At 64.9% G+C, this 57,353-nt stretch carries 52 protein-coding genes (2 of these 52 cut by a window edge); 12 read left to right on the top strand and 40 right to left on the bottom strand.

The window, feature by feature from the left end:
* Both mutS and P2869_RS06855 read left to right on the top strand, forming a co-directional pair.
* A protein-coding gene (gene mutS / locus P2869_RS06860) for a DNA mismatch repair protein MutS (protein ID WP_277597827.1) crosses the window boundary here: on the top strand, positions 1-345 show its final stretch. 2,376 nt of this gene lie to the left of the window's left edge; the window shows 345 of its 2,721 coding nt (coding positions 2,377-2,721); its start codon lies beyond the left edge, outside the window; its stop codon occupies positions 343-345.
* Positions 302-1,612: a hypothetical protein gene (locus P2869_RS06855; RefSeq protein ID WP_277598066.1), complete on the top strand. Its 1,311-nt coding sequence runs from the start codon at positions 302-304 to the stop codon at positions 1,610-1,612. The genes mutS and P2869_RS06855 overlap by 44 nt, the downstream gene beginning before the upstream one ends.
* 51 nt (positions 1,613-1,663) lie before the next feature.
* On the opposite strand, the gene P2869_RS06850 is transcribed toward P2869_RS06855, so the two are convergent.
* Positions 1,664-2,209 carry a peptidylprolyl isomerase gene (locus tag P2869_RS06850; RefSeq protein ID WP_126875710.1) on the bottom strand — a complete coding sequence of 182 codons (546 nt, stop codon included), beginning with the start codon at positions 2,207-2,209 and terminating at the stop codon, positions 1,664-1,666.
* Between the two features lie 32 nt (positions 2,210-2,241).
* On the opposite strand from P2869_RS06850, the gene P2869_RS06845 reads away from it, so the two are divergent.
* Both P2869_RS06845 and P2869_RS06840 read left to right on the top strand, forming a co-directional pair.
* Entirely contained in the window at positions 2,242-3,480 is a 1,239-nt protein-coding gene (locus tag P2869_RS06845) for a cupin domain-containing protein (protein ID WP_277597826.1), read from the top strand.
* Between the two features lie 229 nt (positions 3,481-3,709).
* Positions 3,710-3,970 (top strand): hypothetical protein, encoded by a 261-nt coding sequence (locus P2869_RS06840; protein ID WP_081601951.1) that lies wholly within the window; start codon positions 3,710-3,712, stop codon positions 3,968-3,970.
* 149 nt (positions 3,971-4,119) lie between these two features.
* Here the strand turns inward: P2869_RS06840 and P2869_RS06835 are convergent, their stop codons facing one another.
* The 3 genes from P2869_RS06835 to P2869_RS06825 form a co-directional block, all read right to left on the bottom strand.
* Positions 4,120-6,318, bottom strand: a complete 2,199-nt coding sequence (locus P2869_RS06835; RefSeq protein ID WP_233425829.1) for an ATP-dependent DNA helicase — start codon at positions 6,316-6,318, stop codon at positions 4,120-4,122.
* Between the two features lie 115 nt (positions 6,319-6,433).
* Positions 6,434-6,667, bottom strand: coding sequence for a DUF465 domain-containing protein (locus tag P2869_RS06830; RefSeq protein WP_017778047.1), 234 nt, complete (start codon positions 6,665-6,667; stop codon positions 6,434-6,436).
* Positions 6,668-6,777: 110 nt separating this feature from the next.
* Positions 6,778-7,647, bottom strand: coding sequence for a colicin transporter (locus P2869_RS06825; RefSeq protein WP_152495168.1), 870 nt, complete (start codon positions 7,645-7,647; stop codon positions 6,778-6,780).
* 208 nt (positions 7,648-7,855) lie between these two features.
* Here P2869_RS06825 and P2869_RS06820 point away from each other — a divergent pair, with 208 nt between their 5' ends.
* Positions 7,856-10,201 (top strand): Tex family protein, encoded by a 2,346-nt coding sequence (locus P2869_RS06820; RefSeq protein WP_277597825.1) that lies wholly within the window; start codon positions 7,856-7,858, stop codon positions 10,199-10,201.
* A 157-nt stretch (positions 10,202-10,358) separates the two neighbouring features.
* Here P2869_RS06820 and P2869_RS06815 read toward each other — a convergent pair whose 3' ends face one another.
* The 17 genes from P2869_RS06815 to ndk form a co-directional block, all read right to left on the bottom strand.
* Positions 10,359-12,245, bottom strand: coding sequence for a potassium transporter Kup (locus P2869_RS06815; protein ID WP_017778044.1), 1,887 nt, complete (start codon positions 12,243-12,245; stop codon positions 10,359-10,361).
* A gap of 359 nt (positions 12,246-12,604) precedes the next feature.
* A complete protein-coding gene (locus P2869_RS06810) occupies positions 12,605-13,162 on the bottom strand; it encodes a phosphoribosyltransferase (RefSeq protein ID WP_017778043.1) in 558 nt (185 codons plus the stop codon).
* 16 nt (positions 13,163-13,178) lie between these two features.
* Positions 13,179-14,525 carry an adenylosuccinate synthase gene (locus P2869_RS06805; protein ID WP_017778042.1) on the bottom strand — a complete coding sequence of 449 codons (1,347 nt, stop codon included), beginning with the start codon at positions 14,523-14,525 and terminating at the stop codon, positions 13,179-13,181.
* Positions 14,526-14,756: 231 nt separating this feature from the next.
* Entirely contained in the window at positions 14,757-15,908 is a 1,152-nt protein-coding gene (locus tag P2869_RS06800; protein ID WP_017778041.1) for an ATP phosphoribosyltransferase regulatory subunit, read from the bottom strand.
* Positions 15,909-16,060: 152 nt separating this feature from the next.
* Complete coding sequence (locus P2869_RS06795; RefSeq protein WP_017778040.1) at positions 16,061-16,252, bottom strand: DUF2065 domain-containing protein; 192 nt, start codon at positions 16,250-16,252, stop codon at positions 16,061-16,063.
* 35 nt (positions 16,253-16,287) lie between these two features.
* On the bottom strand, positions 16,288-17,190 hold the full coding sequence (locus tag P2869_RS06790; protein WP_017778039.1) for a protease modulator HflC: 903 nt from the start codon (positions 17,188-17,190) through the stop codon (positions 16,288-16,290).
* Positions 17,191-17,201: 11 nt separating this feature from the next.
* The gene (gene hflK / locus P2869_RS06785) at positions 17,202-18,572 is read right to left on the bottom strand and encodes an FtsH protease activity modulator HflK (protein ID WP_017778038.1); all 1,371 of its coding nucleotides are present in this window, start codon (positions 18,570-18,572) and stop codon (positions 17,202-17,204) included.
* A gap of 60 nt (positions 18,573-18,632) precedes the next feature.
* Positions 18,633-19,868: a GTPase HflX gene (gene hflX, locus P2869_RS06780; RefSeq protein WP_081601950.1), complete on the bottom strand. Its 1,236-nt coding sequence runs from the start codon at positions 19,866-19,868 to the stop codon at positions 18,633-18,635.
* A gap of 58 nt (positions 19,869-19,926) precedes the next feature.
* Entirely contained in the window at positions 19,927-20,163 is a 237-nt protein-coding gene (gene hfq, locus P2869_RS06775; RefSeq protein ID WP_033352116.1) for an RNA chaperone Hfq, read from the bottom strand.
* 140 nt (positions 20,164-20,303) lie between these two features.
* The gene (der, locus tag P2869_RS06770) at positions 20,304-21,641 is read right to left on the bottom strand and encodes a ribosome biogenesis GTPase Der (RefSeq protein WP_017778035.1); all 1,338 of its coding nucleotides are present in this window, start codon (positions 21,639-21,641) and stop codon (positions 20,304-20,306) included.
* A 359-nt stretch (positions 21,642-22,000) separates the two neighbouring features.
* Entirely contained in the window at positions 22,001-23,146 is a 1,146-nt protein-coding gene (gene bamB / locus P2869_RS06765) for an outer membrane protein assembly factor BamB (protein WP_026122096.1), read from the bottom strand.
* 69 nt (positions 23,147-23,215) lie between these two features.
* Positions 23,216-23,845: a tetratricopeptide repeat protein gene (locus tag P2869_RS06760; protein ID WP_199541475.1), complete on the bottom strand. Its 630-nt coding sequence runs from the start codon at positions 23,843-23,845 to the stop codon at positions 23,216-23,218.
* Positions 23,846-23,902: 57 nt separating this feature from the next.
* Positions 23,903-25,243, bottom strand: a complete 1,341-nt coding sequence (hisS, locus tag P2869_RS06755; protein WP_277597824.1) for a histidine--tRNA ligase — start codon at positions 25,241-25,243, stop codon at positions 23,903-23,905.
* A gap of 20 nt (positions 25,244-25,263) precedes the next feature.
* A complete protein-coding gene (gene ispG, locus P2869_RS06750; RefSeq protein WP_199541473.1) occupies positions 25,264-26,580 on the bottom strand; it encodes a flavodoxin-dependent (E)-4-hydroxy-3-methylbut-2-enyl-diphosphate synthase in 1,317 nt (438 codons plus the stop codon).
* An 88-nt stretch (positions 26,581-26,668) separates the two neighbouring features.
* Positions 26,669-27,787 (bottom strand): RodZ domain-containing protein, encoded by a 1,119-nt coding sequence (locus tag P2869_RS06745; protein WP_277597823.1) that lies wholly within the window; start codon positions 27,785-27,787, stop codon positions 26,669-26,671.
* Between the two features lie 244 nt (positions 27,788-28,031).
* On the bottom strand, positions 28,032-29,189 hold the full coding sequence (gene rlmN / locus P2869_RS06740; RefSeq protein WP_277597822.1) for a 23S rRNA (adenine(2503)-C(2))-methyltransferase RlmN: 1,158 nt from the start codon (positions 29,187-29,189) through the stop codon (positions 28,032-28,034).
* Positions 29,190-29,299: 110 nt separating this feature from the next.
* Positions 29,300-29,725, bottom strand: a complete 426-nt coding sequence (gene ndk / locus P2869_RS06735; RefSeq protein WP_017778028.1) for a nucleoside-diphosphate kinase — start codon at positions 29,723-29,725, stop codon at positions 29,300-29,302.
* A gap of 272 nt (positions 29,726-29,997) precedes the next feature.
* Here ndk and P2869_RS06730 point away from each other — a divergent pair, with 272 nt between their 5' ends.
* Positions 29,998-30,696: a Bax inhibitor-1/YccA family protein gene (locus P2869_RS06730; RefSeq protein ID WP_017778027.1), complete on the top strand. Its 699-nt coding sequence runs from the start codon at positions 29,998-30,000 to the stop codon at positions 30,694-30,696.
* A gap of 96 nt (positions 30,697-30,792) precedes the next feature.
* Here P2869_RS06730 and P2869_RS06725 read toward each other — a convergent pair whose 3' ends face one another.
* The 10 genes from P2869_RS06725 to P2869_RS06680 all read right to left on the bottom strand — a co-directional run bounded on the left by P2869_RS06725 (position 30,793) and on the right by P2869_RS06680 (position 40,210).
* On the bottom strand, positions 30,793-31,566 hold the full coding sequence (locus P2869_RS06725; protein WP_126875723.1) for an MBL fold metallo-hydrolase: 774 nt from the start codon (positions 31,564-31,566) through the stop codon (positions 30,793-30,795).
* An 8-nt stretch (positions 31,567-31,574) separates the two neighbouring features.
* The gene (gene bamC / locus P2869_RS06720) at positions 31,575-32,714 is read right to left on the bottom strand and encodes an outer membrane protein assembly factor BamC (RefSeq protein ID WP_026122092.1); all 1,140 of its coding nucleotides are present in this window, start codon (positions 32,712-32,714) and stop codon (positions 31,575-31,577) included.
* 127 nt (positions 32,715-32,841) lie between these two features.
* A complete protein-coding gene (gene dapA, locus P2869_RS06715; RefSeq protein WP_277597821.1) occupies positions 32,842-33,765 on the bottom strand; it encodes a 4-hydroxy-tetrahydrodipicolinate synthase in 924 nt (307 codons plus the stop codon).
* A 44-nt stretch (positions 33,766-33,809) separates the two neighbouring features.
* Positions 33,810-34,460, bottom strand: a complete 651-nt coding sequence (locus P2869_RS06710) for a class I SAM-dependent methyltransferase (protein WP_277597820.1) — start codon at positions 34,458-34,460, stop codon at positions 33,810-33,812.
* A 3-nt stretch (positions 34,461-34,463) separates the two neighbouring features.
* On the bottom strand, positions 34,464-35,666 hold the full coding sequence (locus P2869_RS06705) for a tryptophan--tRNA ligase (RefSeq protein WP_026122090.1): 1,203 nt from the start codon (positions 35,664-35,666) through the stop codon (positions 34,464-34,466).
* A gap of 4 nt (positions 35,667-35,670) precedes the next feature.
* On the bottom strand, positions 35,671-36,336 hold the full coding sequence (locus P2869_RS06700) for a site-2 protease family protein (protein ID WP_277597819.1): 666 nt from the start codon (positions 36,334-36,336) through the stop codon (positions 35,671-35,673).
* 28 nt (positions 36,337-36,364) lie between these two features.
* Entirely contained in the window at positions 36,365-37,000 is a 636-nt protein-coding gene (locus P2869_RS06695; protein ID WP_277597818.1) for an L-threonylcarbamoyladenylate synthase, read from the bottom strand.
* A gap of 144 nt (positions 37,001-37,144) precedes the next feature.
* Entirely contained in the window at positions 37,145-37,975 is an 831-nt protein-coding gene (locus P2869_RS06690) for a 3',5'-nucleoside bisphosphate phosphatase (protein ID WP_277597817.1), read from the bottom strand.
* Between the two features lie 171 nt (positions 37,976-38,146).
* Positions 38,147-39,031 carry an alpha/beta hydrolase gene (locus P2869_RS06685; RefSeq protein WP_017778018.1) on the bottom strand — a complete coding sequence of 295 codons (885 nt, stop codon included), beginning with the start codon at positions 39,029-39,031 and terminating at the stop codon, positions 38,147-38,149.
* A 117-nt stretch (positions 39,032-39,148) separates the two neighbouring features.
* Positions 39,149-40,210 (bottom strand): ferritin-like domain-containing protein, encoded by a 1,062-nt coding sequence (locus P2869_RS06680; RefSeq protein ID WP_346833741.1) that lies wholly within the window; start codon positions 40,208-40,210, stop codon positions 39,149-39,151.
* A gap of 85 nt (positions 40,211-40,295) precedes the next feature.
* Between P2869_RS06680 and P2869_RS06675 the strand changes: the two genes are divergently transcribed.
* The 3 genes from P2869_RS06675 to P2869_RS06665 all read left to right on the top strand — a co-directional run bounded on the left by P2869_RS06675 (position 40,296) and on the right by P2869_RS06665 (position 42,434).
* On the top strand, positions 40,296-40,820 hold the full coding sequence (locus P2869_RS06675; protein ID WP_017778016.1) for a gamma carbonic anhydrase family protein: 525 nt from the start codon (positions 40,296-40,298) through the stop codon (positions 40,818-40,820).
* 137 nt (positions 40,821-40,957) lie between these two features.
* Entirely contained in the window at positions 40,958-41,908 is a 951-nt protein-coding gene (hslO, locus tag P2869_RS06670) for an Hsp33 family molecular chaperone HslO (RefSeq protein WP_042301048.1), read from the top strand.
* Between the two features lie 136 nt (positions 41,909-42,044).
* Entirely contained in the window at positions 42,045-42,434 is a 390-nt protein-coding gene (locus tag P2869_RS06665) for a hypothetical protein (RefSeq protein WP_017778014.1), read from the top strand.
* Between the two features lie 30 nt (positions 42,435-42,464).
* Here the strand turns inward: P2869_RS06665 and ftsB are convergent, their stop codons facing one another.
* The 9 genes from ftsB to P2869_RS06620 form a co-directional block, all read right to left on the bottom strand.
* The gene (gene ftsB / locus P2869_RS06660; RefSeq protein ID WP_126875730.1) at positions 42,465-42,914 is read right to left on the bottom strand and encodes a cell division protein FtsB; all 450 of its coding nucleotides are present in this window, start codon (positions 42,912-42,914) and stop codon (positions 42,465-42,467) included.
* Between the two features lie 86 nt (positions 42,915-43,000).
* Positions 43,001-44,284, bottom strand: coding sequence for a phosphopyruvate hydratase (gene eno / locus P2869_RS06655; RefSeq protein WP_017778012.1), 1,284 nt, complete (start codon positions 44,282-44,284; stop codon positions 43,001-43,003).
* 135 nt (positions 44,285-44,419) lie between these two features.
* Positions 44,420-45,274: a 3-deoxy-8-phosphooctulonate synthase gene (kdsA, locus tag P2869_RS06650; protein ID WP_126875731.1), complete on the bottom strand. Its 855-nt coding sequence runs from the start codon at positions 45,272-45,274 to the stop codon at positions 44,420-44,422.
* Entirely contained in the window at positions 45,271-46,932 is a 1,662-nt protein-coding gene (locus P2869_RS06645; protein WP_017778010.1) for a CTP synthase, read from the bottom strand. Before P2869_RS06645 ends, kdsA begins: the two co-directional genes overlap by 4 nt.
* Before the next feature lie 118 nt (positions 46,933-47,050).
* Entirely contained in the window at positions 47,051-47,854 is an 804-nt protein-coding gene (locus P2869_RS06640; protein WP_017778009.1) for an alpha/beta hydrolase, read from the bottom strand.
* Positions 47,855-47,991: 137 nt separating this feature from the next.
* Complete coding sequence (locus P2869_RS06635) at positions 47,992-50,718, bottom strand: ComEC/Rec2 family competence protein (RefSeq protein ID WP_277597816.1); 2,727 nt, start codon at positions 50,716-50,718, stop codon at positions 47,992-47,994.
* Positions 50,719-50,915: 197 nt separating this feature from the next.
* Complete coding sequence (locus tag P2869_RS06630) at positions 50,916-51,704, bottom strand: TatD family hydrolase (RefSeq protein WP_026122087.1); 789 nt, start codon at positions 51,702-51,704, stop codon at positions 50,916-50,918.
* A gap of 110 nt (positions 51,705-51,814) precedes the next feature.
* Positions 51,815-52,561 (bottom strand): lipoprotein-releasing ABC transporter ATP-binding protein LolD, encoded by a 747-nt coding sequence (lolD, locus tag P2869_RS06625; RefSeq protein ID WP_017778005.1) that lies wholly within the window; start codon positions 52,559-52,561, stop codon positions 51,815-51,817.
* Positions 52,554-53,807, bottom strand: a complete 1,254-nt coding sequence (locus P2869_RS06620; protein ID WP_277597815.1) for a lipoprotein-releasing ABC transporter permease subunit — start codon at positions 53,805-53,807, stop codon at positions 52,554-52,556. The genes lolD and P2869_RS06620 overlap by 8 nt, the downstream gene beginning before the upstream one ends.
* A 241-nt stretch (positions 53,808-54,048) precedes the next feature.
* Between P2869_RS06620 and P2869_RS06615 the strand changes: the two genes are divergently transcribed.
* From P2869_RS06615 to prfB, 3 genes are all read left to right on the top strand, one after another.
* Positions 54,049-55,167, top strand: a complete 1,119-nt coding sequence (locus tag P2869_RS06615; RefSeq protein ID WP_277597814.1) for a regulator — start codon at positions 54,049-54,051, stop codon at positions 55,165-55,167.
* 112 nt (positions 55,168-55,279) lie between these two features.
* On the top strand, positions 55,280-56,986 hold the full coding sequence (recJ, locus tag P2869_RS06610; RefSeq protein WP_277597813.1) for a single-stranded-DNA-specific exonuclease RecJ: 1,707 nt from the start codon (positions 55,280-55,282) through the stop codon (positions 56,984-56,986).
* A gap of 52 nt (positions 56,987-57,038) precedes the next feature.
* A protein-coding gene (gene prfB / locus P2869_RS06605) for a peptide chain release factor 2 (RefSeq protein WP_126875737.1) occupies positions 57,039-57,353 on the top strand; the annotation gives its coding sequence in 2 pieces (ribosomal slippage) (positions 57,039-57,119 and positions 57,121-57,353; 1,104 coding nt in all) (it continues 790 nt past the right edge of the window).

Genomic DNA, 57,353 nt, shown 5'->3' with positions numbered 1-57,353 from the left:
TACGGCCTTCAGGTGGCGCAGCTTGCCGGCGTACCGTCTGCCGTCATCCGTGCGGCACGCAAGCACCTCGCGCTGCTGGAGCAACAGTCGGCAGCGCAGCCAACGCCACAGCTCGATCTGTTTGCTCCACCACCAATGGCAGAAGTCGACGACGAAACGGCGCCACTCCATGAAGTGCGGGACGAAGACGATCAGTATCGCGAAGCATCATCGATCGATCCGGCCTCAGAAGCGCTTGCTGAACGGCTTCGTTCCATCGACCCAGATGGACTGCGGCCACGCGAGGCACTCGATCTGCTCTATGAATTGCACGGGCTCGCGATGGCGCCGCATGAGAAACGCTGAGTGTTCTGCCCACGCTGTGCGACACGGGCGTGCGTGTCGTAGAGCACTCGCAGCGGCGGCCTTCGTCGCCACGGTGCTTGGGCTTGTCTGCGTCCCGGCTCGAGCAGCGGGGCAGCGCTATTCGTTTGCCGTCGTTTCAGGGGCAATGCGAGGCCCGGCCGACGAAGCCGCTACGCAGCGACTGATCGAAGCCGCTGGACTGAACAGGAACGTGGCGTTCATCGTCTATGACGGCAATCTCAAGGGTCCCACTGAAGCCTGCAGCGACGCGCTTTACGAGCGTCGCGAGGCGGTGCTGGAAACAGCGCGGCCGGCGCTGATATTCGTACCCGGCCAATACGACTGGGTCGGCTGCTCAGCGCACGACGCGGGTGACTTCGATCCGGTGGAGCGGCTCGACCGGTTGCGGCAAACGCTGTTCGCGGACCCCACCTCGATGGGACAGACGCGTCTACCACTCACTCGCGAAAGCGAGGTGTCGCGCTTCAGGCCATACCGGGAAAACGTGCGCTGGCAGGTGGATGACACCATCTTCATCGGACTCAACGTGCCAGGCGGCAACAATCATTACCTGACCGCCGGCGGCCGCAATGGTGAATTCGAGGATCGCACGATCGCCAATGCCTTCTGGCTCGAACATGCAGGCGAGTACGCGCGGCGCCATGGCGCGCGCGCAATCGTGATATTCATTCAAGGCGACCCGGACCCTGAGCGCTACGAGCGGCCGGACCGCTTCGCATGGCTGCGCTTTGCACGCCACGAACGGCGCGACGGGTATCTGGAGTTCAAGCGGAGTCTGGTCAAACTTGCCGAAACATTTCGCGGCCCCGTTGTAGTGATCCACGAAGACGATGGCCGGCCAGCCGGCGGTTTTCAGATCGACCAGCCGCTACGCAACGACAAAGGCGCGCGAGTCGCCAATCTGACGCGCATCGCATTTGCGCCGCGAAACAAGCTTATGCAGTGGATAGAGGTCGATGCGGACATGGCACGCCACCCGCCGTTTCGCGTCAGCGTGCGTGATGTACCGAAAGATCTGCCCCTGCCGCAGCCGCCGGCCCTCGTACCCGGAGGGGACAGCGCGCCGCCGGTTCCGGCCATGCCCACTGTGCCCGAAGTATCGTCCGCGCCCGATGTACCTGCTCCTTCGTCGGCATTCGCCGAGCCTGCGAGTCAGCCGCCCGACTCCGGCACAGGTAACGGCAACAATACGACTCATCCAGGTTATGCCCTTCCGCCGCCGGGTGGCACGGGCACTGCGCCTTGAGCCTTCTTGAGCCTTGAGCCGGCGTCAGGCGACGCCGGCATACCGCAGGGCTCAGTGCAACGTGGGTTTTGAATCCCCTTCGCCCTCGTCATCGTCTTCATCTTCGTCGACAACTTCGAGGCCATTCGCGCCGTGCGCGTGCTCGTGCTGGATCTCGTCGTCCGTGGCCTGACGCACCTCCGTGACGGTCAGCGCGAACCGCAAGGCCATGCCAGCGAGCGGGTGGTTGCCATCGAGGACGACCTTGTCTTCGGCAACATCCGTCACTGTGTAGATGAGCGTGTCCAGGTCTTCGTCGCCCTCTTCGGGGGTGCCCTCGAATTGCATGCCGACTTCGAGCGGCTCGGGAAAGCGGTTGCGCGGTTCGATCTTCACCAAGTCGGGATCGTACTCGCCGAACGCGTCTTGCGGCTCAAGTTGAATCTGGGTTTCGAAGCCAGGCTCCTGCCCATCAAGCACTTCCTCGATCTTGGGGAACGTGCCATCATAGCCGCCGTGCAGATAGACCATCGGCTCGTCGCTTTCCTCAATCAGATTGCCCTGCGCATCCGACAGCTTATAAGCGACCGAAACGACAGTGTCCTTTGCGATTTTCATTCGATTCTCCAGAATACAAATCACATTATACGATGCCCAAGCGGCCCTCCGACCATCCGGCCGGCCAACGCGCGACCCCATCGCGCATGCCGGCCCCGGCTTCCGGCCTGCCTTCCCCCGACCAGCCCACGCCATTGCTCGGCGGCCTCACTCCGACGCAATTCATGCGCCGGTACTGGCAGAAAAAGCCGTTCCTGATCCGTCAGGCAGTGCCCGGCATTGCGTCGCCGGTTACACGCGATGAGCTGTTCAAGCTGGCCGGGAACGACGACGTCGAGTCCCGTCTCGTCACGCATTTTCGGCGGCGCTGGAAACTGGACCACGGTCCCTTCGACACTACTGCGTTGCCGCGCACCGCTCAACGCGACTGGACGTTACTCGTCCAGGGCGTGGACCTGCACGACGACCGAGCCCGCGCGCTGCTCGACAGGTTCCGCTTCGTGCCGGACGCCCGGCTCGACGATCTGATGATCTCCTACGCGACTGATGGCGGCGGTGTCGGGCCACACTTTGATTCATACGACGTGTTTTTGCTGCAGGTACATGGCAAGCGACATTGGCGTATCGGCGCACAACGCGATCTGTCGTTGCGCGAAGACCTGCCATTGAAAGTACTCGCGCACTTCGAACCCGAAGAGGAATGGATCCTGGAGCCAGGCGACATGCTCTATTTGCCGCCGCATATTGCACACGACGGCATCGCGATCGGTGAATGCATGACTTGCTCGGTCGGCTTCAGGGCACCGTCGGCAAGCGAACTCGCCGCGCAGTTCCTCTACTACCTGGCCGAACGCGGTGGCGCCCACCGCGGGCGGGACACGCTCTACAGCGATCCGAAACAGCCCGCCGTGAGCGAGCCTGCCCAATTGCCGGCGGCGCTGGTGGAGCGAGTCGGCGCGATCCTTACGAAGATCCGCTGGAACCAGGCCGACGTGTCCGGATTTCTCGGTGCCTGGCTAAGCGAACCGAAGTCGAATGTGGTGTTCGAGCCGCCCACGCGTCCGCTCAACGAAGCCGCGTTTGTGAACCGCGCTTCACACGACGGCGTACGCCTGCACCGCAAAACAGTTCTGCTATACGATATTCACTCATATTTCCTGAATGGCGAGGAAAACTCTCTTCCATCGAGCAAAAAGTGGCTTCTCGATCTCGCGAATTGTCGCGCGCTGAGTGCGAAACGCTTTGTAACACTCTCACACGATTCGTCGGTGACAGCACTACTGCACGAGTGGTATTGTGCGGGCTGGATAGAGTTGGGCGGGCTTGCATAAGCCCTTCCAGCTGCTATACCGTTACGGAAACGTCTGTATGAGAAAGACAACGTATTGACCCCGCATTTGTCGACGGTCGGTACGAAAGTGCATATAATTTCCGCCCAAGCCGTAGGGAAGATTCACGCTCATGAAGTGCGTCTCCACCAGCGGCCCGGGTCGGTGTTGGAGCACATTACCGGTATTATTTTGCGCTGTTGCTTACCTTTAACCATAAAAGGACGTGATCATGAAGAAATCCCTCCTCGTAGCATCCCTGTTGGCAGCCGTTGCACTGGCTGCTTGCAACAAGAGCAGCGATCAAGCCGCTGCCCCGGCCGCTAGCGACACGTCGGCTGCTTCGGCACCGGCTGCTGCTGCAAGCGACACGGGTGCTGCTTCGAGCGCCGCCGCTGCGAGCGACACGGGTGCTGCTTCGGCTACGACGGGTGCTTCGGACGCAGGCGCTGCCGCTTCGGCTGCTGCTCCGGCTTCGGGCGCAAGCCAGTAAGTCGTTGTTGCGCGAGTTCGCCTTCGGGCGAACGTCTGCCAGAAGCCAGATGCGCTACACGCAAGTCCGGCTTCCGGCAGGCAAAAACAAAACGCCACGAAGTTCGCTTCGTGGCGTTTTGTTTTGCACGGTGTCTCTGATGCCGGCAATCAGCCGGTCTGTTTTCCTTCGTCGAAAAACTCCCGAACGACTTCGATCTCGCGTGTGCGCTTGAACGGCGGCAAGCTCTGCCAGATCCGACGTCCATATGGCTTATCCACGAGTCGTGTGTCGCAGATCATCAGCACGCCGCGGTCCGTCTCTGCGCGAATGAGCCGCCCCGCCCCCTGCTTGAGCGTGATGACAGCCTGCGGTAACTGATGGACCGCAAACGGGCTCAGCCCCTTCCTGGCCAGTGCGTCGAGGCGCGCAGCCAGAACCGGATCGTCGGGCGGCGCGAACGGCAGCTTGTCGATGACGACGAGCGACAGCGCATCGCCCCGCACGTCTACCCCTTCCCAGAAGCTCTGGCTGCCCACGAGAATGGCGTTGCCGTAGGCGCGGAATCGCTCCAGCAGTTCCGTGCGGCTCGCATCGCCTTGCACGAGCAACGGTGTATTCCATCCACGAGCGTCAATGGTGTCGCGCAATTTCGCCGCGATGCGGTCCACGGCACGCAGCGTCGTACAGAGCATGAACACGCCACCGCCGGAAGCTTCGATGGCGGGCAGCGCCGCGTCGAACACCGCGTCCGTGAATGCCGGCGACGATGGCTGCGGCAAATTGCGCGGCACGTATAACAAGCCTTGCGTCGGATAATCGAACGGACTGGGCAGCGTCATCGAACGGCGCGCGTTCAGTCCCATCTGCGCGGCATAGTGCGTGAAGTCGCCGCGCACCGACAGTGTCGCCGATGTGAAAACCCACGCACGCGGTACGCCAGCGCGCTGCTTCGCGAAGATGGGCGCCACCGACAACGGCGTCTCGTGCAGTTGAACCGTGTGCGAAAACACCTCGACCCAGCGGACCTTTTCATCAGGATCCGTTGCAGCCTGCGTACCCGATGTGCTCTGCGCCGTCTCTTGAGGCTTCGAAGAAACGTCCGCGGATTCAGGCACCGTCCATCCTGCGAGTGTGTCCTGCAGCTCGCGTGCGCGGCGCAGGCAGGCACCCAATGACTCCGCTCGTTCGGCTTGACCGGCCAGGGCGGTGGCGAGTGCCGCAAGTTCTGTTTCGACCGCAACGAGCGCAGAAAAAAGCGGATGGTCCTCCGGCAGTTGCGCCACCGACAGTCGCACCGAGTCTTCCTTGAACGCCAGCCGCACATCGCGCGCTGCGCGCTCGAGCGCCGCACCGAGCTTCACCCATTCGACAGCATCACGCGCATGACTGAGCCCTTCGGCAACACAGTCTCGCGCCAGTTCGAGCAGTTGCGCGGTGGAAAGCGTCTCGCCGAAGAAAAGCGTCGCGGTCTCGGGCAACTGGTGCGCTTCGTCGAAGATGATCGTGTTGGCCGTGGGCAGCAACTCCGCCATGCCCGTGTCGCGCAGCATGATGTCAGCGAAGAAGAGATGGTGATTGACCACCACGATGTCGGCCTGCTGTGCTTCGCGGCGCGCCTGCATCACGAAGCAGTCCTTGTAATTCGGACATTCCTGGCCGAGGCAGTTCTCGCGCGTCGAGGTCACCATCGACCACACGGCAGCTGTTTCCGGCACGCTCGCGAGTTCAGCCTTGTCGCCCGACTTCGTTATTTTCGCGAACCGCACGATCTCCTGAAGCCACGCCGTTTCCTGGCGCGACGGCAGGCGTCCGTTGTCGGCGGTGCGCTGCAGGTAGTAGTGGCAAAGGTAGTTCGCGCGCCCCTTGAGCATCGCGACCGAAACCGGCACGGCCAACGCATCGCGCACGGTCGGAATGTCGCGCTGAAACAGCTGGTCCTGAAGATGCTTGGTGCCGGTCGACACGACCACCTTGCCACCCCAGAGCATGGCGGGCACGAGGTAGGCGTACGTCTTGCCCGTGCCCGTGCCGGCTTCCACGATCAGCGTGTTCTCGCCGCCGTCGATACCCGCCTGCTCGCCGTCACCGGAGCTGGCCGTGCCGTTATCCGCACCGGACGTGCTCGCGCCTTGCAGGCGCCGCGCCGGGCGCTTCTGCGTCTCGAACATGGCCGGATCGGGCATGGCACGCCCCGAGGCTTCCATGGCAGCCGCTACGGCCCGCGCCATCTCGATCTGCGAGGCACGAGGCCGGTAGCCCTCGATTTCGCGCGCAAGCACGCCGTCGGCCGCGAAGATGGCGTCGAGCTCCGATACGCGCCGGGCGTTCAGCACAGGCGCGCCGGCGTTGGGGCGCAAAGCGGACACCGGTGCGTCGCCGTCGGGCGCTGCGCCGGAAAGAGAAACAGGCGATGAATTCAAGGCAAGCGGTTTCCTGCAAAGTCCGGCGTGCGCATAGGCCCCGGCGCCTGCCAGGGCGCGGTTACACGCGCCTGTCGGATGTACTCAATGAATCGGGTTCCAGTTGCAGCTGCAACAGGATGATGTTGTCCTTGACCTTCAGCTTGCGCTTCTTGAGACGCTGCAGCTCCAGGTCATCGGAGCCGGGGTCGTCCGACATCCTCTCGATCAAACGGTCCAGATCACCGTGCTCCGATTCCAGTTGCAGAATGCGGTCGCGAATGACCTCGGTCTTGACATGATGTTGATCGCGCATGCTCGCCTCCTCACCGATGCGGCGAACGCCGCGCCGCGTGCGCGGTTCCGCCTGAGGTTGCCGTCCGACTGACAAGCGGCAGCGCAGGTGCTGCTGCCGCTCTTCCTGCCTTACTGCGACTGCTGCTGGCCCTGCTGTTGCTTCAACTGGTCCTGCTGCTTCTGCTGCGCCTTTTCGGCCGCCTGGCGCTGGCGCTCTTCCACGTCAGCCTTATGCTTTGTTGCGTCTTCCTGTTTCTGCTCGAAACGCTGAGCCTTCTCCTGCCGCTCCACGGCCTTCTGCTGGCCTTCGCGACGCGCCTCGTCGAGTTGCCGCTGGAAGTCGGCCTGTTTCTGGTCGTACGCGGCCTGGTTTGCTGCCTTTTGTGCCGCGTCCGGACCGCGGCGCGCCTGATCGACTGCGTGTTGCTGCTGCTTCTGCTCGAACGCCGCGGCATTCGCCGCGCGCTGCGGCGCTTCGGCGGCGCGCTGGGCTTCGTCCAGCGCATGCTGGCGCTGCTTTTCCTCGTAGGTCTCTTGATTGCGTGCTTCGTCTGCGGCCCGCTGCGGCGCGTCGGCTTCGTCCTGGGCACGCCTGAGCGCCGCCTGCTGGTCGCGCTGCTGCGCCCGCACGGCACGCTGTTCGTCGTCGAGCGCGAGCTGTTCCTTGCGGATATCCGCCTGGACCGCGCGCATCTGATCGCGCGCCTTGCCAAGGCAGTGATTGACGAAGAAGGTGCTGTAGCAATTGTGCTGCGCCACGGCATAACGATAGTTGTTCTCCGCCCCACGCCGGTCGAGCTCCTTTTGCCGTACGTCGAAGTCACTTTGCGCCGCGGGGGCGGTATCGGAACCGTTGGAAACAGGAGCGAAGGCACCGGCCGCAGGCCCCGCCGGCTGCGTCTGCGCAGCAACAGGTGACGCGGAAAAAACCGCGATCGACGCAGCCATCACAAGTGCAGCGCCAGGCGCGACATCCCGTGCCGCGGTAGCCCTGCCCATACCGGGCAAAACGGGGAAAAAACGCAAGTTTGTCAACGTCATCACAGGGCAACGGAACATGCCCGAAATTCTATCACCCTGAGCTTGAGCGCTCGGGCATTTATGGCAAAATGCCCCGCTTCAGCAATCCGCCGCACAAGGCGCCCGGCCCGCCGGCGCGCGGCTTTCCGCGCCGCGGCGCGGGCCTCGCAGGAGCATCGAACAGCTTATGACGGACACCGTAGCACTCAAGATCGTACAGCGCATCGCCAACGAACTGTCGGTCCAGCCACGTCAGGTGGCAGCCGCCGTACAACTCCTCGACGAGGGATCGACCGTTCCGTTCATCGCCCGCTATCGCAAGGAAGTGACGGAAAACCTGGACGATACGCAGCTACGTACGCTCGAAGAGCGGCTCCTTTATCTGCGCGAGCTCGAAGAGCGCCGTGCGGCGATCATCGCGAGCATCGACGAACAGGGCAAGCTCACGGACGAACTGCGTGCAGCGATCGAAGGCGCCGATAGCAAACAGGTGCTCGAAGACCTTTATCTGCCTTATAAGCCGAAACGCCGCACACGCGCCCAGATCGCGCGCGAAGCAGGACTGCAACCGCTCGCAGACGCACTGCTCGCCGATCCGCAGCTCGATCCGCAGACCGAAGCGGCGAAGTACGTCGATGCAGAAAAGGGCGTGGCCGATGTGAAGGCTGCGCTCGACGGCGCGCGCGACATCCTCTCCGAGCAATTCGGCGAAACCGCCGAGCTGCTCGGCAAGCTGCGCGACTACCTCTATAACCAGGGCGTGGTCTCGTCCAGCGTGATCGAAGGCAAGGAAGGCGAAGAAGGCGAGAAATTCCGCGACTACTACGACTACGACGAACCGATCAAAACCGTGCCGTCGCACCGCGCGCTCGCCCTCTTCCGCGGCCGCAACGCCGGCGTGCTGCTGGTAAAGCTCGGCTTGGGCGAAGAACTCGACGCGCAGGTGCCGCATCCCGGCGAGGCGATGATCGCGCGGCACTTCGGTATCGCGAATCAGGGCCGTCCCGCCGACAAATGGCTCGCCGATGTCTGCCGCTGGTGCTGGCGCGTGAAGGTGCAGCCGCACATCGAAAACGAGTTGCTCACGAACCTGCGCGAGCAGGCCGAAACGGAAGCGATCCGCGTGTTCGCGCGCAACCTCAAGGATCTGCTGCTCGCGGCGCCTGCGGGTCCGCGCGCCGTGATCGGTCTTGACCCGGGGCTGCGCACCGGCGTGAAGGTCGCCGTGGTGGATCGCACGGGCAAGCTGCTCGCCACCGACACAATCTACCCGCACGAGCCGCGCCGCGACTGGGATGGCTCGCTCGCGAAACTCGCACGCATTGCCCGCGAGACGCAGGCAGAGTTGGTCAGCATCGGCAACGGCACGGCCTCGCGCGAAACCGACAGACTCGCGGCCGAGCTGATCGCGCGCCATCCCGAACTGAAGTTGCAGAAGATCGTGGTCTCCGAAGCGGGTGCCTCGGTGTACTCGGCTTCGGAACTCGCCGCGAAGGAATTCCCCGATCTGGACGTTTCGCTGCGCGGCGCGGTATCGATCGCACGACGCCTGCAGGACCCGCTCGCCGAACTCGTCAAGATCGAGCCGAAGGCGATCGGCGTGGGACAGTATCAGCACGACGTAAATCAGCGCGAACTGGCACGCTCGCTCGACGCGGTGGTCGAAGACTGCGTGAACGCCGTGGGCGTGGATGCGAACACGGCGTCGGTCGCGCTGCTCGCGCGCGTGTCCGGTCTCAACGCTACGCTTGCACGCAATATCGTCGACTACCGCGACTCGAACGGTCCGTTCCCCTCGCGCGAGCATCTGCGCAAGGTGCCGCGCCTTGGCGACAAGACCTTCGAGCAGGCCGCCGGTTTCCTGCGCATCAATGGCGGCGAGAATCCGCTCGACCGGTCGTCGGTGCACCCGGAAGCGTATCCCATCGTCGAACGGATTCTGGCGAAGATTCGCCGCGGCATCGGCGAAGTGCTGGGTAACCGCGACGCGCTGTCCGGACTCTCGCCCACCGAGTTCGTCGATGACCGGTTCGGCCTGCCCACCGTGCGCGACATCCTCACCGAGCTGGAAAAGCCCGGCCGCGACCCGCGTCCCGAATTCAAGACGGCGACGTTCCGCGAAGGCGTCGAGAAGATCTCCGATCTTTCGCCGGGCATGGTGCTGGAAGGCGTCGTCACCAACGTCGCGGCGTTCGGCGCGTTCGTGGACGTCGGCGTGCATCAGGACGGTCTCGTGCACGTGTCGGCCATGTCGACGAAGTTCATCAAGGACCCGCACGAGGTGGTCAAAGCCGGCCAGATCGTCAAGGTCAAGGTGCTCGAGGTCGACGTGAAACGCCAACGCATCTCGCTCACCATGCGGATGGACGACGACGTCGCTCCTGGCACGGCCTCAGGGCAGCGCAGCGGCACGCGGGACGAACGCGCCCAACCACGCAACGGCGGCGGCGCAAGGCCGCAGCCGCGCTCGCGCGAGCCCGAAGCAGCGGGCGCCATGGCGGCCGCCTTCGCGAAGCTGAAGCAGCGCGGCTAATCACCCGGAGACACGGCGCAGACGGCATGCGAGAGTGCCGCGCGTCGTGCACATCGTGCGCATTCGTGTGTTGGCGCAGAAGGGCACGCACAGGCCAAAACAAAAACGGGGATCCCCCTTGGGATCCCCGTTTTTCCTATGACGCTGCCTGCGCCGATCAGATCTCGATCTTCGTACCCAGTTCGACCACGCGGTTGGCGGGAATCGCAAAGAAGTCGGTTGGCTTCGCAGCGTTCTGATGCATCCAGGCGAACACACGCTCGCGCCACAGCGACATGCCGGGCAACTGTGTCGGCACCACTGTTTCGCGCGCGAGGAAGAACGACGTGTCCATCATGTCGAAGGTCATGTTGTGCTGCTCGCCCATATGGAGCAACACGGCCTTCACGTCAGGCGTCTCGTTGAAGCCATAGTCGGCCTTCACGAGAAAAAGTCCGCCGCCAATGTCTTTGACCGTCATGCGCTCCTCGTCCTTCACGTAAGGAATATCGCGCGTGACGAACGTGAGGAAGATGGTGCGCTCGTGCAGCACCTTGTTGTGCTTGAGGTTGTGCAGCAGGCTGACCGGCACGAGCGCCGCGCTGCCCGTCAGATAGATCGCGGTACCCGACACGCGATGCGGCGGATGCGCGAGCAGGCCCTGCAGGAACGGCATGAGCGGAATACCGTCGGCCGCCGTGCGTTCCTTGACGATCATGCGCCCCTTGTACCAGGTCATCAGCAGGAAGAACAGCAGTGCGCCGACACCAAGCGGCAGCCAGCCGCCCTCCTCGACCTTCAGCAGATTAGCGCCGAAGAAGCCGAGGTCCACTGTCATGAAGACCGCGATGATGACAGCGACCAGCACCTTGTTCCAGTTCCACACGTTGACCATGACGACACAGGCGAGCACGGTGGTAATGACCATCGTGGCGGTCACGGCAATGCCGTATGCGGCAGCGAGATTGTCCGAACTCTTGAATCCGATGACGATGCACAGGATCACGGCCAGCAGCAGCCAGTTCACGACGGGCACATAGATCTGCCCGATGGCAAGCTCGGACGTATGGAGAACCTTCATGCGCGGCACGTAGCCGAGCTGGATCGCCTGGCTCGTCAGCGAATACGCGCCCGAAATCACGGCCTGCGACGCAATCACCGTGGCGACCGTCGAGAGCACGACGAGCGGCAGCAATGCCCATTCGGGCGCGAGCAGGAAAAACGGATTCTCGATGGCCTTCGGGTTGTGCATGAGCAGTGCACCTTGCCCGAAGTAATTGAGCACGAGCGACGGCATCACGAGCACATACCAGGCCACGCGAATCGGCTTCGCGCCGAAGTGACCCATGTCTGCGTAAAGCGCTTCGGCGCCCGTGAGCACCAGCACGACAGAACCGAGCACCACGTAGGCCTGCAGCATGTGGGCGGACATGAACGCGACGGCATACCACGGATTGAGCGCGGCGATGATGCCAGGCGACTGCGCGACGTGCCAGACGCCGAGCGCGCCGATGGTGGCGAACCACACCAGCATGATGGGCCCGAAAAGACGGCCGACCACGGCCGTGCCGTGTCGCTGGATCCAGAACAGCGCGATAAGGATGACGATGGTGAGCGGCACCACCAGATGCGCCAGCTTGGGCGCGGCGACTTCCAGACCCTCGACGGCCGAGATCACCGAAATGGCCGGCGTGATGACCGCGTCGCCATAGAACATGCAGGAACCGAAGATGCCGAGCATCATCAGCACGCCCGCCGCTTTGGTCTTCGTGCCGAACGGACGCAGCGAGAGCGCCATCAACGCGAGTACGCCGCCTTCGCCGTTGTTGTCGGCCCGCATCACGAACAGCACGTACTTGATGCTGACCACGATGATGATTGCCCAGAACAGCAGCGAGGCAACGCCGAGAATCGACGTTTCGTTCAGCGGAATGCCGTGGGAGGGACTGAACGCCTCTTTCAGCGCATACAGCGGGCTGGTGCCGATGTCACCGAAGACGACGCCGATGGCGGCGAGCGCGAGAGACGGCAACGAATGCTTGCCCGCGTGATTGCTATCGTTCATAAGCGGTTTGCGTGTCGGGGCGAAAAACGTGCGCTATTCTAAACCGGGCCTCCAAATCTGGCCCCGTGCTCGTTGTGGCAGCACCACGTAGTCAGACTGGACAGTCTGGCGCCGCACTGTTACAGACGCCACGGCAGTGGCGGCATGCCGACTTCCCGATGGGTTAGTTCGTCATCGAAACGACCGGTCGTTCGCAGTCTGGTGGCGCCAGCCGACGCCTGCGTTTCGCACGAACGCGTAGCTTGCATGAAAAACGGAGCCGATAGTGGCTCCGTTTCGATTCGCGACACGTGCAGTTTGCCGGCCATGCCGATCGTCAGCCTGACGACCGTCGCTCACGTGTCGCTCTACTTGCGGCGTTACGGCTGCTTGCCCGTGCCGCGCTTGATCCATGCGCCGAGGTTGTGCGGCCTGACCGTGTCCCACTCTTCGAACGGCTGATGAATCCACGGATTGGTGGGCAGGTGCTGCACGTAATAATCGGGCTTCACCTTCGAGCAGGCCTTGTACCAGAGCACCGCCGAACGCACCGTCTCGACCGCCGGATAGCGATCTTTCAGATGCTGCTGCACGCGTGCCAGCGTCACGCCGGAGTCCACGAGGTCGTCGACCAGCAGCACGTTGCCCGACAGCTCACCACGCGTCATCGTGATGTACTGGGCGATATCCAGGTCGCCCTGCTGCGTGCCCGCCGCCTCGCGATACGAACTCGTGGCGAGGATCGCGAGCGGTAGATCGTAGATGCGCGACAGCTGATCACCCACGCGCAGTCCGCCTCGCGCAAGACACAGGATCTTGTCGAACTTCCAGCCTGAGTCGTGGACGGCGAGCGCCAGCAGTTCGATCAGGCGGTGGTACTCATCCCAGTTGACCCACAGGTTCCGGTCGTCGTTGCGCGGATCCGTCATCTGAATCATGTCCGTACCTCGCCAGTCAGACCTTGAACGGATGGCGCAGCAGGATCGTTTCGTCGCGATCGGGACCGGTGGACACCATGTCGATTGGCACGCCCGCCACCTCCTGCACGCGCTGCAGATAAGCCTGCGCGTTGGCCGGCAGCTTGTTCCACTCCGTAATGCCGATCGTGCTTTCCTTCCAGCCGCCGAAGGTTTCGTAGACCGGTTCGCAACGCGCGACTTCGGACGCGCCGCGCGGCAGGATGTCCGCGTCCTTACCGTCCATCTTGTAGCCGACGCACAGCTTGACCTCGTCGAGGCCGTCGAGCACGTCGAGCTTCGTGATGCACAGGCCGGACACGCCGTTGATCTGAATCGAGCGGCGCAGCGCGGCGGCATCCAGCCAGCCCGTACGGCGCGGACGACCCGTCACCGAGCCGAATTCCTTGCCCACGTTGGCGAGCGTCACGCCCACCTGTTCCTGACGCTCCGGATTGTCGGCGTCGTACAGTTCGCTCGGGAACGGGCCCGAACCCACACGCGTGCAATACGCCTTCGTGATGCCGAGAATGTAGTTCAGCTTTTGCGGACCCACGCCCGCACCCGCAGTGGCCGCACCGGCCACGCAGTTGCTCGAAGTGACGAACGGATAGGTGCCGTGATCGATGTCGAGCAGCGTACCCTGCGCACCTTCGAACAGCAGATTGCGCCCCTCGTGGTTTTCGTCGTAGAGGCGGCGCGATACGTCCGTCACCATGGGCGCGAGACGGTCGGCATAGCTCAGCATCGTATCGAGCGTCTGCTGGAAGTCGACTGCGGGCGCACCCAGGTACTGGGTCAACACGAAATTGTGGAAGTCGAGGTTTTCGCGCAGACGATCCGCGAAGGCCTTGGGCTCGAACAGGTCTTGCACGCGCAGCCCCCGGCGGCCCACCTTGTCTTCGTAGGCCGGCCCGATGCCGCGACCCGTCGTGCCGATCTTGCCGGCGCCGCGGCGCGCTTCACGTGCCTGGTCGATTGCGATGTGATACGGGAGAATCAGCGTGGCCGCTTCAGAAATGAAGAGACGCTTTACGACGTCGATGCCAGCGCTTTCGAGTTCGTCGATTTCCTTGAACAGAGCCTCGGGCGACAGCACGACACCATTGCCGATGTAGCATGCCACGCCGGGACGCATGATGCCCGACGGGATCAGACGCAGGATGGTTTTCTTGCCGCCGATGATGAGCGTGTGGCCCGCGTTGTGGCCGCCCTGGAAACGCACGACGCCCTGAGCGTGGTCCGTCAGCCAGTCGACGATCTTGCCTTTGCCCTCATCTCCCCACTGGGTCCCTACGACAACGACGTTGCGCCCGGGATTCACATTCACTGCGCTGGCAGACATGGTGTTTCGTAAGCTGGTTAAAAACGTATTTTACCTGGGTTCGCGCAGGGTTCCGAGTTTTTTCCCGAATTTTCCTTTTGCGCTCAACGATATGGCGCGATCCGACTGCCCATTGGACAACCCGCTTCGACGCTGACAAAAGCGTCCCGCGCCACTTCGAGCGCCAGCTTTCGCCGATCGTGAAGACAATGTTCGGAGCCGCGCCTCAGGGCCGTGCTTCAGGGCTGTGCTTCAGGGTCGTGCTTCAACGACCCAGGCGCCGTTGCGCTCGACCAACACGCGGTCGCACGCGAACTCGTCGAGATCGTGCTCGTGTCCGGGCAGCGCCTGAATCACGACTTCGCCTGCGTCGCGCAGCGCGGCGACACTCGCCCGCAGCGCATCGCCGTGCTGCCACGGCGCGAGAATCGCACTGCTGCGCGCCTCGACTGGCGAGACACGCGCGACTTCGCGCAGGTCCAGCGAAAAACCGGTTGCGGCGCGGGCACGCCCGTAGGCCTGACCGATCTGGTCGTAGCGGCCACCGCGAGCCACCGCATTCGGCACGCCATCGACATACGCGGAGAACATCACGCCGCTGTGATACGCGTAGCCGCGCAGGTCAGCGAGATCGATCATGACTTCGGCGCCTTCGACCTGGCCCGCGAGGAACTCGAGGTCGTCGAGCGCGCGCCCGATCTCGGGCCGCTGCGGTAGCCGCGCGCGGGCTTCGGCGAGCACCGATGCGTCACCGTACAGCATGGGCAATGCGCGCAGTGCGTCGCGCGTCACGGGCTCCAGCGACGCGGTAAGTTCCGCAAGCCGCGGGACGTCTTTGCCCGCAAGCGCTTCATACAAAGTCTCGCCGAGTGCCGTCACGGCCGGTTGGCCGTCCATCAGCGCAGCGAGCACACCGGCATGGCACAGGTCGAGCCGCACTTTCGCAAGGCCCGCAAGCCGCAGCGCGTCCAGCATCAATTGCTGGATCTCGACGTCGGCCTCGAGGCCGCCATGACCGTAGATTTCCGCGCCGATCTGGATCTGCTCACGCGTCGCGTGCAGCCCACGGGGACGCGTATGCAGCACGTTTCCGGCGTAGCACAGCCGCGTCACGCCCTGGCGATTGAGCAAATGGGCATCGATGCGTGCCACCTGCGGCGTCATGTCGGCACGCAGACCCAGCGTGCGGCCCGACAACTGGTCCACGAGCTTGAACGTGCGCAGGTTCAGATCGCTGCCGGCGCCCGTCAGAAGCGACTCGATATATTCGAGCAGCGGCGGCATGACCATCTCGTAGCCATACGAGCGGAAGCGGTCCAGCAGGCGGCGCCGCAACTCTTCGATCTTGCGCGCCTCGGCGGGCAGCACGTCGGCGATATTCTCGGGAAGTAACCAGGTCGACATCGGTTGAGTCCTACAACATTGAAAACGGCGCTTGCGTACCGCTAAAACGGGAGCGCAATGGAGTGAGAGCACTCTGGCACCTTGCCGGCATCACCGCACGTATCGCGTGCGTTGGGCGTGCCTTCGGGCGTTCGTTCCGACTGCCGCACAGCCTACGTGGCGATCAGCAGCAGCACGAGCCCGAGCCCCATCACGATCAGGCCGCCGATGCGAATGTGATGCACCGGACGCTCCGCTATTCTACGAAACGTGTCACGCCACGCCGACGGAAACACGAACGGGAACATGCCCTCGATGATCAGCATGAGGGCGATCGCGAGCAACAACGAGCCGGCTATGTCCATGGGGGCAAGGCGCCGCGTGCAATGCGCGGCGTTCGTTAGTGTTTGCGCGGGGGAGCGGGGGTATCCGAAGGGCTGGTACCACCGGGACCACGCATGAAGCGGAAAAACTCGCTCGACGAATCGACGACCACGACGTCGTTCGGCTTGAAGCTCGCCCGGTACGCCTGCATGCTCTGATAGAACTGATAGAACTGCGGGTCGCGGCTGAATGCCTGTGCCGCAATCGCCGCAGCCTTGCCGTCCCCCTCGCCCTTGATCGACTGCGCCTCGCGATATGCGTCGGCCACGACCGCCTGTTGCTGACGCTCGGCGTCAGCCTTGATCTGCTCGGCCTCAGATGCACCTTGTGCGCGCTCGTCGCTCGCCTGCTGCTCGCGCGCCGCGATCATGCGCTTATAGACGGTGTCGGCCATGGCAGCCGGAAAGTCGACGCGCGTGAGCGTGATGTCGAGCACATCGACGCCCAGCGGCGCGGCCGCCTTCTGCAATTCGTCGCGCGCCGCGGCAGCGATGTCCTGCTGCTTCGCGAGTGCATCGGTCAACGTGTATTTCGAGAACGTGTCGCCCAGCACGTCGCGTGACAGCGAAGCGAGACGGTCCGTGAGCGTCTGCGTGTCGCCCTTCGTCGCGGCGAACAGCTTGAGCGGCTCGCTCACGCGATACTTGATGACGGGATTCACGAGCAGGTCGGTCTTGTCGGACGTCGTGTATTTGTCGGCATCGGGCGCATCGAAACTGCGCACGCGCGTATCGATCCACGTCGCCGTCTGCAACGGCGGTGGCAACTTCACGTGCAGCCCCGCGCCGACGACGGCCGGCACACCGCCGCCACGGCCTGAGACCACGACCACATGGCGCGGATCGACCACGAATACCGTGGACGACGCCACGAGCAATACAACGACGATAGCGATGACGAGCGCAATGATTCGGTTCATGTCGGCGCTCCTTACTGCAGATCGTCTTCGCGGCCGCGACTGCGGAACGCGTCGCGCGAGCGCAGTGCGTCGTCCGACGCGGCCGCCGGATTGGCGGCGCTGGCCGGCGCAGGTGCAGCGGCCGAAGAGGCAGCCGACGCGGCAGGGGCCGGCGCGACCTGCATCGCCGCGGCTCCGGACGAAGCCGACGCGGCTTCCGCCGCCCGGCGGCGCGTTTCGTCGACGATCTTGTCGAGCGGCAAATAGATCACGTTGTTGCCCGATTTGCTGTCGACGAACACCTTCGTCGTGTTCGAGTAGATGTGCTGCATGGTGTCCAGATACAGACGTTCGCGAATCACCGCAGGCGCCTTCGCGTACTGTTCGTAGACCTGCGTGAAGCGGTCGGCGTCGCCTTGCGCTTCGGCAACGACGCGGTCGCTGTAAGCCTTCGCATCGTCGATCATGCGTGCGGCGTCAGCCTGGGCACGCGGGAGCAGCTGGTCAGCGTAGGCCTTCGCGTCGCGCTTCGCGCGCTCGCGGTCCTGACGGGCCTTCGCGGCGTCGTCGAACGCTGACTGCACCTGCTCCGGCGGCTGAACACCCTGGATCGTCACGCCGACCACTGCCAGACCGGTCTTGTACGCATCCAGCGACCGCTGGATGGAATCGGTCAGCTGCTGGCGAATCGCTTCGCGATCCTGATAGAGCACGTCGCTGGTGCTGCGCGCACCCACGATTTCGCGCACGGCCGCCTGCGCCGCCTGCGTCACGCTCAGATCGGGATCAGCGCTCTGGAAGAGATAGTCGTTGGGTTGGCGGATCTGATACTGGACGACGAAGCGCAAGTCGAGGATGTCGCCGTCACGGGTAAGCATGGACGCGTCCTTGACGTTGGCCTGACGCACCACATTGCTGCGGCCGATCTCGACCGAACGGATCTGCCCGACGTTGACGGTCTCGTGCGTTTCGAACGGATACGGAAGCCGCCAGTGCACGCCCTGCTGCGCCGTGTAGCGATACTGGCCGAACTGGAGCACCACGGCGGCCTGCCCTTCCTGCACGACGAACACGCCGCTGCCAAGGTACACCGCAAGCAGCACGCCGATGACGATGCCCACGCCAATGCGCGCGCCGCGGCCGTTGTCGGGCCGACGCTCGCCCAGCCCGGGTCCGCCGGATCCTTTACGGCCGAACAGCCCCGACAGACGCCGGTTGAAGTCGCGCCACATTTCGTCGAGATCGGGAGGGCCGTCACCGCCGTTCTTGCCATTCTGCGGACGGCGCGATTCGTCCGAACGCTGACCGCCACCATTGCCCTCGCCGCGTCCCCAGCGGGGATCGTTCAGCGAAAAAATGCCACGTGATCGCAGCCAGCCAATCCGCTTCTTGTAATCGTTCACCTGTGTTCGTTCGCCAGTGTAGACAGCGGGTCGTTGCGTGTTCATGCGGACGGGAGCGAGTCAGTGCCCGTGTTCCGGGACCTTGCGGGAATCGTGCGGTGCCGCCGGCCACTCGTGTTGCGGCCCGTCTTGTGGCTCATTACGTACGTCAAGTACGTCATGTACGCCTCGTACGTCACGCACTTCGTCCGAAAGATATTCGGCAGTAGCGATTTCTGCGATGGCGGCGCGCAATGCATCGAGCCCCTGGCCCGTGCGCGCGCTCAAAAAGACGCGCGAAATATTACCATACTCATCACGCTCGACCGCACTGCCGCGGGCCGCCAGCTCAGGCACCGCGTCGATCTTGTTGAACACGAGCACCTGGCGGATGGAGTCCGCACCGATGTCGTGCAGCACGCCGTTCACCTGTTCGATCTGGTCGAGCCGCACAGCACTCGACGCGTCGACGACGTGAAGCAGCAAGTCAGCGTGAACCGTTTCTTCGAGCGTGGCGCGAAACGCCGCCACGAGCTGGTGAGGCAGTTCGCGAATGAACCCTACCGTGTCGGAAACCACCACCTGCCCCACCTCGTCGCCCAGATAGACGCGGCGCGAGGTGGTGTCGAGCGTGGCAAAGAGCTGGTTTGCCGCGTAGGCCTGCGCCTTCGTCAGCGCATTGAACAACGTCGACTTGCCCGCGTTCGTGTAGCCCACGAGCGATACCGACATGGTGCGGTTGCGCTCTCGCTGCCGGCGTTGCGTGCCATGCTGACGGCGCAGCTTCGCAAGACGCGACTGCAACATCTTGATGCGCTCGCCGATGAGGCGACGGTCGGTTTCGAGCTGCGTCTCACCGGGGCCGCGCAGACCGATACCGCCCTTCTGGCGCTCGAGGTGGGTCCACGCGCGAATGAGCCGCGTAGACAGATACTGCAACTGTGCAAGTTCGACCTGCAGCTTGCCTTCGTGGCTGCGGGCGCGTTGCGCGAAGATGTCGAGAATGAGGCTCGTGCGGTCCACCACACGCCGGTTAAGCGTTCGCTCCAGATTACGCTGCTGCGCAGGCGCGAGCGCGTGATTGAAGATGACGATTTCGACGTCGTTCGCCTCGCACGCGAGGCGCAACTCTTCCGCCTTACCGCTGCCGACGAACATGGCGGCATCGGGACTGGAACGGCGACCGGTGAGTGTAACGGCGGGATGGGCGCCCGCGCTTTGCGCGAGCAGGCTGAGTTCTTCGAGGCTGGCTTCGAAATCGATCTTGCCGAAGTCGATGCCGACGAGCGCTGCGTTGATCAAATTGGAGGATGTCAAAATAGAAACGGCCGGTTCGTGTCGCCGACTGGCGACGCTGCGCCGGCCGTGACGGGGATCAGGTGGATTCGGTATCCGGGTGGAAATTCACGGGGCGCGCAGGCACGACCGTCGAGATGGCGTGCTTGTACACCATCTGGGTCACCGTGTTCCGGAGCAACACAACGTACTGGTCGAACGATTCGATGTTCCCTTGAAGCTTGATGCCGTTGACGAGATAGATCGAAACCGGCACATGCTCTTTACGCAGTGCGTTCAAAAACGGGTCTTGTAACAATTGCCCTTTGTTGCTCATAGCAAACTCCGTATTTTTTTGCAGGTTGTCCAGATTGACGGCGAAGAAAAAGAAATTCGCCGCCAATCGCTACACTATAGCCGATTTTCATTTCGGCGCGAGTCCCGGCCATCCGGCCAAACCCGTGCCACACATGGGTCTCAGCCTTTGTCGGTGTACGGGTTCTTGGACGATCGGAACTCTATGCGCAATGGAGTCCCGGTTAGCGCGAAAGTTTCCCGGAAGCGATTTTCGAGGTACCGCTTGTACGTATCGGTGACCGCGTCGAGGGCGTTGCCGTGAATCACGATGATGGGCGGGTTCTGTCCCCCCTGGTGTGCGTAGCGCAGTTTCGGACGCACCGGCCCGCGGCGGCGCGGCTGCTGGAACTCCACGGCGTCGATAAGAGCACGCGTGAGTTTCGGTGTGGGCAGCTTCGACATCGCGGCCGCGTAGGCAGCATCTACAGAACGCATCAATGCGCCGATGCCGAAATTCTCGGTAGCCGAAATGAAGTGGAACTTCGCAAACTCGAGAAATTTTAGCTTGCGCTGCAAGGTGTGCTTCGTGCGCTCTCGCACATGCTCGTCGAGCCCGTCCCACTTGTTCACGCCCACCACGAGCGCGCGACCCTGCTCCACAACGAAGCCTGCGATGTGCGCGTCCTGGTCCGAGATGTCCTGGCGCGCGTCCAGCAACAGGATCACAACGTTGGCGTCGGCGATGGACTGCAACGTCTTCACCACCGAGAACTTTTCGATGGCCTCGAACACCTTGCCGCGACGGCGCAAACCAGCGGTGTCGATGAGCGTGTACTTCTTGCCCTGCCGTTCGAAGTCGACGTAGATGGAGTCGCGTGTCGTGCCCGGCATGTCGAACGCAATCACGCGATCTTCGCCGATCAGCGTGTTGACGAGCGTGGACTTGCCCACATTCGGGCGCCCCACGATCGCGATCTTCACGCCGTGCGCTTCCTTCTCTTCTTCCGTTTCTTCGGGGTATCCCGCGTACGCGACGCCGAGCGCCTCGTTGATCATCTCCGTCACGCCGTCACCATGCGCCGCCGAGATGGCACGCGGGTCGCCGAGCCCCAGTTCGTAGAAGTCAGCAGCCACCGCGCTGTACTTCATGCCCTCGGCCTTGTTGATGACGAGGAAAATCGGCCGGCCGGTCTTGCGCAAATAGTCGGCGATGTTCTTGTCCTGCGGCGCGAGACCATTGCGGCCGTCCACGATGAACACGACGACGTCGGCCTCTTCCACGGCCTGGCGCGTTTGCCGGGCCATCTCGTGGAGAATGCCGTCCTTGGCGATCGGCTCGAAGCCGCCCGTGTCCACGACCAGGTACGGACGATCGCCCGCCCGCCCTTCGCCGTAGTGACGGTCGCGCGTGAGGCCCGGCAGGTCCGCGACAAGTGCGTCGCGCGAACGCGTGAGCCGGTTGAACAGGGTGGATTTCCCCACATTGGGGCGCCCAACGAGGGCGATTACGGGTTTCATCTGATGTCGTTCACGGTGAAGCGCTGCACCGGCCGCCGAACCGGCACGGCAAGGTCACGCTGTGCAGCCGCGCGGCCGCACTTGATGCAAATTATCACGATCCGGGCGCGATCGGGCGTTGCCCGGCAAACCGCCGATCGTGCAAGTACGAAAAACACGCCGGGCCGGTATGAGACCGGCCCGCATGTTCGCATTTCGATGTCGGCAAACCGCGGCTTACGTCGGGGCGCCTGAGGACGAGGGCAATCGTCTCGTCGATACCGCTCGCCCCGCTCTTGTTTCCAGCCTTCGTCGGCCGCCGGCCTTGAAGAGAAGAGACGTGTGTTGCGGGCGGGCGCAAGACACGAAAGACTCGAGAATCAGCGCGGACGGAACCCGTACAGGTCGCCGTCGTGCGTCTGGACGACGAGCGTGTCGCCGGCGAGAACCGGGGCCGCCGTGATCGGGCTGCCGTCCGTCTTCACGCGGGCGATCAGGCTGCCATCGTCACGCGACAGGAAGTGCACGTAGCCCTGGTAGTCGCCCACCACCGCTGCATGGCCGAGCAGGTACGGCACGCTGACCTCGCGGTTCTTGAGCTTGTCGCTGCGCCACAGCAGTGCGCCGCTCGATGCGTCGAACGCGTCCACCACCGACCAGTCGTCGCCGCCCACGACCACGCGGTCGTCCTGCGCGATGCCGCTCGTGCTCGAGAACGGCTTTTCCCAGATTGGATGGCCGGAGTTCGCATCGAAGCAACCAAGCTGGCCTTGGAACGTCACGGCGCAGGTCGCCGCGCCCACGAGCGTCGGCGCGCCCGTCACGTCGTTGATGCGTTCGACTTCCGTCACGCCCTTCGGATACGAAACCGGCGTTTCCCAGAAGGCGTCGCCCGTCTGCAGGTTGATGGCCGCAAACGTGCCGCCCGGGAAGCCCGCCAGCACCGCGGCATTGCCCGCGAACGTCATCCCGGCCGACACGCGCAGGTTAAGCGGCACGGCACGGTTGCGATACACCCACTTCTGCTCGCCCGTTTCGGCATTGAACGCGGTGATCTGGCCGTCGACCGTGCGCACCACGACGAAACCGTTGCCGACGAGCGGCGGCGAAATGATTTCGCCCGGCGCGGTCGCCTTCCAGAGCAGCTTGCCCTCCGCTCCGAGCACGTAGACCTGGCCCTTCAGTGCGCCCACAGCCGTCAGCGTGCCGTCGCTGCCCACGCCCGCGGACAGGTTGCTGTCCACCTTCGTGTGCCAGATTTCTTTGCCGGTTTTGCCATCGAACTTGGCAACCGAGCCATTCGTGCCCGCGGCATAGACCGCGTCACCCACCGCGACCGGCGAGAACAGGTAACGTCCGCTCTTGCCGACGCTTGCCTTCCACGCCTGTTGCACTTCGAGCACGGGCTTGAAGTCCGTGAGTGGCGTGGGCACGCGGCGCTCGTCTTTCGTCGATGAGCAGGCCGCCATCGTAAGGACAGTCATCGCGCAGGCAACGGGCACAGCGTATCGTTTCAGCAGATTCATCGGTGGACGAAACATGTATGGAAATTAATCAAATGAAGCGGTTCTGACCGCCGCTCTCGTGTGGCGGACTCAGCCGCCAAGCGCGTCCAGCTTGAACTGGATCAGCTGACGCGACGAGGTATCGCTCTGGGGCAGCGAGTCGAGCGCGAGCTTGTACGCCGCCCGCGCATCGTCACGCTTGCCGGCGGCAGCGAGCAGGTCGCCCCGGCCATCGGCCACCACGCCCTTGAATGCGTCGGATTCCGGTGTTGCGAGCAACGCGAGGCCCTGATCGTAGGCTTTCTCGTCGAGCAGCAGCGACGCGAGACGCAGCTTCGCGATCTGGCGGAATTCGTCGTCCTTCGCGTGGTCGATGGTCCACTGGAGTTGTGCCTTCGCGCCCGCTGTGTCGCCTGCCGTGTAGAGCGCCCTGGCTGCTTCCAGCGCTGTCATCTGCGCGTAGGCCGTGCTGCCGTAGCGGTCCTCCATGTCGGAAGCGATACGGCCAACCGTCGCCTTGTCGCCCGACTGAACCGCCTGCTGCACCTGGTCGTACAGCACGGCGGCCTGAGCCGCCTCGCGACGCTGCCAGAAATTCCAGCCGTTCCAGGCCGCAGCGGCGAGCAGCACCACCAGCACCACCCACGTGGTCGCATTACCCCATTGCGCCCACCATGCCTTCAGGCTTTCGATCGATTCCTGTTCGTCGTGATAACTCATCGCGAAGCGATTTCCTCTTTATTGCGTGCGTGCTTTTGTTGTCGCGCGATCCCGCGATCAGTCCTCGCCGTCTTCGGCGGTTGCAACCATGGCACCGATTAGAAATTCGGTCAAGTCTTCGACCGGCACCGTTTGCTGCTCTCCCTTACCGTCTTGCTGAGCCGCGGCGCGCAGCGCTTTGACACCGGCTGTACCGTTTGCGATCTCGTCTTCGCCGAGAATCACGGCGAACGCCGCACCGCTGGCATCCGCCCGTTTCATCTGCGACTTGAAGCTCGCGGACTGGCCGTCGGCGCTGCAATGCAGGATGACGTCGAGACCCGTGTCGCGCAGACGCTCCGCAATGACGAACGCCTGCGCGCGCGCCGGTTCGCCCTGATGCACGACGTAGACGTCACAGCCTTCGTCCTCGGGCACGAGGTCCTCTTCTTTGAGAAGCTCCAGAATCCGTTCAACGCCCATCGCCCAGCCGCATGCACCGGTCGGCTTGCCGCCCAGCTGCTCGATCAGCGGGTCGTAGCGGCCGCCCGCGGCAACCGTGCCTTGGGCGCCCAGCTTGTCGGTGATCCACTCGAAAACCGTGAGATTGTAGTAATCGAGCCCGCGCACGAGACGCGGATTGATCGTGAACGGAATGTTGTTCGCCTTGAGGATGCGCTGTAACCCATCGAAATGCGCGCGCGACTCCTCGCCGAGAAAATCGATCAGCTTCGGCGCGTTCTGCGCGATTTCCTGCAGTGCCGGATTCTTCGTGTCCAGCACGCGCAGCGGATTCGTATAGAGACGCCGTTTCGCGTCTTCGTCGAGCACGTCCTTGTGCTGTTCGAGGTACGCGATCAACTCGACGCGATGGGCGGCACGCTCGTGCGCGAGGCCCAGCGAGTTGAGTTCGAGGCGAATGCCGGTCAGGCCGAGGTCATCCCACAGCCGCTGGCACATGAGGATGATTTCAGCGTCGGCATCGGGGCCCGCGAAACCGAGCGCTTCGATACCCACCTGATGGAACTGCCGGTAGCGGCCACGCTGCGGACGCTCGTGGCGGAACATCGGCCCGATGTACCACAGCCGCTTCGGACCGTCGTACAGCAGGTTATGCTCGATGGCCGAACGCACGACCGCGGCCGTGTTCTCGGGACGCAGCGTGAGGTTCTCGCCGTTGAGCGCGTCGGTGAAGCTGTACATCTCCTTTTCGACGATATCGGTCACTTCGCCAATACCGCGCGTGAAGAGCTGCGTATGCTCGACAATCGGCGTGCGGATGTTCTGGTATCCGTACGAACGGAGCATCGACTTCACGGTCGATTCGAAAAATTCCCACAGACCGGCGTCCTGCGGCAAGACGTCGTTCATGCCTTTCACACCGGCCAGCTTTTCGAGCTTTCTTTTCTGTTCTGTCATCTGTCTGCGTAGACGTTTATTCAGTTGAGCGCGGCGGCACGACCATAGGTGCGCTCGACGTAATCGCTCACGATCTGCTGGAACTCCTGCGCGATGTGTTCGCCGCGCAGCGTCTTGACCTTCTCGCCGTCAATGAACACCGGCGCGGCCGGGTTCTCGCCCGAACCCGGCAGGCTGATGCCGATGTTCGCGTGCTTCGATTCGCCCGGCCCGTTCACGATGCAACCCATCACGGCCACGTGCATCTCTTCGACACCGGGGTATTTGTCGCGCCAGACCGGCATCTGCGTGCGCAGGTACGTCTGGATCTGCGAGGCCAGTTCCTGGAACAGCGTGCTCGTGGTGCGACCGCAACCCGGGCATGCAATCACCATCGGCGTGAACGAGCGCAGACCCATGGTCTGCAGGATCTCCTGGCCGACCACCACTTCGCCCGTGCGCGAGGCGCCCGGCTCCGGCGTGAGCGAAATGCGGATCGTGTCGCCGATGCCCTGTTGCAGCAGCACGGACAGCGCGGCCGTGGAGGCCACAATGCCCTTGGAACCCATGCCCGCCTCGGTCAGCCCGAGGTGCAGCGCGAAATCGCAACGGCGGGCGAGTTGCTGGTACACGGCGATCAGGTCCTGCACGCCGCTCACCTTGCACGACAGCACGATGCGGTCGCGTCCCAAGCCGAGTTCCACTGCGCGCTCGGCCGAGCCGATGGCGGACCGGATCAGCGCTTCGTACATCACGCTCTGCGCGTCCCACGGCTCAGCGCGCGCGCCGTTCTCGTCCATCATTCGCGCGAGCAGATCCTGGTCGAGGCTGCCCCAGTTCACGCCGATGCGCACCGGCTTGTCGTACTTGACGGCTGCCTCGATCATCTGGGCGAACTGGGTGTCGCGCTTGGCACCCTGCCCGACGTTGCCCGGATTGATGCGGTACTTCGACAGCGCCTCCGCGCAACCGGGGTAGTCGCGCAGCAGCAGATGACCGTTGTAATGGAAGTCGCCCACGAGCGGCACAGTCACGCCCATGCGGTCGAGCTGCTCGCGGATGGCCGGCACGGCCGCCGCTGCTTCCGGCGTGTTGACCGTGATGCGCACGAGTTCGGAACCGGCCTGGGCGAGTTCCTTGATCTGGATGGCCGTGCCGATGGCATCGGCGGTGTCGGTGTTCGTCATCGACTGCACGCGCACCGGCGCATCACCGCCGATCGTCACGAGCTGGCCGCCCCAGCGCACGTGCACGGCCTGTGATTTACGACGTGCCGCGTGGCCGCCCACGATCGGTTCCGACGACGAAATCTGGCTGCAGGATTGGACTTGCGGTTCGGATTGCATCAAAAGACCCATTTACGCCGCACGCGCCCCGCAATGGACAGGACGCGCGAATTGAAAAGGCGTCGCGGCACGAGCGACCGCGGCGCATGCCTTGACAGGATCAGGGCAGGACGAAGCGTGCCACATTGCCCCGCGCCGCCGCATATTTGGCCGTATCGACCGGCTGGCCATCGAGCGTGATCGACTCGAGACCGGCCTTGTTGCCGATGGTCACCTTCAGTGGCGGCTCGCCGGCGATCTCACGCGATTCGCCAGCGCGAACGATACCGGAAAACACTTCCTTGCCGTCTTTCTGCCGGACGCTGAACCAGCTGTCCTGCGTCACGCGCACAGCGACGGTGGACTGCCCAGCCGCCGGAGAGGCCGCCGCGGAGGCGCCGGATGCCGTCGTAACTGCAGGGGCGCTTGCCGTCTGCACTACCGCGGTGCTGGGAGCTGCGCTGGCGGGCGCGCCGGGCTGGACACCCGGCGACGCGACCGCCGGCAAAGCTGCCGAGGCACCGCCCGGCGGTTGCCCGGCTTGCGCGTCGCTGCCCGCAGCGGCGGATTGATCGTTCGACGCTGCCGCTGCCGCCTCCGCGCCGGACGCCTGCTGTGCCCCAGCCGTTTCGCCTTGCGCGACCGTGGCCGACGCCACCTGCGGGCCGGCTGCCGTCGCGCCGTTGGCGCTTGCCTTCAACCGTGCGAGCCACGCAGACGACTCGCCGCCGTTGTTGTGCCACATCGCGAGCGCAATCACGGCGACTACCAGCGCCGCGATGCCCCAAAGCCACGAACGATGGCGCGACTGGCTGCCGCCGAGCGACAGCGACACGCGTCCCCGCGGCAGATCAGCGCCTGCCGACGCGGGCATGCTGAGATCAGGCTGCGGCACGCCCTTTTCGCGCCGCAGCGCCTGGGTGAATGGCGCGGGGTCCGCGCCCAGCATCTTCGCGTAGCTGCGCACGACGCCGAGCGCGAAGGTCGTATCGGGCAACTGGCTGACGTCGCCGGCTTCCAGGGCTCGCAGCTTGGCCGCGGAAACCTTGAGCCGGGCCGACACGTCGTCAATGGTCCAGCCCTTCGCTTCGCGCAGTTGCGCGAGTCTTGCCCCCAGTGCTGCGAGGGAATCGGGCACCGGCTGCACCGCAGGCTGCGCCGGAGCCGGCTCTGGCGTCGCGCCTGGTAGCGGACGCGCCATGTTCCTGTCTGACCCGTATGGCTGCTGCGGCTCGCTCATCCCAAATCCTTGCGTCGATTCTTGTTTATGCCACCCGGCCGTACCGGATGTGCAGACCGTTTATAACAAAATGCGCGGCCGGTGTGCCGCATCCGATCGCAATTGCGACGTGTCGCGACAGATCGTGTTCGACTCGCCGCCCCGCTTTTCACCTGTTTTCCCGCAACTCTCTGGCCCGTTCCCCGCAGGCCGACTACATCGGCGGCCGCGACGCCATGCGTCGCCGCGCCTTTTACCGCTTCCTTCAAACCGCACGTACCTCGATCACCTTTCCTGCACCGCGGCCTGTGCGCTCCGCAAGCCGTGTGCGGTCCTTCACCGCGCCCGCGAGCTGGCCGCAGGCCGCGTCGATATCGTCGCCGCGCGTTTTGCGCACCGTGGTCACGACGCCCGCATCCATCAACACCTGAGCGAACCGCTTGATCTGTTCCGGCTTCGAACGGATCAGCCCGGATTCGGGGAACGGATTGAACGGAATCAGGTTGAACTTGCACGGCACGTCGCGCGTCACGGCCAGCAGTTCGCGTGCATGTGCTTCAGTATCGTTGACGCCGTCCAGCATGCAGTATTCGAACGTGATGAAATCGCGCGGCGCCACCCTCAGGTAGCGCTCGCAGGCGGCCATCAGCTCGCGCAAGGGGTACTTGCGGTTCAGCGGCACGAGTTCGTCGCGCAAGGGATCGTTCGGAGCATGAAGCGACACCGCGAGCGCGACCGGCAGATCCGCGCCGAGTCGATCCATCATCGGCACGACGCCCGAGGTCGACAACGTGACGCGGCGGCGCGACAGGCCGTAGGCGTTGTCGTCGAGCATCAGCCGCATGGCCGGCACGACCGCATCGTAGTTGAGCAAGGGCTCGCCCATGCCCATCATGACCACGTTGGTGACGACACGTTCGCCCTTGCCCTCGCCACCCACGGCGCGGCCGCCTGCTTCGGCGCCCCGCGAGGCGCGCAGCGCGAACTCGGCCATGCGCAACTGGCCAATGATCTCGCCCGTGGTGAGATTGCGCGAAAAACCCTGCTTGCCAGTGGAACAGAACCGGCAATTCACCGCGCATCCCGCCTGCGACGACACGCAGAGCGTGCCGCGCGTCTCTTCCGGGATGTACACGGTTTCGACGGCATTGCCGTTGCCGACGTCGATCAGCCACTTTCTCGTACCGTCGGCCGAAACATGGTCCGACAGAATGTGCGGCATGCTGATGACGGCACGGTCTTTCAGCTTCTCGCGCAACGATTTGGCGAGATCCGTCATGCCGTCGAAGTCGGCGGCGTTGTACTGGTGAATCCAGCGTTGAAGCTGTTTGGCGCGAAACGGCTTCTCGCCGAGGCGCTCGCAGTATGCGACGAGGCCTTGGGCGTCGAGATCGAGAAGGTTGACGGTTGAACTGCTCGTCATGTCGAATCCTGCCATTTCAGTGCGAGGCGGCCTTCCGGCGACACCATTGCCGTGCTGCCTGAAAACCGCGCCGTTCGCGACCGTATTGCTACCGATGAACGACTACAAGCTTAGCGCGAGTAGACGTTGACTTCCGGGAAGAAAAACGCGATTTCCACGCGCGCCGTTTCGGCCGCATCCGAACCGTGGACGGCATTGGCGTCGATGCTGTCGGCAAAGTCCGCACGGATCGTGCCCTTCTCGGCCTTCTTCGGGTCGGTGGCGCCCATCAGCTCGCGGTTCTTCGCGATGGCGTTTTCGCCTTCCAGAGCCTGTACCATCACCGGACCGGACACCATGAAGTCGACGAGGTCCTTGAAGAACGGGCGGCCAGCGTGCACGGCGTAGAATTTCTCAGCGTCGGCGCGCGACAGCTGGACCATACGGGCAGCGACGATCTTCAGGCCGGCATTTTCAAAGCGGCTGTAGATCTGACCGATCACATTCTTGGCCACTGCGTCCGGCTTGATAATCGACAGGGTGCGTTCGATCGCCATAAAAACTCCAGAAAATTAAGAGGTTACAAATTCAAACGAATCTGCAATTGTAGCATGATCCCATGTATGATTGCGATTGAACCCTTACATACCCGAAAGGATCCAGGGATTTAATCCGCAAAGAAACGCAGCGCCCGGGCAGCGCGTTGAAACTCCGGGGCGCCGCGCTTATCTTAGGAATGTGACCTGGCGTGCGGCGCACAAAAACCGCCCGCCGCCGCCCTTTCACCGGGACCACCGCGCAACATCCGCGTCTGACGCAAGGAGAAACCATGAACGAATATCCCTACAATTTCGGCCGCAGCGGTACCGTTGTAGCGGCCGAAACCCGCAACCGCGTACTGCGCAACACCTACTGGCTGCTCGCGCTGTCGATGGTGCCCACCGTACTCGGCGCGTGGGTGGGCGTGGCGACCGGCTTCTCGCTGTTCGCGGCCACCAGCCCCGCCATGAGCCTGCTCGCATTCTTCGCAATCGCGTTCGGCTTCATGTTCGCCATCGAGCGCACCAAGAACAGCGCCGCCGGCGTGTTCGTGCTGCTCGGTTTCACGTTCTTCATGGGCCTGATGCTGTCGCGGCTGCTCGCCTTCATCCTCGGCTTTTCCAACGGGCCGTCGCTGATCATGCTCGCGTTCGGTGGCACCGGTGTGATCTTCACGGCCATGGCGACCATCGCCACAGTCAGCAAGCGCGACTTTTCGGGCCTCGGCAAGTGGCTGTTCATGGGCGTCATCGTGATCCTGCTGGCAGGCATCGCCAACATGTTCCTGCATCTGCCCGCGCTCATGCTGACGGTGTCCGTGCTGGCTATCGTGATCTTCTCCGCCTACATGCTGTTCGACGTCCAACGCGTCGTGAACGGCGGGGAAACGAATTACATCACTGCCACGCTCGCGATCTATCTGGATCTCTATAACGTTTTTACGAACCTGCTGGCACTGCTGGGCATCTTCGGCGGCAACCGCAACTAAGAAACCTTCCGCGGTAATAGAAACGCCCATGGCCTGCCGGTCATGGGCGTTTTGTTTTTGTGGCTTAAACAGCGAGGCGGCGCGCGAACCCAACCCTTACAGGGTCAGCCAGTCGAAGCCATCGGCCTGCGTCGCGATACCTATTTCCGTCGCCGCGTTGCCGAGCACCGTCGCCATCGCTGTCCGCGCCAGTTCCGCCGTATTGTTCTCCTGGCTCAGATGCGCGGCCACCAGATGGCGAAGCCGGGAACGGTCGAGCGACGCCAGGATCCCCGCCGCCGCCTCGTTGTTCAAATGCCCATGGGCGCCGCCTATGCGGGCCTTCAGCGAAGGCGGATAGCGACTCGCGGCCAGCATTTGCAAGTCGTGATTGCACTCCAGCACGAGGGCGTCGCAGCCGCTGAGCACCGTGCCGATGTGCGGCGTCGACGTGCCGACGTCGGTGAGTACGCCGAGCCGGTTCGCGCCGTCCGAGAACACGAACTGCAACGGCTCCCGCGCGTCATGCGGAACGGTGTATGGCAAGACGTGCACGTCGCCGATCGCCACCGCCTCGTCGCCCCACAACACGTTGAGCTCGACGTCGGCCTCGTCGGCACCGACGGCGCGCGCGGTGCCCCAACTCGTGTAGAGCGGAATCGACCACTTGCGGGCAAGCGTCAGGGCGCTGCCAATGTGGTCGCTATGCTCGTGGGTAATCAGAATGGCGTCGAGCTGCCCGGCCTCGAAGCCGACGCGCGCGAGGCGCCGCTCCATCTCGCGCGCCGAAAAACCGCAATCGAGCAGCACGCGTGTGACGGTCGCGCCGCTCGATGCCTCGACGATCAGTGCATTGCCCTCGCTGCCGCTTCCAAGACTGGCGAAGCGCACGGGCGGGCTTAATTGAGTTGAGCGTGAAGCAGCGACACGATGCGCTGCGCTTCCGACGACGTGTCGACCTGGCCATTGGCGTCCACCACGGCCACTTGCGTCAGCGCGTCGCCCTTGGCTCGCACGTTGACCATGAACTCCTGGCCCGGCTTCCTCGACTTCGATCCGCTGTAGAACAGCTTGCCGAGGAGACCCTCGCCCTTGAGTTCCTCCATCGAGTCTGCATAGCGCACGTAGTAGATGCCCTTCGTGCGATCGCGGTTGTCCACGGTGAAGTTGGTGCGGTCCAACGCCAGGCCGACGCGCAGCCAGGCACGGTCGAACGATTCGGCCAGATCGAGCGTCGCGGCACCCGCGCTCTTGTCGAGCTGCGCCGGCGCCGTGCTGGTGCGGGCGTCCGTCAGCAGTTGCTTCGACTGTGCATCGGTCAGACCGAATTTCTGCATCAGCTTCGAGAGGAACGAGGCTTCGAGTGCCGGATCCCGCGGACGCTCCACCCAGCGCGACGAGGTCTTGTCCTGGCCCGTCAGCACTTCTTCCATCGAGCTGTGCGTAATGGAGATGTCGGTTGCGCCATTCGGTCCGCGCGACACGAGGGTGCGGAAACGGTCGCGCGTGCCCGACGAATAGGCGAAGTCGATCACGCGGCCAATCGTGCGGCGGAACCAGTCGTCGGGAATGTTCGCGCGGTTTTCCGCCCAGTCGGTCGACATGATGCCGGTGGCCGGCGCGTCCGTGGTCAGCGTGAAACCGTTCTCCTGCCAGAACGCCTGAAGCTGCGGCCACAGCTGTTCCGGCGTACGCCCGTCCACCACGAGCCAGCGGCGGTCGCCGTCGCGCTCCACGTGCATGCCGAGCGGATCCTGCGCGTTCGGCGTGCCTTCTGTGGCGTTGCCGGCCGCCGTGACGGCGCGTTGCGGTGCGCCGCCGAGCGCAAGGCTCGCGGGCGGCGCGACGTAGCGCTGATCCTGCTGCGCAGCCGACAGGTCCTTCGGCACGCTGAGCGCGGGCGCGCTAGGCGTGTCCTTGTAGTTGACGCGGTCGGACGCGAACCAGTCGTTCAGCGACTCGCAACCGGCGAGCGAACCAAGGGCGAGCGCCAGCGCCGCCATGCGGGCTGCGTTCAGAGAAAATACGGAACGTTTCATGGGGTCCTTCGTGATGCTGGAACGCGGTGCCTTGCTCGATACGGAACGAGAGCGGTGTCGACGTCGGTTAGAGGAATGCCGGGCGGGGAATACCATGCAACCTGGGCTACGCTACCTGCGGCCGGGTTCAGGCCAATGCGCCGGACACGCCGGAAAGTCCGGCCTCACGCAGCGCGGCGCGCACGACCTCGTGATAGCGGGCGTCGAGCGGCGTGAGCGGCAGCCGGATACCGCCTTCGATGCGCCCCAGCGCCTCGAGTGCCCACTTCACCGGAATCGGGTTCGATTCGATGAACAGGTTCTTGTGCAGCGAAAGCAGCTTCAGGTGGATGGCGCGTGCCGTCTTGACGTCGCAGGCAAGCGCGGCCTTGCACAGGTCGCTCATGGCGCGCGGTGCCACGTTGGCCGTCACGGAAATATTGCCGTGGCCGCCCAGCAGCATCAGCGCGATCGCGGTGGGGTCGTCACCACTGAAAATCGAGAAACCGGCCGGCGCGGCCTTGATGAGATGCGCCGCGCGGTCGATATTGCCCGTCGCGTCCTTCACCCCCACGATGCCGGGCACGTCGGCGAGACGCAGAATCGTCTCGTTCGACATATCGGCCACCGTACGCCCCGGCACGTTGTACAGGATGACCGGCAGGTCCACCGTCTCGGCAATCTTGCGGAAGTGGCGATAGATGCCTTCCTGCGTAGGCTTGTTGTAGTACGGCACCACCTGCAGCGTGGCGTCGGCGCCTACGGCCTTGGCCCGCTCGGTCAGCTCGATGGCCTCGGTCGTCGAATTGCCGCCCGAGCCCGCGATCACGGGAATGCGGCCCGCCGTGTGCTCCACCGCGGTCTTGACCATCAGGATGTGTTCTTCGACCGACAGCGTGGCGGATTCGCCGCTTGTCCCCACGACTACCAGCGCATCCGTGCCCTCTTCCACATGCCAGTCGATCAGCTTGCGGAACGCCGGCAGGTCGAGGCTGCCGTCTTCGTGCATGGGGGTGACGATCGCGGGGATGCTGCCGCGGAAAATAATGCCGTCCTGAGTGCCGTTAGCCATGAAACGCCAGTCAAATTAATCGGATAAACCGGGATTGTAACGGATTAGCCAGCCAGATCGTAACGAGCGGGAGGTAAGGATTCCGCGGAGTCGGCGTGCCGTTCTGGCACCAGAACTGCGCAGATCCGCTGCACGAACGCCGCCCGGGGCATGGCGAGAAAACCGTCCTGAAAGGCGACCACACGCAGACGCGGCCGCACCACATCGAGCAGTTCACCCGGCGCGAGCAAAAACGCGGGATTCGACGGCTTGCCCACCGTCTCGTTGCCCTGCGCGAAGGTTTCGTAGAGCAGCACCCCGCCCGGCGCAAGCGAATCCAGCAAGCGTGCGAAGAGCGGCCGGTGCAGATAGTTCGTGACGATCACGGCGGCAAACTTCCGGCCATCGTCGAGGGGCCATGGGCCGTTCTCGATGTCGGCCTGCACGGTCACGATGCCGGCCTCATCGCGCAAGGCGGCGAGCGCCGCGGCGTCGCGGTCGATGGCGAGGACAGGATGGCCGCGCGAGGCGAACCAGCGCGCGTGCCGTCCGCTGCCGCATGCAACGTCGAGCACCGGGCCACCGGGGCTCACGAGATGCGCCCAGCGGCGCACCCAGCGCGACGGCTCGGGCGCTGCGGCCAGCGAGCCGTCGGCAGACGCGCGGCCGCCGCTCGCGCCACCGGGATTCGCCCCACAGCCGGACATCGAAGCCATTTATCAGCTGTACGCGAGACCCATGGCCTCGCGGACGTCGCGCATCGTCTCGGTGGCGAACTTGCGGGCCTTGTCGCAGCCGTCGGCGACAATCGCGCGCAGCAGCGACGGGTCGTCCATGTACTTCTGCGCGCGCTCGAGCATCGGCTGCTGCTCGCGCAGAATGCCTTCGATCACCGGCTGCTTGCACTCCAGGCAACCGATGCCCGCTGAGCGACAGCCCTTCTGCACCCATTCGTGCGTCGTCTCGTCCGTATAGACCTGATGCAGTTGCCAGACCGGGCACTTGTCCGGATCGCCCGGGTCGGTGCGACGCACGCGCGCCGGGTCGGTCGGCATGGTACGCACTTTCTTCGTGATCGTTTCGGCATCTTCACGCAGGCCGATGGTGTTGCCGTACGACTTCGACATCTTCTGGCCGTCGAGACCCGGCATGCGCGACGCTTCGGTGAGCAGCGCCTGCGGCTCGGGCAGGATGATCTTGCGTGCGCCTTCCAGATAGCCGAACAGCCGCTCGCGGTCGTTCATCGAAAGGCTCTGCGACTCCTGCAGCATGGCGCGCGCCTGTTCGAGCGCCTCGTCGTCACCCTCCTGCTGGTACGCGTTGCGCAGTTCGTGGTAGAGCTTGGCGCGCTTGCCCCCGAGCTTCTTCGCCGCTTCGAGCGCCTTCTCCTCGAAGCCCGGCTCGCGGCCGTACATGTAGTTGAAGCGGCGCGCGATCTCGCGCGTCATCTCGACGTGCGGCACCTGGTCCTCGCCCACGGGCACGAGCGAGGCGCGGTACAGCAGAATGTCCGCCGCCATCAGCACCGGATAGCCGAGAAAGCCGTAGGTCGAGAGGTCCTTGTCCTTGAGCTTCTCCATCTGCTCCTTGTAGGTCGGCACGCGTTCGAGCCAGCCGAGCGGCGTGCTCATGCCGAGCAGCAGCGCGAGTTCCGCGTGTTCGGGCACCCGGCTCTGGATGAAGAGCGTGGCCTGGGCCGGATCGATGCCCGAGGCGAGCCAGTCGATCAGTACTTCCCAGACGTTCCCCTCGATCACCTCCGGCGTTTCGTAGTGCGTAGTGAGCGCGTGCCAGTCGACCACGCAGAAGAAGCACGGGTACTCGGACTGCAGCCGAACCCAGTTTTTCAGCACGCCGTGGTAGTGGCCGAGGTGCAGCGACCCCGTGGGTCGCATGCCGGAGAAGATACGGTCTGGGAACATGGTGTTATGAAAAGAGCGAAACAAGGGGAGTCAGAATCGCGGTGATCGCGGCGTAGCCCAGCGCGACGAGTGGCTGAAGCCAGAACCTCGTCAGCACGCCGGTGACCACGAGCGCCATCACGATGAAAAAGCCATAAGGCTCGAGGCGGGAAAGCGCAATCGACGGGCGCGCCGGCAGCAGCGCGGCGAGGACGCGGCCGCCGTCGAGCGGCGGCAGCGGAAACAGGTTCAGCACACCGAGCACGAGATTGACACCCACGCCGGCCGCGGCCATGCGCGTGAAGAACGGCTCGTCGACGGCCAGCACCGCGAGCACCACGCCGAACACGCCCCAGATGAGCGCCTGGATGAAGTTGCACGCGGGCCCCGCGAGTGCGACCCACAGGCTACCCCAGCGCGGATCGCGCAGATTGCGGAACGTGACGGGCACGGGCTTGGCATAGCCGAACATGAACGCGCCGCTGGTCAGGAAATACAGCACGAGCGGGATCGCGATGGTGCCGAGCGGATCGATGTGCCGCATCGGGTTGAACGACACGCGGCCCATCATGTAGGCGGTGTTGTCGCCCAGCAGGCGTGCGACGTAGCCGTGGGCCGCCTCGTGCAGCGTGATGGCGAAGATGACGGGCAGCGCGTAGACGACGATGGTCTGTATCAAGGAAGAATCCATAGCGGGCTATTGTATCCGGGCGGCGCCCTCATGCCGTCTCTTCGAGCCCGAACGGCGCGAGACTACCGCGGCCCGCGCGCACGAGCACCGGCGTTTCGCCCGTCAGATCGATCACCGTGGACGGCTCGCACGGACACGCGCCGCCGTCGATGACGAGATCGATCTGCTTTTCGAGCCGCTCGCGGATTTCCTCGGGATCGTTGAGCGGCGCGGTGTCGGGCGGCACAATCAGCGTGGAGCCGATGAGCGGCTGACCGAGTTCCTCGAGGATCGCGAGCGTAATCGCGTGATCGGGCACGCGCAGGCCGATGGTCTTGCGCGACGGATGCGAGAGCCGCCGCGGCACTTCCTTCGTCGCCTGCAGCACGAACACATACGGGCCCGGCGTGACCGACTTGATCAGCCGGTACTGGCGGTTGTCCACCATGGCGAAGTTCGCGAGTTCCGAGAGATCGCGCACGAGCAGCGAAAGCAGCTGACGTTCGTCGAGTCCACGAATGCGCCGCAGGCGCTCGACGGCCTGCTTGTCGTCGAGATGGCAGGCGAGCGCGTAGCTCGAATCGGTAGGCAGCGCGACGAGGCCGCCGTCGTTGATGATCTGCACCGCCTGCTTGACGAGCCGCGGCTGCGGATTGTCGGGGTGAAGCCGGAAGTATTGGGACATGGGTCGGAGTTCAGGAAGTCCGCTGCGGGACGCTCCCCAGCCGTGCCGACTGATGTCGGCCGGACCGATGGGCGAGCGCGCCGGCTGAAGACAGGCAAAGATGGGCAAAGACGGACGAACGGGCGCGCCGTTCGCAGCACGCCATCACAGCCAGCGTTCCCAGACCGGTGTCAGGTAGTCGGGCAACGGCGGCAGGCTGCCGAGTTCGATGCTGTCCGGTCCCGGCGCGTGGAAGTCCGACCCGCGCGACGCTTCGAAACCGTAACGACGCGCCACGGCGGCGTATTCGGCGTACTGGTCCGGCGTGTGGCTGCCGGTCACCACTTCGATCGCCTTGCCGCCTAAGTCGATGAATTCGCCGAAAAGCGCGTCGAACTCCAGCGGCGAATAGGCGTAGCGGCCCGGGTGCGCGATCACGGCCTCACCGCCCGCGCCTTTGATCCACCGGAGGGCGTCCTCGAGTTTGGCCCACCGATGCGGCACGTAACCGGGCTTGCCGTCGCCGAGAAAGCGGGTAAACGCGTCCTGAGTCGAGGCGGCATGGCCCTTCTCGACCATGAAGCGCGCGAAATGGGTACGCGAAATCAGATCGGGATTCGAGACGAATTCGAGTGCGCCCGCGTAGGCGTCCGGTATGCCGAGTTCGGCGAGCCGCTCGGCGATGGCCTCGGCACGCGCTGCGCGTCCGTTTCGCGTGCGCGCAAGGCCCGCCACGAGATCATCGTTCTGCGGATCGATGTTGAGCCCCACGATGTGCACCGTGCGCGATGCCCAGGTGACCGAAATCTCCACACCAGACAGATACCGCATGCCAAGCGCCGCGGCAGCTTCGCGCGCCTGCGCCTGGCCGCCGACCTCGTCGTGATCGGTCAGCGACCACAGCGTGACACCGCCCGTGTGCGCGCGCTGCGCCACGACGGCGGGCGCGAGCTGGCCGTCTGAAACGGTCGAATGGCAGTGCAGGTCAGCGTTCATTGGGAAGGAAAAAAGTTAAGCAATCATTCTACTGCAATGCAGTAAGCGCGGTTGAGGCAAGGCAGGCTCCGCCGCGAGGCGGGCGGTGCCCCGATATGCCTCCATCGTGCCACCTCGGTTCGCGAAGCAATCCTTATGCGCACAAACTCGCACAAACTCGTATTCCCAGCCTCACGCGCAGAACGCTTCGATCAGCGCGGCGACCTGTTCGGGCTGATCGTGATGAACCATATGACCGGCGTCGTCGATGATCTTCTCGCGCCAGTCGGGAAACGCGCGGAAACGCGCCTTGAATTCGTCGAGCGGAATGTCGCCTGCCAATTGCGCGAGCGTGGGCGAAGCAGCGGCCTCCACATGAAGCACCTTCGCGGCGACCTTCGACCACACCGCCATGACTTCGTCGAGCCGGTACAGCAGCGGCCCACGCAGCTTGTGGGCGGGGTCGGCGAGCAGCATGTAGCCGCCCTCGCCGTCCGGCTTCGACCAGTGGCGCGCGAGAAAACCCGCACGCGCAGGGTGCAGACGCGGATTGGTCTTGATGAGGCGCGCAGCGACGTCGTCGAGCGACGCGTAGCGGCGCAGCGCTGACGGCTCACGCAGATCGTCGAGCCAGGCGCGCAGCCGTCCCGGCGACTGCGCGGCACGGGCCGGCGCGAGACCGAAGCCTTCCAGATCCACGACGCGCCGCACGCGTTCCGGCCGCACGCCCGCATACAGGCACACCACGTTGGCGCCCATGCTGTGCCCGACGAGATTCACCTGCCCCTCGGGCGCGTAGTGATCGAGCAACGCGTCAAGGTCGGCGAGATACTCCTGGAACCAGTAAGTGCCGCCCCCGCGCTCGGCGACCGGCCAGTCGGAGAGGCCGAATCCGCGCGCGTCGGGCGCGATGACCTGCCAGTCGCCGCCCAAGGCATCGACGACGAACTGGAACGACGCGGCGACGTCCATCCAGCCGTGCAACATGAACAGCGTTGGGGCGTCGGGGCGGCCCCAGCGCAAGGTGTGCAAACGGACGCCGCGGACGGTGACGAAATCGGACTGGGGAGTATTCATGTGCGCCTGCCGCAAAAAAGAATGATCGTTCGATTATAGCGGTAGCGAGTAGCCGGCGCCGGGCACCGCTTTTTTGTGGCTTCGATGTGCTGCTGCGCCGGTTGCCCGTCGCTTTTTTCAGCCATCTCCGCCAGCAGCGTCTTCACCGGCGGCGAGCTTTGTCAGCGCGGTCAGCTCCGCCTCGTCGAATCCGGCCTCGCGCCGGGCGTCGAAATTGAATGGACCACGCAGGCGCGGGGCCTTGTAGCGCTCGGCCAGCGCGAGCCAGGTCTCGTGCGGATCGAGCCGCCGCTCCGCACACAGGTGCCGGAACCAATGGTTTCCGATCAGAACGTGCCCCACTTCGTCGCGCAGGATCACATCGAGGATGGCGGCGGAGGCATGGTCGCCCGCCTGGACGAGGCGCGCGCGAATGGGCGGCGACGCGTCGAGGCCGCGCGCCTCCAGCGTGCGCGGCACGAGCGCCATGCGGGCCAGCACATCGTCGCGCGTGCGTTCGCACATTTCCCACAGACCGTCGTGGGCGGGAAAGTCGCCGTAGGTCGCGCCGAAGTCGGCTAGCCGCGCGGCAAGCAGCGAAAAATGATGCGCCTCTTCGGCAGCAACCTTCAGCCAGTCGCGATAAAAGCGCTCGGGCATGCCGGCAAAGCGCCAGACAGCATCGAGCGCAAGATTGATCGCGTTGAACTCGATATGCGCAAGCGCGTGCAGCAGGACCGCCCGCCCCTCTACGGTGCGCATGCTGCGCCGCTGGAGTAACCGGGGTTCGACCAGTTCGGGCCGTGCGGGGCGGCCCGGCAGCGCAGCCGGTTCGTCGAACGTTCGCGCCGGGTCGCATTGGGCGGTACCGGCAAGCACGCTTGCGTACAGCGCGCTTGCTGCCCGGGCCTTCGTCGCCGGGTCGCACTCTGTCAGTACAGTCAGCGCAACGGCGCGGGCGCACGTCACCTGAAGCCCGGAGCCGAAAGCATTCGCGGCGGCCGAGCAGGCGGCCCCACCCTGCCCGCTGGCGCAAGGGGCGGAACGGGAAACAGCCGGCAAAGCCGCTTCCTCACCATGGCTCGCAGCGACGACGGCCGGGGAATTTGAGTCGGGACGGGCGGAATTCATACGGCAGCCAGATGGAAAACGGGCGCGGCGGCGCACGGCGGCATTGTGCCAGACGGCCTCTTCACGCATCCATTTACAATACGGGATTGACCTTGCAGCGCCCCGCGCGTCCAACCAGCGGCGCCCCCATCCCATCTGAAGGAGACAGTTTCCCGTGGCAATCTACAAGCTTGGCGACGCCGCCCCGACCATCCACGAAAGCGTGTTCGTCGCGGACACGGCGACCGTCATCGGCAAAGTCACGCTGGACGAAAATTCGAGCGTCTGGTTCGGCGCGGCTATCCGCGGCGACAACGAACCGATCACGATCGGCCGCGGCAGCAACGTCCAGGAAGGCGCGGTGCTGCATACCGACCCCGGTTATCCGCTCTCGATCGAAGCCGGCGTGACGGTCGGCCATCAGGCCATGCTGCACGGCTGCACGATCAAGGAAGGCGCGCTGATCGGCATTCAGGCCGTGGTCTTGAATGGCGCGGTGATCGGCCGCAACTGTCTGGTGGGTGCCGGCGCCGTGGTGACGGAAGGCAAGGTGTTCCCCGACAACTCGCTCATCCTCGGTGCGCCTGCCAAGGTGGTGCGCGAGCTAACGGAGGAAGACATCGCAAAGCTGCGCCGCAACGCAGACAACTATGCGGAACGCCGCGCCTGGTTCAAGGCGAACCTCGTGCGGATCGGCTAGTGCCGATGCGGGCCGCCTGACCACGACACATCATCCGTGTCCGGGGCATCCCGCAGGCCTCGCCGGCAAGGAACAGGCAAGACAACGGCACCGCGCGCAGGCAGCGCAACGCCGTGTAATTCAGCGAAGGAAATATTGTGAGCGACCAGTTGCAGAAATTCATGTTCAGTGCGGCCCCGGTGCGCGGCGAGATCGTCTCGCTGCGCAATACGTGGCAGGAAGTACTGACGCGCCGGACGTACCCTGCGCCCGTGCAGACCGTGCTTGGCGAAATGATGGCCGCGTGCGCGCTGCTGTGCGCCAATCTGAAGTTCGACGGCACGCTGATCATGCAGATCTTCGGCGACGGGCCCGTCAAGATGCTGGTCGTGCAGTGCAATTCGGAGCTGTCGATGCGTGCCACGGCACGCTACGGAGACGCCACGCCAAATGTAATCGGCGAAGAAGCAAGCCTTGTCGATCTCGTGAACGTCAACGGCAATGGCCGTTGCGTGATCACGCTGGATCCGCACAACAAGGTGCCAGGACAGCAGCCTTATCAGGGCATCGTGCCGCTCAACGGCGAAGACGGTCCGCTGCAGTCTGTCGCGGCCGTGCTCGAGCACTACATGCACCACTCCGAGCAGTTGGACACACGCCTTTGGCTCGCAGCGAACACCGAACGCGCGGTCGGCATGCTGCTGCAGAAACTGCCCGGCGACGGCGGGATCGTGCCGCATCCCGGCGAACTCGACGCCGACACGTGGGAGCGCGTGTGCACGCTCGGCAATACGCTCTCGCAGGAAGAACTGCTGAAGGAAGAGCCGCAGACGGTGTTCCGCAGGCTCTTCTGGCAGGAGAACGTGCGCCATTTCGATCCGGCGCCGGCGCGCTTCGAGTGTTCGTGTTCTCGCGAAAAGGTGGGCGCCATGCTCAAGATGCTGGGCCGCCCGGAAGTGGACAGCGTGATCGAGGAACGCGGCCACGTCGAAATTCATTGCGACTTCTGTAATCAGCGGTATGAATTCGACCCGGTGGACGTCGCGCAACTTTTCGTCGCGAGCGGTCTCTCAGAAGGAGTCGCGCCTGCGGCCGGACAGCGGCACTGAACTGCTGCGCTGAACCGGCACGAATGCGCATCGCTTCCGCTCAGTCCGTCAGGACACCGCGGAAGCAACAGAAAGTGTTAAACGGCGGCGCCTCGCGGGGTGATCTTGTTTAGGCGTCCGACCGATGGAGGTCGCCATGAATGCTCACAACCGTCCCTCGCTCGCGCTGCGTACGCGCTTCGCCCTGTCGACGCTGGGCGTGGCAGTCGCCTTGAGCGGCTGCATGATGGACCCGCCGGGCCCCTCGCCCATCTATAGCCGCCTGCCCGCCGACCAGTCCGGCGTGCCAACAGGCGCCCAGGCATTGACGCCACAAGAACGACAACGTTACGACGCGATCGACAAGCAGGTGCTCGCCGACCAGAACCGCGCCATCGCCGCCGAACAGGCAGCCGAAACGTGGTCGCGCTATTACTCGCCGCCGGCGCCCATGACGGTCTACGGCAGCTACTACGACGGCGGGTGGGGACACGGCTGGGGGACGGGAATCGGATACGGCTATCCGGGCTGGGGATGGGGATGGTGACAATACGGATGGCGTCACCACTGCCGGTGTTCAGCCAGTGCTCTTCGGTTTGACGTTCTTGCCGTGCGCGTCCTTTGCGGCGCGCGCATGTTTCTTGTCGGGCTTCGCACGGGATTCCGGATTCGGCACCACACGCACGGGCGCCGCCGAAACTTCCCCGCGCGTCGAAGTATTCGGCGCCACGTTGTTCGATGCAGGCAGCGGCGCATTCGGCGAGACGAACTGCACGAATACCTCGCTGTCCTTCACCATGCCCATTTCGTAGCGTGCCCGCTCTTCGACGGCGGACGTCCCGCTCTGCAGATCCTGCACCTCGCCGGCAATGCGCTCGTTGCGCAGCTTTTCGTCAGCGTTTTTCTTCTGCTGCTCGGCCAGTTGCTGCTGCAGTTCATGGACACGCAGCCAGCCGCCATGCCCCCACCAGAGGGGGTACTGGATCAACACCAGCAGAATGATCAGAACGACAGTGACAAGCCGCATGAAAGGAGCCGGACAATACAAGTCGCCCTGCGCTATACGCAGGGCGACGGGGAAGGATCAAAAACCAGGAACGGCGCTGACGTTCATCAACGCAGATTGTAGAACGTCGACTTGCCCGGGTAGCTCGCGATGTCGCCGAGGTCTTCTTCGATACGCAGCAGCTGGTTGTACTTCGAGATGCGGTCGCTGCGCGAGAGCGAACCGGTCTTGATCTGACCGGCGTTCAGGCCCACCGCGATGTCGGCGATGGTCGAATCTTCGGTTTCGCCCGAGCGGTGCGAGATCACAGCCGTGTAACCCGCGCGCTTGGCCATCTCGATGGCGGCGAACGTTTCGGTCAGCGTGCCGATCTGGTTGATCTTGATGAGGATCGAGTTCGCGATACCCTTCTCGATGCCTTCCTTCAGGATGCGCGTGTTGGTAACGAAGAGGTCGTCGCCCACGAGCTGGATCTTCTTGCCGAGGCGCTCGGTCAGCAGCTTCCAGCCGTCCCAGTCGCCTTCGTGCATGCCGTCTTCGATCGAGACGATCGGGAACTTGTCGGCCAGCGTGGCGAGGTAGTCGGTGAACTCCGCCGACGACAACTGCAGACCTTCGCCCGCGAGCTGGTACTTGCCGTCGTGATAGAACTCGCTCGCCGCGCAATCGAGCGCGAGCAGCACGTCTTCACCGGCACGGTAGCCGGCCTTCTCGATGGCCTGGAGAATCGTGGAGAGGCATTCGTCGTTGCTGCCGAAGTTCGGCGCGAAACCGCCTTCGTCGCCCACGGCCGTGCTCATGCCGCGGTCCGACAGAATCTTCTTGAGCGCGTGGAACACTTCCGCGCCGCAACGCAGCGCTTCGCGGAAGGTCGGCTGGCTCACCGGCACGATCATGAATTCCTGGATGTCGAGGCTGTTGTTCGCGTGCGCGCCGCCGTTGACGATGTTCATCATCGGAACCGGCAGTTGCATCGCGCCCGATCCACCGAAATAGCGGTAGAGCGGCAGCCCCGCTTCTTCTGCGGCGGCCTTCGCCACGGCCATAGACACCGCGAGCAGTGCGTTCGCGCCCAGACGCGACTTGTTGTCGGTACCGTCGAGCTCCAGCAGCGTCTTGTCGAGGAACGCCTGTTCCGATGCGTCGAGGCCCATGATTGCCTCGGAAATCTCGGTGTTGATGTGCTCGACCGCCTTCAGCACGCCCTTGCCGCCGTAGCGGCCGGTTTCGCCGTCGCGCAGTTCGATCGCCTCGCGCGAGCCGGTGGACGCGCCCGACGGCACCGCCGCGCGCCCCATCGTGCCCGACTCGAGCAACACGTCGCATTCGACAGTGGGATTGCCTCGCGAATCCAGAATCTCACGACCGATGATGTCTACGATTGCACTCATGGTTTCCTCAGGAAATGACGTTGAATTCTTACGGCAACGACGGCGTTCGAACCACCCGGACATCGTCCGGGCATCGCTGCCGCACGTGGCTCGCGGCGGGCACCCCACACGCCGCGCGCCCGCGCGGGCCGCGCATCAGTTGAAATCGTGCTCGAGGAACGGCTTGCGCTTCACGGCCTCGTCGAGCGTGAGCAGCGTTTCGAGCAGGTCCGCCATGCGGTTGAGCGGCACCGCATTGGGACCGTCCGACTTCGCCTCGGCCGGGCGCGGGTGGGTTTCCATGAAGAGTCCCGCCACCCCCGTCGCGACGGCCGCGCGTGCGAGCACCGGCACGAACTCACGCTGACCGCCCGAACTCGTGCCCTGCCCGCCCGGCAACTGCACCGAGTGCGTGGCGTCGAACACGACCGGCGCGCCCGTCTCGCGCATGATCGCAAGCGAACGCATGTCGGACACGAGATTGTTGTAACCGAATGAAACGCCGCGTTCGCAGGCGAGGAAGCGGTCTTCGGAGAGCCCCGCTTCGCGGGCCGCTTCGCGCGCCTTGTCGATCACGTTCTTCATGTCGTGCGGCGCGAGGAACTGGCCCTTCTTGATGTTGACCGGCTTGCCCGAACGCGCACAGGCGTGGATGAAGTCGGTCTGACGGCACAGAAACGCCGGCGTCTGCAGCACGTCCACCACCGAAGCAACCGGTTCGATTTCCGCTTCGCTATGCACGTCGGTCAGCACCGGCAGGCCGAGCTGGCGCTTCACTTCGCCGAGAATACGCAGCCCTTCGTCCATACCGAGCCCGCGAAACGACTTGCCGCTGCTGCGATTGGCCTTGTCGTACGAGGATTTGTAGATGAACGGCACGCCGAGCTTCGCGCAAATTTCCTTGAGCCGACCGGCCGTGTCGATCGTCATCTGCTCCGACTCGACCACGCAGGTGCCCGCGATCAGGAAAAACGGCTTGTCGAGACCCACCTCGAACCCGCACAGCTTCATGCCTGCTCCTTGACGCGCGACTGTTGGCAAGCGAGCGCCGCTTCGACATACGCCTTGAAGAGCGGATGGCCGTCACGCGGCGTCGACGTGAACTCGGGGTGAAACTGCACGCCGACGAACCAGGGATGCAGGTCGCGCGGCAGCTCCATCATTTCCGGCAGATCTTCGCTCGGCGTGCGCGCGCTGATGACGAGGCCGCCCGTCTCCAGTTGCGGCACGAAGCGGTTGTTGACCTCGTAGCGGTGGCGGTGACGCTCGTTGACGTCCTTGCCGTAGATCTCCGAGGCCATCGTGCCCGGCTTGATCGGGCAACGTTGCGAGCCGAGGCGCATGGTGCCGCCGAGATCCGACTCCTCGTCGCGCTTTTCGACCTTGCCTTCGCGGTCGTACCACTCGGTAATGAGTGCGACGACGCGGTTCGGCGTTTCCGGATCGAACTCGGTGCTGTTGGCGTCCTTGAGCCCCACCACGTGACGCGCGAATTCGATCACGGCGAGCTGCATGCCGAGGCAGATGCCGAGGTACGGCACCTTCGCCTCGCGGGCGTACTGGATCGCCTTGATCTTGCCTTCGGTACCGCGCCGGCCGAAGCCGCCCGGCACGAGCACCGCGTCGAGACGCTTCAGGCTTTCGACGCCCTCGGTCTCGATCTGCTCGGAGTCGATGTACTCGATGTTGACCTTCGTCGACGTATGGATCGACGCGTGCTTGAGCGCTTCGATGAGCGACTTGTACGACTCGGTGAGATCGACGTATTTGCCGACCATGCCGATGGTCACTTCATGCTTCGGATGCTCGAGCTTCTCGACCATCTCCGACCACACGGAGAGGTCCGCGGGCTTCGGCGAGAGCTTCAGTTCCTCGCACACGATCGCGTCGAGCCCCTGGTCGCGCAGCATCTGCGGAATCTTGTAGATGCTGTCCACGTCCCACACCGAAATCACGGCGTCCTGCGGCACGTTCGAGAAGAGCGAAATCTTCTGGCGTTCGTCGTCGGGAATGCGGCGGTCGGCGCGGCACAGCAGCACATTCGGATAGATACCGATCTCGCGCAGCTTCTGCACGCTGTGCTGCGTGGGCTTGGTCTTCAGTTCGCCCGCCGTCGCGATGAACGGCACCAGCGTGAGGTGGATGAAGCACGCGTTGTTGCGGCCCATGCGCAGGCTCATCTGGCGCGCGGCTTCGAGGAACGGCAGCGATTCGATGTCGCCCACCGTGCCGCCGATTTCCACGATCGCCACGTCCGGCTCGCCACACGTGGCCGATGCCGCACCGCGCTCGATGAACGCCTGGATTTCATTGGTAATGTGCGGGATGACCTGCACCGTCTTGCCGAGATAATCGCCGCGGCGTTCCTTGCGGATCACCGATTCGTAGATCTGGCCCGTGGTGAAGTTATTGGCCTTGCGCATCTTCGTGCTGATGAAGCGCTCGTAGTGGCCGAGGTCGAGGTCGGTTTCCGCTCCGTCTTCCGTCACGAACACTTCGCCGTGCTGAAACGGGCTCATCGTGCCGGGGTCGACGTTGATGTAGGGATCGAGCTTGAGGAGGGTGACTTTCAGACCGCGCGATTCGAGGATCGCGGCGAGAGAGGCGGCGGCAATACCCTTGCCGAGGGATGAAACTACGCCGCCGGTGACGAAAACATATTTGGTCATCGCTGGATGCTCGCGGGAAAAACGGATTATACCGTAAAGGCTCGCCTTTCCTGGAATCCGTCCCCGCAAAAATCACCACGCGAGGGTGCGGCGAAGTGTGCCGCGAAGCAACGCGCCGCTACCCTTCGCGTTCGAGCCGGCGCAGCATGCCGAGCACCGCGCGCGCGGTATCGATGGGCCGCTCCATCGGGTAGAGATGGCTGCCTTCCATCCATTCGATGTTGCCGCCCGCGGCGAGCTGCGTCGCCGCGAGTCCCACCTGGCGAATCTCCTTCGAGCGCGTGCCCGCGATGAACCCGACCGGCACCGGCGCACCATGCGCGAGCCGTGCACCGAGCGTATGCGGCAACGTACGGTAGATCAGGTATTCGATGCGCCGATCGAACGCGAGCGAGCGGCCGCCGTCGGGCGCCGTTTGCGGAATACCGAAGTCGATGTAGTCGGACAGCACGCGCTCGTCCCAGCGCGCAAACGCCGGCTTCGCATGGAAGTGCCGCCACGCCTCGTCGCGGCTCGCCCAGTGCGTGCGGCGCGTGCGGGTTGCCGCGGCGGGCGAGAGGCGCTCGTCGAGCCCGGTCCACTGCGAGACACGCAGCACGCTGCTGCGCCAGCCGGCGATCACAGGCGAGTCGAGCATCACGACGCCCCTCACCCACTGCGGGCGCCGCAACGCCGCCATGAGCGACAGATACCCGCCCAGCGAATGACCGACGAGCCATACCGGCTGCTCGTACGAACGTTCGACGTCCGCGAGCAGCTCCTCGACGAGATGCGGCCAGTCGCGCGTGACGGGATACCGCGGGTCGTGACCGATGCGCTCGACGAAGCGGATCTCGTAGTCGTCGGCGAGTTCGGCGAAGAGCGTCCGGTAAGTGGGCGCCGGAAAACCGTTCGCGTGCGAGAAGTGGATGACGTTCTTCAAATGCGTGTTGTCTCCTTGATGGTTCTCGACGGTGCTCGCGGATGCTTCGCGTCCCGCTGCGCTTCGCCGCCGGTCGTGGAAGCGTTGCCCGTGCCGCGCCTGAAGGCCCGTTCCACCTGCTCGCTCCTGCCTTCGCGCTAGCGATCCATCCAGTAGCGCCGATGCGTCTCGCGATAGCGCTCAGGCACGAGCGACGACGCGTTTTGTGCCTGCGCGCCCGCGTCATCGCGTCGAACCGTCGCCACATCGAGCCTGACCGCGCCGTCCACGTCGCTGCGCGTGAGCGTCGCGTCGCGCGCCTCGTAGCGGGCGAGCACGCGCGGATTCGGGTGGTGGAAACGGTTGCGATAGCCTACCTGAAATATCGCGACGAGCGGCTCGACGGAATCGAGGAACGGCTCGGTAGACGAGGTCGCGCTGCCGTGATGCGGCACGACCAGCACCTGGGCGTGCAAGGCGGCGCGGTTGCGGGCGATCAGCGCGCGTTCGGTTTGCGCGTCTGCATCCGCGCTGAGGAGTGCAGATGGCACAGGCAGGTCAGGCACTGGCGTAGCGTTTGAAGTGGCCCGCGCCGATGCGCCTGCTGCCGCGCCCATCGCCGAACTTTCCGGCACCGCGGCCGTCACGCGCAGCACGCAGCAATGCTCGTTGGTCTTGCCGCGCAGCGGGCCGGGATCCGGCCACAGCATCTCGAAGGCGACGCCGTCCCACTGCCAGCGCTGCCCCGCCGCGCACTGCACGGTCTGCGCGCCGGCCGCACGCGCGGCCGCCCACAGCGGATGCGAGGGCGCGACAGCGGCCAGCATCTGCCCCACCTCGACACCGTCGAGCACCGCCGCCGCGCCGCCCGAATGATCGGAGTCGTCGTGGCTCACCACCAACGTATCGAGCCGCCGCACGCCGCTCGCATCGAGGTACGGCACGACCACGCGCTCGCCGGCGCGCGTCGATTCGGGCCCGGGCCCAGCGTCGAACAGCAAGGTGTGCCGCGCCGTTTCGATCAGCACAGAGGAACCCTGACCGATGTCGAGCGCGGTCAGACGAAACGCGCCCTCGGCCGGCCCGGACGGCGGCGGCACGAGCAACGGCAGCAAGGCGAGCGGCGCCGCCCAGCGTAACGGCCAGCCGCGCGGCGCGAGGCACCAGAGCACGCCCACCGCCGCGGCGGCGAGCGCCCAGGCGCTGGGCGTCGGCACATGAAGCAGCGCCCACGCAGGACGCGAGACCCCTTGCAGCGCCACCGCGAGCCACACGAGCAATTCGTGCGCGGCACGAAAAGCCAGCGCATCGAGCGGCGCGGGCAGCACGCACCCGGCGAGCACGATGGGCGTCACGACGACGCTCACCCAGGGAATGGCGAACGCATTCGCAAACGGTCCGATGAGCGGGATCTGCGCAAACCACAAGGCCGTGAGCGGCGCGAGCGCGATGGTCACGGCGAACTGCACGTGAGCGCCTTCGCGCAGCCATGCGCCGACTGCGCCGCTCATTCGCCGAATGCGTATTGCGAGTTGCGCCATTCGTTGCGCCATTCGTTGCGCCATTCGTTGCGCCATTCGTCGCGCCATTCGTTGCGGGCGATGGTCGTGGCTGCGCAGTCCATCCACGTCGCGCTCCACGTCATCGAGCGCGTGCGCGGACGCCGCTTCCCGTCGCCGTACCGTGCGCGACATCGCGAAGAAGATGGCCGCGACCGCGCCGAACGACAGCCAGAACCCTGCCGACACCACCGCCCAAGGGTCGATCACCAGCACGATGCCGAGCGCCCACGCGAGCGCCGTGGACCGGGCTACCTGACGGCCGCTCACGAACGCAAGCCCAATCACGGCAAGCATCCACAACGCGCGCTGGGCCGGCACGTTGAAACCGGCCAGCCCGGCATATAAGGCCGCCGCCAGTGCACCGCCGACCACGGCAACTTTCTGAGCAGGCGCGATCAGCGGCCAGTCGCATCCGACGAAACACGAGCGCCGCCACAAGGCAGCAACGAGCCAGCCCACCATGCCGGCCACCAGACCGATATGCAGACCGGACACCGCCACCAGATGGCTCGTGCCGGTGCGCCGCATCAGCCGCCAGTCTTCGTCGCCGATGAGATCCTGGGCGCCGTTCGCAAGCGCAACCACGATGCCGCGATGCGGCGCGTCGCCCAGTGCTGCGACGATGCGCTCGCGCAGCGCCATGCGTGCGCGTTCAAGCGCGATACCCACGCCGCGTTCGTCGCCGGCGAGGCGCTGCGCGTTCTGCGTGGCGCTCACGTAGCCCGTGGCTCGCACGTTGCGCGCAATGAGCGCAGCTTCCGCGTCGCGCACGCCGAAGTTCGCCGTGCCATGCGGACGTTTGAGCCGCACCGTGAGGCGCCAGCGCTGCCCGGGTTCCAGCGTCGGCACCGGCGCGTCACGTGCGATCCACGAAAGCTGCAGGCGCCGCGCAAAGCGTTTGGGCGCGGCAAGACGCTGCGCTTCGGCCACCTCGGTCGCTTCGGTCGCCGCGCCCACGAGCACCGCGGATTCCACTGCGAACTGAAAGCGCACACCGTTGGCATCCACGGCGGGCAGGTTCTCGATATAGCCCTGCACGTCGATGTCGCGCCCTTCCCACGTCTTGGGCAGCTCGTACGCGAGCCGCGTCTCGGCGCGCCACGCCGCATAGACGAATCCGATGCAGGTCGCGGCTATCCAGATGGCGCACCAGCCACCAGCACGAACGAATCGCCTGCGGCCGCCTCGCAACATCGCAGCCGCCGCGCCCACCGACATCGCCGCAATCAGCAACCACGCCATGACAACGTGCCCGCCCGGCAACGCCGCCTGCTGCTGCAACCCCACCACGCCTAACGCAAACCCGCACCACACTGCCCGCATGCCGTCTCCCGATCCAGCGCGGCCCCTTCCGATGCGAAGCCGTATCGGCATGAACGCCGCCCGGCCGGGACGACATCCGGCCACGCGTTGCTTCGAGCGCATCGAAAACCAACCGCGCAGCCGCCTCGCCCTTCGTTGCGCAAAAGCCAAACGAAGACGAAGGCGAGCCGCGCGAGGCCACCTCTAACAGGAAACGATTATGAAGACGAAAGCGCGAGCCGCGGCAGCGCGGCGTGCGCGTTAGCCGTTGTGCCGAGGGCGAGTGCGTCCTCACTCATGCCGCGCAGTTCGGCCAGCACCGCGCCGATGCGCGAGACCTGATCCGGCGTGTTGCGGCCGCGATAGATCCATGAGGGCGCAATGTCGGGTGCATCGGTCTCGACAACGATCGCATCGAGCGGCAATTGCTGCGCGAGCCGCCGGATCTGCAACGCGCGCTCGAACGTCAGATTGCCGCCGAAGCCGAGGTGGATGCCATGATCGAGATAAACCTGCGCCTGCTGGAAGCTGCCGTTGAACGCATGCGCGATGCCGCGATGCACGCCGTGCCGTCGGAGCCCCTTCAGCACCTGGTCCTGCGATTTGCGCACGTGGCAGATCACGGGCAGATCGAACGCGCGCGCCAGTTCGAGTTGCGCCTGGTAGAAGTGCTGCTGGCGCGCCTCGTCGAGCCCCGCCACGAAAAAATCGAGCCCGATTTCGCCGATGCCGACGAAGCGCTCGTCGTCCATGCTTGCTTCGATTTCCATGCGCAGCCGGTCGAGGTCCGCTTCGTCCGCATGCGGCGTAAAGAGCGGATGAATGCCGAGCGCGTAGGTGCCGCCTTCCACGCGATGCGCCAGCTCGCGCACGGTCGCAAAATTCTCGCGCCCCACGGCCGGAATCACGATGCGGCCCACGCCCGCTTGCCGCGCCGCGCGCGCCACCGTCTCCCGGTCTTCGTCGAACTCGGCCGCGTCGAGATGACAGTGCGTATCGATCCACATGGCAATGCCCTCCTCGCGACGGGCCGCCGCAAGGCGCGAGCCCGGCTTGCGGCGCGTCCGCTGCTCGATCCTGCGATCCTGCGATCGAACCATCGAAACGCGCCGCAGGTTCAGCCGTGATGCGCCAACGGCTCCTCGTGCAGCGTGCCGTCGCGCAGCCGCAGGATGCGGTCGCAACGGCCGGCCAGGTCGGGATCGTGCGTGACGATCACGAAACTCGTTTCGAGCGTTTCGGAAAGCTCGAGCATCAGGTTGAACACCGTGTCGGCGGTGGTGCCGTCGAGGTTGCCGGTAGGCTCGTCGGCGAGCACGCAGGCGGGCTTCGTCACCAGCGCCCGCGCAATCGCCACGCGCTGCCGTTCGCCGCCCGACAGCTCGCCCGGCCGGTGCTTCGCCCGATGTCCCAGCCCTACGCGCTCGAGCATCGCGAGCGCTTCGCGGCGCGCGTCCTCGGTCGCCATGCGGCGAATGCGCAACGGCATCGCGACGTTATCGAGCGCGGAAAACTCGGGCAGCAGGTGGTGAAACTGATAGACGAAGCCGAGCGCGCGGTTGCGCAGATCGTTGCGCTCGCGCTCGGAAAGCTGCGTGAACGGCTTGCCGAGCACGGACACGGCGCCCGCGCTGGGTTCGTCGAGCCCGCCCAGCACGTGCAGCAGCGTGCTCTTGCCCGAGCCCGAGGCGCCCACGATGGCGAGCTTCTCGCCGCGCTTCACGACGAGTTCCGCGTCTGTGAGCACCGACACGTCGAGGCCGCCCTGCACGAACGACTTCGAGATGCCGCTCGCTTCGAGCACGTAAGGCGAGTGGCCGGCCGGGCCTGCGGCCTTCGCGGCAGCAAGAGAGAGATCATTCATAGCGCAGCGCCTCCGCCGGGCGAACCTTCGCGCCGCGCCAGCTGGGATAGAGCGTAGCGAGCGCCGAGAGCAGGAAGGCAATGCCGCCGATGCGAATCACGTCGGAGGCGACCAACTCGGAAGGCAGCTCGCTGATGAAGTAGACGGACGGCGGCAGGAACTGCACGCCGAGCAGGTGTTCGATCATCGGCACGAGCCACGGGATGCTCCAGGCGATGAGGCAGCCCAGCGCGACGCCCGTTGCCGTACCGACGAAGCCGATGGTCACGCCCTGCACGACGAAGATTTTCATGATGGAGCCCGGCTGCGCGCCGAGCGTACGCAGAATCGCGATGTCGGCCTGCTTGTTGGTGACCGTCATCACGAGCGACGAGACGAGATTGAACGCGGCCACCGCGATGATCAGCGTGAGGATGATGAACATCATGCGCTTTTCGATCTGCACGGCCGAGAACCAGGTCTTGTTCTGCTGTGTCCAGTCACGGATGTAGAGGTCGCCCGAAAGCGTGCGCGCCAGTTGGTGCGCGACCTCGGGCGCGCGCTGCATGTCCTTCAGGCGCAGCCGCACGCCGGTGGGCGCCGGCAGCCGGTAAAGCGCTTGAGCGTCGCGGATGTTCACGAGCGCAAGCGTGCTGTCGTATTCGTAGTGGCCCGATTCGAACACGCCCGCCACGGTGAACTGCTTGAGGCGCGGCAGGATGCCCGCGGGCGTCATGGAGCCTTCAGGCGCGACGAGCGTGATCTTGTCGCCCACCTGCACGCCCAGGTTGGCCGCGAGGTCGGCGCCCAGCACGATGTCGAAGCTGCCCGGCGTGAGGTCGGTCAGTTGGCCCGCCTTCATTTCCTTGCCGATGTCGGAGACTTCCGGCTCCAGCGACGGCTCCACGCCGCGCAGTGCCACGCCGCTCACGGTATCGCCGCGCGTCAGAAGCGCCTGGGCATCCACATACGGCGCCGCGCCGATCACCGAGGGGTTCTGCCGCGCCTCTTTCGCAGTGAGCTGCCAGTCGGGCATCGATCCCATCGGCGAAAAAATTTCGACGTGCGCAAGCACCGAGAGCATGCGGTCGCGCACTTCGCGCTGAAAGCCGTTCATCACCGAGAGCACCACGATGAGCGCCGCCACGCCGAGCGCGATGCCCGACATGGAAACGAGCGCGATGAACGAGATGAAGCCGTTGCCGGTCGTGCGTTTGCCTGCGCGCGTGTAGCGCAGGCCGATCTGATATTCGTAGGGAAGTTTCAAGCGAATCCTTGTTTGCGCCCCCGGCGCGTGATTCCTGTGGTGATGCCTGTCGTGCGACTGCGCTGCGACGCGCCGGGCGGACGCAGTGCGGACCATCCTGCAACGTGTGGCGAGCCGGCCGTGCATCGTCAGCCCAGTCAGCCCATTGTCGAGTTGGGCCGCGGATGGCGGCCGATGGTTCCGTCCCGCAGCCGTCCCGGCGCGCCGTGGCGATCAAATCAACCGCGAAGTTTGCCATACAATGCGCACCATCATGCACGTCGAACCCCTCCACCGTCTGCACCTGCTCCTGCCTTTCGCGCTGCCCTCCGCAGCCGACGCTTCCACCGCGCTTGCCCATCTCGCCCACCCCGCGCTCGACCAGTTGGTGGCGCGTGCGACGCTCGTGGAGCGTGTGATCGGCGAAGACTTTCAGCGCACGCTGCCGCACGAGCGCTGGGTGGCACGCCGCTTCGGCGCGGTGCCCGCCGGCGCCGCGGCGGCGGACGAAGCGCCGCTCGCGCCGTACATGCTGCGCGCCGACGGCGGCAAGCCGGGCGATGCCACGTGGGCATGCGTGGAACCCGTGCACGTGCGCATTGCGCACGACCATCTCGTGCTGGTCGATCCGGCCGCGCTCGAACTGACCGACGAAGAAGCCGCCGTGCTCCACGACCTCGCGCGGCCGCTCATCGAAGAACTGGGCGTACGCATGGAGGCGCCGACGCCAAGACGCTGGTACCTCTCGAGCGACGCGTTCGGCACGCTCGCGGGCGCCTCGCCGCTGCGCGCGAGCGGCCGCAACATCGAAATCTGGCTGCCGCACGAGGCCCATACCGGGGAACGCTCGCGCCTCTGGATGAAGTTGCAGAACGAGATCCAGATGGCCTGGTTCGAGCATCCCGTGAACGAGGCGCGCGAGGCGCGCGGCCTGCCGGCCGTCAATTCGATCTGGTTCCACGGCCAGGGCGCGGCGCAGCCCGTCACGAGCCCGTTCGCTCGCGTGTACTCGGATGCCGTCGCTACGCGTGGCCTCGCACTCGCGGCACAAACGCCGCACGACACACCGCCCGCGACGTTCGCGGCGTTCGCGGCGTTGCGCGAAGCGCAACCGCGCCCGGACGACGGCGCAACGCTCGTCGAACTCGATCCGTTCTCCGTACCGTTCGTCGAACAGGACTGGGCACGCTGGAACGCGGCATTCGCGGCGCTCGAGCGCGACTGGTTCGCGCCCGCCCTCGCCGCGCTGCAAAAGGGCGAACTGCGCGCGCTCGACCTCACGCTGTGCGGCGACACGGGCTCGGTCACGCTCGCCGTCACGCGCGGCGACCTGCGCAAATTCTGGCGCCGGCGCATCTTCGCGTCGCTTTTCATCGAATGAGCGCGGCGCTCAGGCATTCGCTCAGGCATTCGCACCGGCCGGCCACCGTGCGTCGAAGCCCCGACAACGGCCACCACCACCGCCACAACCGCAGCAGCACGCACCGAACAGCATGACCCGAATCGTTACCCGCGCAGCGTCCATGGCTGACGTTGAAGTCCTGATCCGGCACGGCCTGCATCCCGTGCTCGCGCGCCTCTACGCCTCGCGCGGCGTGTGCGAACCGGGCGAGATCGAAACCGGCCTCGCGCGACTCACGCCGCCCGCCATGCTGAGCGGCTGCGACGAAGCCGCCGCGCTGCTCGCCGACGCCATCGAAGCAAAACGCCGCATGCTGGTGGTGGCCGACTACGACTGCGACGGCGCCACCGCCTGCGCTGTCGCGGTGCGCGGCCTGCGCATGTTCGGCGGCGAGGTGGACTACCTCGTGCCGAACCGCTTCGAGTACGGCTACGGGCTCACGCCGGAGATCGTCGCACTCGCGGCAACCCGGCCGGGTGGCAAACCCGATCTGCTCATCACCGTGGACAACGGCATTGCGAGCGTCGAGGGCGTGGAGGCGGCCAACGCGCTCGGCATCGACGTACTGGTCACCGACCATCACCTGCCCGGCGACACGCTGCCCGCCGCACGCGCCATCGTCAATCCGAACCAGCCGGGGTGCGGCTTTCCGAGCAAGTGCATTGCGGGCGTGGGCGTGATGTTCTACGTGCTGCTCGCCGTGCGCGCGGAACTGCGCCGACGCGGAACGTTCAACGACGGACGCGCCGAGCCGCGGCTCGACGGCCTGCTCGACCTCGTGGCGCTCGGCACCGTGGCCGACGTCGTGAAGCTCGACGCGAACAACCGCGTGCTCGTCGCGCAAGGCCTGCAGCGCATCCGCAACGGCCGCATGCAGCCGGGCATCGCCGCGCTTTTTCGGGCCGCGGGACGCGACGCGCGCAGCGCTTCGGGCTTCGACCTCGGTTTCGCGCTCGGCCCGCGGCTGAACGCGGCGGGACGTCTCTCGGACATGTCGCTCGGCATCGAATGCCTCACCACCGACGACGTGGGCCGCGCCTGGCAACTCGCGCAGCAGCTCGACGCGATGAACCGCGAGCGCCGCGAGATCGAGGCCGGCATGCAGCAACAGGCGCTCGACGACCTCGCGCTCGTCGACCCCGCAGGCGCCGCCACCATCACGCTCTTCAACCCCGCCTGGCATCAGGGGGTGATCGGCATCGTCGCGGGGCGGCTCAAGGAACGTTTCCACCGTCCGGTGTTCACCTTCGCGCCCGCCGACGAAAGCGGCGTGCTCGCCCGCGGCTCGGGCCGCTCGATTGCGGGCTTTCATCTGCGCGACGCGCTCGACCTCGTCTCGAAGCGCGAACCGGGGCTGATCCTGAAGTTCGGCGGCCACGCCATGGCGGCCGGCCTCACGATCGCCTGTGCCGACGTGGCGCGCTTCACCGCCGCGTTCGAGTCCGTGGGGCGCGAATGGCTGTCCGACGACGCGCTCGCGCGCATCGTGGAGACCGACGGCGAACTCGAAGACGCGTACTTCACGCCGCAATTCGTCGAGATGCTCGATGCCGCGGTCTGGGGCCAGGGCTTCCCGGCGCCGGTCTTTTCGGGCGAATTCGACGTGGTCTCGCAGGCGCTCGTGAAGGACCGGCATCTCAAGCTGCAACTGCTGCGCGGCCGCCAGCGCTACAACGCGATCTGGTTCAACCACACCGACTTGCTGCCGGCACGCGCCATGCTCGCCTACCGGCTCGCCTCGGACACCTGGAACGGCGTTTCGCGGGTGCAGCTGATCGTGGAACACGCGGCGGCGTGACCGCGCGATCGGCTATAATTTCACGTTTTTACAGCATCAAATCAGGACCGACATGGAAGCGGAACGTCTGAACGCGATCGAAAGCTCTCTCGCCGACCTGCGCCGTCGCGCAGACGAGCTTCGGGGGTATCTTTGACTACGATGCCAAATCTGCGCGTCTAGCCGAAGTCGACAAGGAACTCGAAGACCCGAACGTCTGGGACGATGCGAAGCACGCCCAGGCACTCGGCAAGGAAAAGAAGCTGCTCGAAGGCGTGGTCACCTCCCTCACCGGCATCAGCAACGACCTGCGTGACACGCAGGAACTGTTCGAGATGGGCCGCGAGGAAAACGACGAAGACACGCTCGTCGCCTGCGAAGCCGACGC

It is taken from the genome of Paraburkholderia sp. SUR17 (genome assembly GCF_029536165.1).
Classification (GTDB): Bacteria; Pseudomonadota; Gammaproteobacteria; order Burkholderiales; family Burkholderiaceae; genus Paraburkholderia; species Paraburkholderia kururiensis.
Note: the sequence above shows the minus strand (reverse complement) of the source record. Positions and strands in the feature narration are given on the sequence as shown.

What these genes read in the sequence shown, in the direction of transcription:
- P2869_RS06745 (WP_277597823.1), bottom strand. Translation starts at nt 27,787, where the DNA reads ATGAGCGAGCCGCAGCAGCCATACGGGTCAGACAGGAACATGGCGCGT.
- P2869_RS06845 (WP_277597826.1), top strand. Translation starts at nt 2,242, where the DNA reads ATGCCCAAGCGGCCCTCCGACCATCCGGCCGGCCAACGCGCGACCCCA.
- dapA (WP_277597821.1), bottom strand. Translation starts at nt 33,765, where the DNA reads ATGGCTAACGGCACTCAGGACGGCATTATTTTCCGCGGCAGCATCCCC.
- P2869_RS06665 (WP_017778014.1), top strand. Translation starts at nt 42,045, where the DNA reads ATGAATGCTCACAACCGTCCCTCGCTCGCGCTGCGTACGCGCTTCGCC.
- der (WP_017778035.1), bottom strand. Translation starts at nt 21,641, where the DNA reads ATGAAACCCGTAATCGCCCTCGTTGGGCGCCCCAATGTGGGGAAATCC.
- P2869_RS06710 (WP_277597820.1), bottom strand. Translation starts at nt 34,460, where the DNA reads ATGGCTTCGATGTCCGGCTGTGGGGCGAATCCCGGTGGCGCGAGCGGC.
- P2869_RS06700 (WP_277597819.1), bottom strand. Translation starts at nt 36,336, where the DNA reads ATGGATTCTTCCTTGATACAGACCATCGTCGTCTACGCGCTGCCCGTC.
- P2869_RS06800 (WP_017778041.1), bottom strand. Translation starts at nt 15,908, where the DNA reads ATGTCGACCTGGTTACTTCCCGAGAATATCGCCGACGTGCTGCCCGCC.
- P2869_RS06635 (WP_277597816.1), bottom strand. Translation starts at nt 50,718, where the DNA reads ATGCGGGCAGTGTGGTGCGGGTTTGCGTTAGGCGTGGTGGGGTTGCAG.
- P2869_RS06820 (WP_277597825.1), top strand. Translation starts at nt 7,856, where the DNA reads ATGACGGACACCGTAGCACTCAAGATCGTACAGCGCATCGCCAACGAA.
- eno (WP_017778012.1), bottom strand. Translation starts at nt 44,284, where the DNA reads ATGAGTGCAATCGTAGACATCATCGGTCGTGAGATTCTGGATTCGCGA.
- P2869_RS06630 (WP_026122087.1), bottom strand. Translation starts at nt 51,704, where the DNA reads ATGTGGATCGATACGCACTGTCATCTCGACGCGGCCGAGTTCGACGAA.
- P2869_RS06790 (WP_017778039.1), bottom strand. Translation starts at nt 17,190, where the DNA reads ATGAACCGAATCATTGCGCTCGTCATCGCTATCGTCGTTGTATTGCTC.
- rlmN (WP_277597822.1), bottom strand. Translation starts at nt 29,189, where the DNA reads ATGACGAGCAGTTCAACCGTCAACCTTCTCGATCTCGACGCCCAAGGC.
- P2869_RS06685 (WP_017778018.1), bottom strand. Translation starts at nt 39,031, where the DNA reads ATGAATACTCCCCAGTCCGATTTCGTCACCGTCCGCGGCGTCCGTTTG.
- P2869_RS06830 (WP_017778047.1), bottom strand. Translation starts at nt 6,667, where the DNA reads ATGCGCGATCAACATCATGTCAAGACCGAGGTCATTCGCGACCGCATT.
- hfq (WP_033352116.1), bottom strand. Translation starts at nt 20,163, where the DNA reads ATGAGCAACAAAGGGCAATTGTTACAAGACCCGTTTTTGAACGCACTG.
- P2869_RS06695 (WP_277597818.1), bottom strand. Translation starts at nt 37,000, where the DNA reads ATGTCCCAATACTTCCGGCTTCACCCCGACAATCCGCAGCCGCGGCTC.
- P2869_RS06825 (WP_152495168.1), bottom strand. Translation starts at nt 7,647, where the DNA reads ATGGGCAGGGCTACCGCGGCACGGGATGTCGCGCCTGGCGCTGCACTT.
- bamC (WP_026122092.1), bottom strand. Translation starts at nt 32,714, where the DNA reads ATGAAACGTTCCGTATTTTCTCTGAACGCAGCCCGCATGGCGGCGCTG.
- kdsA (WP_126875731.1), bottom strand. Translation starts at nt 45,274, where the DNA reads ATGAAGCTGTGCGGGTTCGAGGTGGGTCTCGACAAGCCGTTTTTCCTG.
- ispG (WP_199541473.1), bottom strand. Translation starts at nt 26,580, where the DNA reads ATGGGTCTTTTGATGCAATCCGAACCGCAAGTCCAATCCTGCAGCCAG.
- ftsB (WP_126875730.1), bottom strand. Translation starts at nt 42,914, where the DNA reads ATGCGGCTTGTCACTGTCGTTCTGATCATTCTGCTGGTGTTGATCCAG.
- P2869_RS06615 (WP_277597814.1), top strand. Translation starts at nt 54,049, where the DNA reads ATGCGCACCATCATGCACGTCGAACCCCTCCACCGTCTGCACCTGCTC.
- P2869_RS06850 (WP_126875710.1), bottom strand. Translation starts at nt 2,209, where the DNA reads ATGAAAATCGCAAAGGACACTGTCGTTTCGGTCGCTTATAAGCTGTCG.
- P2869_RS06645 (WP_017778010.1), bottom strand. Translation starts at nt 46,932, where the DNA reads ATGACCAAATATGTTTTCGTCACCGGCGGCGTAGTTTCATCCCTCGGC.
- bamB (WP_026122096.1), bottom strand. Translation starts at nt 23,146, where the DNA reads ATGAATCTGCTGAAACGATACGCTGTGCCCGTTGCCTGCGCGATGACT.
- P2869_RS06855 (WP_277598066.1), top strand. Translation starts at nt 302, where the DNA reads ATGAATTGCACGGGCTCGCGATGGCGCCGCATGAGAAACGCTGAGTGT.
- ndk (WP_017778028.1), bottom strand. Translation starts at nt 29,725, where the DNA reads ATGGCGATCGAACGCACCCTGTCGATTATCAAGCCGGACGCAGTGGCC.
- P2869_RS06795 (WP_017778040.1), bottom strand. Translation starts at nt 16,252, where the DNA reads ATGGACATAGCCGGCTCGTTGTTGCTCGCGATCGCCCTCATGCTGATC.
- hisS (WP_277597824.1), bottom strand. Translation starts at nt 25,243, where the DNA reads ATGACAGAACAGAAAAGAAAGCTCGAAAAGCTGGCCGGTGTGAAAGGC.
- P2869_RS06810 (WP_017778043.1), bottom strand. Translation starts at nt 13,162, where the DNA reads ATGATTCAGATGACGGATCCGCGCAACGACGACCGGAACCTGTGGGTC.
- P2869_RS06805 (WP_017778042.1), bottom strand. Translation starts at nt 14,525, where the DNA reads ATGTCTGCCAGCGCAGTGAATGTGAATCCCGGGCGCAACGTCGTTGTC.
- P2869_RS06840 (WP_081601951.1), top strand. Translation starts at nt 3,710, where the DNA reads ATGAAGAAATCCCTCCTCGTAGCATCCCTGTTGGCAGCCGTTGCACTG.
- P2869_RS06705 (WP_026122090.1), bottom strand. Translation starts at nt 35,666, where the DNA reads ATGTTCCCAGACCGTATCTTCTCCGGCATGCGACCCACGGGGTCGCTG.
- P2869_RS06815 (WP_017778044.1), bottom strand. Translation starts at nt 12,245, where the DNA reads ATGAACGATAGCAATCACGCGGGCAAGCATTCGTTGCCGTCTCTCGCG.
- recJ (WP_277597813.1), top strand. Translation starts at nt 55,280, where the DNA reads ATGACCCGAATCGTTACCCGCGCAGCGTCCATGGCTGACGTTGAAGTC.
- P2869_RS06730 (WP_017778027.1), top strand. Translation starts at nt 29,998, where the DNA reads ATGAACGAATATCCCTACAATTTCGGCCGCAGCGGTACCGTTGTAGCG.
- P2869_RS06760 (WP_199541475.1), bottom strand. Translation starts at nt 23,845, where the DNA reads ATGAGTTATCACGACGAACAGGAATCGATCGAAAGCCTGAAGGCATGG.
- lolD (WP_017778005.1), bottom strand. Translation starts at nt 52,561, where the DNA reads ATGAATGATCTCTCTCTTGCTGCCGCGAAGGCCGCAGGCCCGGCCGGC.
- P2869_RS06690 (WP_277597817.1), bottom strand. Translation starts at nt 37,975, where the DNA reads ATGAACGCTGACCTGCACTGCCATTCGACCGTTTCAGACGGCCAGCTC.
- P2869_RS06680 (WP_346833741.1), bottom strand. Translation starts at nt 40,210, where the DNA reads ATGCGTGAAGAGGCCGTCTGGCACAATGCCGCCGTGCGCCGCCGCGCC.